Source organism: Microcoleus sp. T3_D1 (assembly GCF_036700405.1).
Lineage (GTDB): Bacteria > Cyanobacteriota > Cyanobacteriia > Cyanobacteriales > Microcoleaceae > Microcoleus.
In genome coordinates this window covers 1-57,671 of sequence record NZ_JAUBOV010000043.1, presented here as the reverse complement: position 1 = coordinate 57,671, position 57,671 = coordinate 1, and the positions used below count along the sequence as shown (strand labels likewise).

Below are 57,671 nucleotides of genomic sequence, written 5' to 3'. Positions count from 1 at the left end.
TGGTAGCAATTATGGGTTTGGGTTCAGGAACCAACAAAGCGGTAGACTTCCACCTCACTGCGCGATTACAACGAGCTAATTACACTTATCTGTCAGTAGTTGTTTTAAGCGTTCGGCCACTGCACCAATCAACACCTTCTTGCGTCTAGCTGGAATCCAAATAAAATGGTATCTAATAAGCGTTACTGATGTAATCTTTAGTCTGTATTTATCTTGCATATTGATTGTCGTTAAGTCGTCAACATCTACAATAACCTCGTACAATAATTTAAGGAGGTGGTGCAATTTGCTTTTAAGCTTCAAATACAAACTTAGACCTAATCAGCAGCAATCCCAAAAACTAATCCAGTGGCTCGATATGTTGAGAGCGAATTACAATTGGTGCTTGCGTGACAGGATTGATGGTTGGCATCAGCAGTTTATTTGCGGTGATTATTGCGACTTGAGGACTCAGGTAGAAATAACGCCTTTGACTTGCGGTATTACTAAAGGAACCCAACTCGCCAACCCCTGGAAGGAGGGCGGCGGTAAAGCCCAAAAAGAAGGATATAAAGATACATCTCCTAAGCGGTCAGCATCATTAATGCAAGATGCAAATCTGCAAGAGTTAAAAGAGGCAAGACCTTGGTATCAAAGTATTGATATTGGAGTATTGCAGTCAATTCCAGCCAGAGTTAATGAATCCTTTAATAAGTTTTTTAAGGGCGCAGGGTTTCCGAAGTTTAAGCGCCGTCACGATTTCAAATCGTTTAGCTACAAACCAGGAAGAATCAAGATTAAAGGTAACAAAGTTGACCTCCCTAAAATTGGGTGGCTGCGTTTCTACAACTCTCGCCTTATCCCCGAAGGATTTGAGATTAAAACCGTAACCATCAGACAGAAAGTTGATGGATGGTATATCTCGGTCAGGATAGAAAACAAAGATATACCAGGCTTCCCAGTAATTCCAGATAGTGAAATCAAAACTATCACTGGCTGCGATATGGGGTTAGGTAAATTGGTTTATCTCTCTGATGGCAGCGCCATTGATAATCCGCGATTTGCTACCCACAAGAAAGCTAAGCGTTTGATGCGAATCAGACAGCGACGGGTTAGCCGTAAGCAAAAAGGTAGTAAGAATCGCAGTAAAGCTCAACTTAGAGTGAGCAAGCTGCACAATAAAATTCAACAGCGTCGCGAATCTTACCAGTGGGATGTAGCTAATCGGATTATTAAAAGATCCGATGCAGTTGTAGTTGAAGATTTACAGATACAAAACATGATGAAGCGGTGCAAACCTGTTAAATCTGAATCTGGTAGATTTCTCCCCAACGGTCAATCGGCTAAACGTGGTTTAAATAGTTCTATCGCTGATGCGAGTTGGTATGCGTTAACTCAAAAACTTGAATATTTGGCTGTGAAGTCAGGCAAGAAGCTGTACCGAGTTAACCCAAGGCATACCAGTCAAACTTGTAGCAAGTGTAAGCATATTGATAAAGATAGCCGCAATGGTGAAAAGTTTATCTGTACCAATTGTGGGCATATTGATGATGCAAATTTGCAAGCTGCAAGGAATGTGAAAGTTAAGGCGATAGAAACCTACAAGTTGAATATTGTCAAAAAGATTAAATCGAAAATGGTACGGCGGGACTCGTCGAAACCAGTACAGTTGAATCTCTTTGAGGTTGAATTGTACGAACGCTCGTCAGTTAACACGCTGCCTTTAAAAGGCAAACGGCGTGTGGGCGAGAACCCACAGGGCAAGCAATTGTCTCTTTGGGGTATTTAGAGCGAAATCTCTAAAGAATCCCATCCCCTTTAGGGGTGGGAGTGTCAACTTACAGATTATCCACTACCTCCGGTTGAGCAAATCTTGGGCTTTCTCGTTTGGATGATGCAGGAAAGTTGAGCTGCTATTAAACAGAAATAGCGACCTAGTGTGATAAATAAACTCAAAAACTTGTTTAATAAATTAATGAGAAAAACAACTGCTTTATCACTACAGTTAATTAAGACTTACGCATAAACTCTATCTGTAGGGTACGCCGCCGCGTACCTTACTGCTACCAATAGTATTGCAAAGCAGTTTTTGCCTCCAGGATTGTTAATGAAAGACTGCCGAATTAACTCGGCAGCGCTTTCCTGTTATTTAAGGTGAGTGAGTTGAGTGATGCTGAGCAAAGCAGGCAACATCGAGTCAGGCTTATCTCCTGTTTTGAGAGCAATTTCTAAATCAAACAAAATGGAGAGCGATCGACTTAAGAAGTTCGCAGATACTTCCTTAACCTCCTGCTTAAGGAAATACAGCCGTTTGGGGTTACTAATTCCGCACATACTAGCAATTTCGCTATCAGAACGTTGTTGGTCGGAATTGATAGTAGCTTTTACCCACAGCCAAGTTTTAAACTGAGTTTGGAGAGTGGCAATAATTGCTAAAGGAAACTCTGCCCGAGATAGCAATTCATCAAGCACCTTAATAGCCGCCACTGCTTGACCTTTTAAAAGAGCTTCGGCAAGTTGAAAACAGTTGGCTGTGGTAGCTGGAACGAGGATTTTAGCAGCTTCTTTCGTAATGCGATCGCCTGCTGCATAAATGGCTAATTTCTCTAGTTCACTGACTCTTCTAGCAGAATCGTTGCCAATCGCTACCGCTAGATAACTGACAGCATCTCTGGCAATTGAGAGATTCATCTGTTTAGCAGTAGCAGCGATCGCACTTTCAATCAAATCGGTACGCCAAGGGGGAATGAGAGTAAACTCCTTAAGTTTACCAAACTGCAACAAATGCTTGACTACCTTGAGCCGTTTGTCGATAACAGCAGCAGTGAAGACTAAGTGCGTTGTAACAGGTAATTGGGGCAAAATTTGCAGCAATTCTAGCCCCATTTCTCCAAATTGCTTGAAATCGCAATTTTCAACGACAATAAGTTTGTTTCCACCGCCGAAAGGAACTGAAGCAGCAGCAGAGAGGGCTGCATCCAGGGAAGAAGCATCGAAGCGGTGGATGTTGAAATCTCGCCAGAGAGGATGAGTTTGAGTCTTAAACTTTTCAACTTCTCGTTCAATTGCGTAGGTATCATTCCCAATTAGGATGCTAATCATGCTGCTAATTCCTCCTGTTGTTTGACAGTTACAGTAACAGAGCGGCCTAAAGCTTTAGTAACGATCCGCTGCACGGATTCAAGGTGACTCTGAAACTTGTTCGCGTATTTTCTTTCTACTGCTAACACACATGAATCAGCAGAAAGTTCGGCAATTTGAGCGCGGTTTAAGAGGCTACGATTGCCTGGTTTCGCTGCTGCTACTACTTGCGCCCAAGTTGTCTCAAAGTCAGGAGAATCTGCCTCTATTTTTTGAGGAGTTTTATCAAATTTGTCAGGCTGATTAGATTGGGAAGTTGCCGGCAACCGCGTTTCGGGGGCAGCGGGTTTGCTTGACAGCATCAAGTTCAGCAGACAGACTTCTAACCAGGTAGCAGCATTGGTGCTAGTTCTCAATTGAAATTCTGATTTTTGCAATTGTGTACAAGCCGCATCAATTGTTTCAAAATCGAGATGAAGAGCGAGCGAGCGCAGTTGTGAATAGCCTACTGGCCCTGCAATTAAATTCTGGCAGTGGCGCGTTGATTTGACAATGAGCAAATCTCTCATTGCTGCTAGCAAGCTGCTGAGAATCAGTTTGGGGGTTTTGCCGCTGTCAATGAGCGTTCTCGAAGATTGCAGTACGCTTAAGGTATCGCCAGAATGAATGGCTTTGAGAAGGGCGATCGACTCTTGCTCGCTGATATTGCCAGATACTTCTGCAACTTGAGTTAGGGTAATCTCTGAGTTTAGCAGTGAAAGCTGAGAGAGTAATTGCAAGGCATCTCTTAACCCTCCGTCGCAGGTGCGAGCGATCGCCCGCATGGCCTCACTTGCGATCGCAATAGATTCAGCGGAGCTAATTTTGTGCAATTGTCCGACAATAGCATCAACTGACAAGGCTCGGAAGTTAAAAGTTTGGCAGCGGGAGATAATTGTCGGCAGGACTTTATATGCTTCAGTCGTACAGAGAATAAACACCACATGAGCCGGAGGTTCTTCAAGGCATTTGAGGAGAGCATTTTGAGCGCTGGTACTGAGTTGGTGGCACTCATCTAAAATCCAGATGCGGTAAGGGCTCATCGCTGGCGCAAAGTTGCTGTGTTGTATTAATTCTCTGGCATCATCCACGCCATTGTGAGAGGCAGCATCGATTTCAGTTACGTCTAAGCTTGAACAGGAGTCAATGGTTTTGCAGCTTGAACATTCCCCGCAAGGAGTGGCGGTTGGCTTTTTGTTATTCAAACAATTGAGTGATTTAGCAAGGATGCGAGCGGTTGAGGTTTTGCCTGTTCCTCTGGGGCCAGTAAACAGGTAAGCTTGAGCAATTTTGTCGGAGGTGATGGCATTGGTCAAGGTTGTTTTGATGGTGTCTTGACCCACTAATTCTTGGAGGCTTTTGGGTCGGTATTTGAGGTGCAGTGGTTGGTACATTTTGAGTCGTTAGAATACTTCTGGTAACTATTCCCCGATAGGGGAGGCGTGAGCCGTGCCTGAAATTAAACTCATATTTTTTGCAGGAGAGGGCATCAAATTTAGATGCCACTCCCACATGCACGACTATTCTTGCGGAGCGACAATATATTCGCACTCTAAAGCCTCTGTACCCGACGCAGGCGTTCCAAACGGTGCAATCAGTAGGGGAGCGGTAGGAGTTGCCATTAACACCCGCAAATCAGAGCTGGAAATCGCTTTGACTGTATCAATCAAATAGCGGATGTCGCACTTGAGACAAAACTCACAGCCCCAGAATTTAGCATCAACTGTTTCAGTTCCTGAACTGAGAGTATTGTTGAGTGATGCTCGCACTTGTTGGGCATCTAAATCGAATTCTAAAATAGCTGTTAGGTGAGACTTGTCGCTGTGAGAAGCTAACCTCTCTAAGGCTTTTAAAAAGCTCAGCCTCTCAACCACCACTTGATGGCTAAATTGATGTCGATAGGGAGCGATAATTTGGTCACAAATTGGATATTGCCCTTCTAGCAACTTCGTTGTCAACCGCCAATTATTCCACTCGAATGCGACAAAATTACTAGGTTGCTCTGGCAAACCTTCATAGTAAATCGTAACTTTGTCAGCAGAATTCAAAGAACGCTCCAATAACCGGAGTACCTTAGCAGGGACAGTAAAATTAACTACTTGACGGCTCAAAAGATAGGAATTGCTGCTTTCGTTCAATCCTAAAACCATTGCTACCCGATGCCCATCTGTCGTCCAAACTCTCAGTTGATCGAGTCCTCTGTCTGCGTCGTGACTGAGTTGAAAATTCCCTCCTGTTAAAATGCGTTTGTTTTCCTCAGAACTTACAGCAAATAAGCTAGCTTTTAGGACAGAAATTAACACGCTAGCAGGAAGCGTTAGAAGTTTCTGTTGAACGCTGGGGATAGCCGGAAATTCGTCCGCAGCTAGCCCGCGAATGGCGTGCTTGCTTCTTGACGCACTCAGAGTGGCACTGACTGATGGAACGTGGCTTCCTTTAATAATTTCAGAAGAACTCTTTAAGGTAAGGCTGCCGTTAGGAAATTTTCCCAGAATGTCAGCAAGTATGGGTGCGGGGAGGGTAAGCTTTCCAGATTGATTGACATTCGCACCAAAGCTCACTTGCATTCCAAATTCTAAGTTGTAGGCAGTTAGATGCAAATGTTGAGTTTCTGCATCAGCTTCAATCAAAACATTGGACAAAATGGGATGGCTGCTATTGCTGGGAATGATGCCTTTCAGGGCTTGTATATAATCGTTGAATTCTCTTGAATCGCAGGCAAGTTCAATAGCTGATGGGAGAGTAGAAGGGGAAGGCAATATCGCCTCATTTGACAATGTTTCTAGAGAAGGAGCTTCGACGGCTGGAAGTGCTGCAAAATTTGTGCAAGTTTGCGAAGTTTCTACTTTTTGTGGAGAGATTGTTAAGGGTTCGCAAACCGAGTCAGTTTCAGTTGTTGGTTTGACTGATTTCTTCACAGTTTTGGCAGAATTACGTGCTGTGGCAGTCGAGCGTTTTTTCTTAACTGTTCTCTCCAAATTTTCCTCTTGAGGCGGTGTTCCTGTTAGTCGAGATTTTGCCATAATTAGCCTGGTGTCAGGGGTGCGATTGGCCGCTGCGGTAGCAGCACTTATTCAGGTTGTTGAGAAAGAGGAGTGGGAAGGGGAAGGAGAAGGAGAAAGAGAAGGAAAAGAATAAGGGGAAGGAAAAGAATAAGGGGAAGGAACCAACGCTTAAAAGTATAGGATTCAAGGGTAGACATTTTGTATCTAACTCGGTGGGTATCGATACAATTATTGATTTTTTGAACGTTGCTATCAACCCAAAACTAAAGTTTTTTTCTCCATTTTTACCTTCTGCTTCGCCTTGCCTTTCCGTTTCCCTTTCTTCTTATTTTATAAATAGGACTTACGCACAGACTCTACTTGTAGGGTGCTGATGGCACAGGTTACTACTACAGATAGTGTGAAAATTGACTTATGCAGCGTAAGTCCCGATGGAGAAGCTTTCTGAAAGTTGAGCGTTAGTGACTGTTTTTTAGAAAGGTATGGACCTGTTAGTTGAGGACTTTACCTGTTAGTTGAGGACTTTACCTGTTATAGCAACAGCCAAGACGGTTAGGACATTCTTAATCGCTGAAACCATTGCTATTACTGCTTCTTCCTTCTTCCTTCTGCTATAGTTGAAGACTTTACCTCTTGGTTGAGAAGTTTACATTGTACTTGAGAATTTTATTGTTTGAGTACGAGTCATTGGGGGCAACAAATAATATCCGATATCGGCAGCGGCTTGCACCGACATAATAAAGTCGATGGTACTCTTTAAGTTTCTGTTGCCTGCTCAAATCTTGACCGATTAACAATCTGCTGAAAAGGTCGCTTCCGTCAATGCCAACTTCATCAAAAGTGCTGCCTTGCGAATTGTGAATAGTCAGAGCAAAGCAATTGTTAATTTCTGCAAACAAGTCATCTTTGAACCAGTAATATTTCCTCCAAAGAAATCCATTGCGTTTAGCACTCTTTAGCTTTTCTTTAAGTTCAGCCTGGTAGCGCTTATTTTCAGACTCGTGCAGGACAAAGATTTGCCGAAATAAACCGTCATCAGTCACAATTTTTAGCAGCCAAACTCGATAGCCTCCGTGCTGGTTAATCTCAACTTCCTTGACGGTAAATTCCGTTGAAGTCGGCAAAATTACGGTTTTGCCGTCAGGTGCCATGACGGGTTTTTTGGTAATTAGCCTTTCTCCCGGTACAAATCTGGGTGCAGCTTGACCGTAGACTTGTTCTCTGATAAGCTGATTGTAGTATCTGACTCGTTTGTTAGTCCAGCACAGAATTCTAAAACGATCGGGATTTTGACTAAATTCTAGATCGATCGTTTTGACTGCATATTGTAGCAGCGTTTCTGATTTGACTTTGAATGCACCGTTTGACTTGTCTCCTTTTTTGTATTTAGAGTGTGGCAAAAATATGTCTGTTTTGCTATTGACAAAAGAGCGGCATTCTGTTATGAAATCGAGCACAGGGCTTTCCCCTGCTTGCCTGACAACTTTGGTCAGTACAGCTTTATTGGTAATGCTGAAAGCAGGCGACTTTTTGTCTCCTACAGGATTGAGTTGAGCGGGGTCGCCCATTAAAATTAGCTTGCGGTGATTGAAGAATGTGCGTTCAAAATTGCGTTCTATCCATTTCCACAATTCGCTTCCAACCATCGAACATTCGTCGAGGAAGATGATATCGTAGAGGTGAAGGCTGCTGGAACTTGTCTGTTCCAAAGCTTTTTCTTGTTCTTTTCTGACCATGCCTAATCCTAAAAGTTGGTGTATTGTCATAAAATCTACTCCGAAAATGCCTTGAGACGCTGCCATTTTTCTGAGAATGCCGACTGCTTTGTTAGTAGGTGCTGTGAGGGCAATGCGTTTGCTTTGACTCAAGAGTTCTTGGATAATTTGAAAGACGATTGTGGATTTTCCAGTTCCTGCGTAGCCGCACAGCAAGAAGAATGACTCGGTAGTGGTTAGAAAGCTTCTTAATTTGTCGATGGCTTGCTGCTGTTGCGGTTTGAGCGTGAAGGGAAATTGTGTAAGTTTCTGGGGTTGTTCGAGTAAGGTTTGAATCATTAGTTAGCGTCCATTACTAATTTTCTCAACCTCTGATTAAGCGTTAGCTTGACGGGGGAGTCTTTCAAGAGTAGGTTTTTTAGATTCCGGGCAAGGAAGATTCCTAAGTCTTGTTAGTAAAACTTTTAAGACAAATAGGAAATTTTTCTGTTTTTTGTCCCAGCAAAAAAGCACCGTTTACACCTTACGGAGTGCTCGCTACTTCCCACTCATCTCCTAAATGGCATCCTTTCTAAATCAAGTTTAACAACTTTTTCCAGAGCTTCAAGACGCTTGTTTAATGTTTTATGTCGGGGACATTCTACAGCATACTCATATTTAGAACCTGTATGTTGCAGTTCATAAATTTGGCACTCAATTAAGTTGCTCAAGTTGCCGACTAGCTTTTTGACAGGTATTAGCCACGCTTTAGCTAACGCTTTAGTACGGAACCCAATCCAAGCTGTAAAGTAGGAGCCGTCTTCGCTAATTTGATAAGCCACATTGGGCGATAATTTAACCAGGGGTTCGATGCGGACAATACCCAAACCTTTGAGTTCTCTCAAGCTGTAACTTAGGAGTTCTCCGCTGTTCCACTGGATGTGAAATGGACGTGGCTCTTCAACGTTCAAGTGTTGGACTCTCCCCATTCGTTGAACTCCTTCTCGGTGCTGTAAAATGCAATCTCCCTCTCTAAATCCGTAGAAGCCTTGTTTCTTTGTTAGGTTTTCTAACTGCTGCTTCCAGGCTTCTTCCCAAGCTATGTGAAAGTCGAGAAGTTGGTAATTTTCTTCGCTCAATTGTTGAGCTATTTTTTCTTTTAACTGCTGTTTGTAGATTGGCATAGCGAATTCTAAAAAGTTGTCTGGTACTTCGAGAGCTAAATGCGTTTTAGCTCTGATTATGATATCGGTAACAGATAAATAGCTGGCGGCTTTTAATTGCTGGGGTGTCGGGATATCTATGGTACAAATTGTCGGGTAGCCGGGAAACAGGTTGATAGGAAAGTGATACAATTGGTCGAGAGCAGAGATGAGAATGTGCTGTTCAGTGAGCGATTCTACTTTGAAACGAGTTGTGTTACTAAATTGTATCTGTTCGGAATTAGCGAGTACGATAGTTGTGCAAGCTGGAAGTTCTCCCGCAGTATTTTGAGGAATAAACTGAGGCACGAGGGAGATTTTAAGGACGCGGATTTCATCAAGGCTATAAGTCCAAAAAAATGCCTTTTCGCCCGAACTTGCGTCCCAAATAATTGTCACAAGTTTTTCATTTTTGTTGAGAGAAGTAACAATACCGTATTGGTTGCCTGTTTTTACGATATCGTTTAATTTGAAGGGATGTTCTTCAGCAGGTGCATCCGCGAGAAAAGGAAAAATTACTGCAATCACTTCTTGGATTTGAGGGGAGTGCTGGCTGGCTGATTCAGGAAAGGTTTTGTGGGGGTTAATATTAGAATTGTTAGTATTCATAACGGTAAAAAGTTGGTTATCCCTTAACTTCTCCCGCTAGGGGGTAGCTTTTAACTTAGAGCGTTTCTCAAGCAATGGTTCTTGCTTATTGCATTGCCGGAAATGACTTAGCTGTTGTTATAGGGGAGACTCTGTTGCTGCAATCGCCAACTATACTGGTATCAGCCAGCCCTAGAATCGCACAGCTATCAACTTTAGGATTATTCCTCATATAATTATTAGAGAAATCGATACAAAATGCGATGGCTCTGGAGCGTCAATTAAAACTCTAATAACAAGCTCTAATTAGTAGAGTTTAACAAACCCGGTTTTGAGCATCTATCACTCCAGTTAACAGCCCCCAGTAGATAAAAAATTACCCCAGCTATCAGTAGGAGCTGTAGCTGGGGTAATTCGCCCGAAAGCGGATATATTAATCTAACGCAGCTATATCGATTAATTCGATTTCACATAGAGCTGCGTCGTTATTCTTTAGGCAAAGTAGGCTTTGGTGGGATGTCAAAAACAATCACAAATGTGAATTCTTTGACAAACCGTTGCAAAACCCGAAAATGATCGTCTGCATCCCTCCTCCTGCGAAATCGCGCCACAACAATACGCTGACAATTAGGAAGCAGCTTAATGATGCACCACGGATGCAATCTCTCAAAATAAGTCATTTTAACCTCACCAGCGACAGTAACAGGTTGCGTTCTTTTTTCCTTGCTTGCCATTACGCTAGTTGAGAGAATATTCTTCAAGACAGGTCACGCTGACCTTGACAATTAATTAGGTTTGTGCTTTAAACCGCTCAAATTCTCTTCTAACGCACCTTCTTATCTTCGGAATGCGGACACAGCAAGTTCGCCAGTACGTCGGGAATCTCCTCAAAGTGTTCCAGCAGAAAATCCATTACTGCCAAATGGCGCAAATCAACAGCAGTAGGAAATCTTCGATTTTTTCCGCGTTTAAACCAACCCTGTACCGTCGAATCAGAGCGGGAACAAATGGAGGCAATTTGCTCGTAACTTACCCCCCACTTGACATAAAACTGTTTCGGCGTCATGCCCAATTGGCATTGGCTGTAAACTGCAATCAAATTGCGTTCTCTATCTGTCAAAGTAGGCGGCTTTTTCATCCTCATACCTCTCTAAATCTTCTTCCCACGCCGTGTCAAATTGACACCAAGCTGTACTCTTGGAATTAGGAGCCAGCCAAATTATGTAGCACCACATCCAGCAGCAACGGCGCGGTTCGTAGTTGTAAAATTGGCCGATAACTATTCCCCAATCGGCTTCTTCGCCAACATCAGCCCAGCGCACCCTAAAGCCGCACTCAAAGCGCGGGGGATGAATTTTGGCAAAACTTGCAGGCAACTCAATTGAAGGTGGTATATCATTCAAATGTTTTAGTGGCCGGGCCGAAATCAAATCTCGCTTTCCTTTTGAGATTGACATGAGTTTTTAACTGTGCATCGACTGCAACAGATTTGTTTTGATAGGTTTTTATGCCAATTTCTTGATAAAGAAATTGCAGCGCGATATTTCCTTAAATCAATCAATTAAAATCTCTAATATTAGATACTGCATCGATCGCGAGTGGATGCAACCACAATCGTCAGATCTTCGCGCGCTTCAAAGATATGATGGGAGGTTAGCATCGATTGCCGAGCGCGCGACGACTGACAGATATGCCGACAGAGATGAAGCGTTTGGAAAGACAATATCCTCTATCAAACAAATCTCTAATTTAACTTGCGATCGATTGAAATTTTTCAAATTTTTACCGGATACCTGTCGGAGTTATTATTTATTGGCTTGAGATATGTTTATTGGCGATCGCTCACAGCATTACTTACTTTGAACAACGCGAACTGCGCCCTCCACAGAACTCCTGCGACAGGGGTATAGCTGTCTTTCAAGGCAATATTGTCTAAGACCGCACACAATTGCCAGGGCGATCGTTCAATCCGTAAGCTCCCGTCAAGCTGACGTTTGAAGAGTATTTTTTCAGCGAGCGGGCGCCGCGAGCGTCCAATACTGTACTGAGACGCGACCGGACTTCAGATGAGTCTTTTACATGAGGGTAAGGATTGTAAATACCTTAGCAGAGTAGGCTCTGCAGAACAGATGACCCTTTTCAGGTCGCGCTGGACTAAAAACGAATCACACTTTTTGGCAGCGTTCTCACGTCGCTCCTCCATCCGCCAGCTCTAAGCGGCGATCGCAAGTGTGGACGATAGCACCCGAAAGCAACGATTGCACCATCACTCGAGCGCCTGAGACAGCTTTAACCACATATTTTTGAACCTCACCAACAAACCGCACTAGCGCGCCCACCTTCAATGAGTGTCCTGCGTTCGCAGCTTCATCAATTGGTGGCACACCCCCGGATATCTTCATATCTTTATCCGACCCTGTGCCGCCTGGAATCCCTTCCAAACAGGGAGCCGCGGCTTCTGCCAAAGAGATGGCCTTCTCATCCCGCTGCTGCCAAGCTGCAAAAATCGCCGACCTGCCGTCGTTGGGGAACTGGAACTGGTAAACTCGAATGCGCTTGGGCCTGCCCAAAGCATCTCGTTCCTCCGACCTTTCTTGGCGAACCAGCCGCAGGGTAAAGCCCAGCTTCCCCTTCAAAACATACTGAACCACCTCCATTGGGTGGGCATTAGGGTGGACGTTGATACCCAGAAAATCTTTCACGTCCGCAGAATACTGCTTGACCCTTTGAGCAAAGGCTATCACCTCCGGGTCAGTCCCTCGATACTCCCTGTCTGAGTCAAAGAACTCCATCAGCCCCAACTTCTTGAGAGCTTCCACAGAAGCTTTCAGGAAGCGCAAATCTTGCGGGCAAACCTTCCCTTGACCCCTTTCTTGATGGCCTGCCAAGTGATTTTTATCTCGTTTCTTGACAAACTCTGGGTCATGGGTCAAATAGTAATGCAGGCGAATTTGAGGCAGCCAGCCGTCGTCGTCCTTCAATTTCAGCTCGGGCGTCACCGACACACCATAAGTCTCTTGCAGTTGGTACTTGCGCTCTTGATTGAGTTCGCCCCGAGTCTTGGAGCGCTTGTCCTTCAACTCCAGATACTCAGACAGAGTAATATCAGGAGCATCAGCAACAGCATCCGCTTCTACCCTGCAGTTCTCTCGCTGAATTGACTCAGCCTCTTTCTTAGCCAGAGCAGCTCCAACATTTCGGAGATTTAATTCATTTAACCCAGCATCAACCTTCTGGGCAACCTGCTGCAATAGCTTCCAGTTTTTAACCGCGCTGGCTGCTATTTGCTGCGCTAATCCCTCTAAAAGGAGTTGTTCTAGCTGATTTTCTCGGCACAGTTTTACCTGAAACCCTTCAGCTTTTAGGCTGTACCTAATCGCCTCCCTGTAATGCCACATTCCGGCATTAATTCTAGCAGCCATTTTTGCCCAAGTTCTCAGGTGAACCGGGTCGTGGGCCGCGTCGATGTCGAAGTCAACTCCTTGCAGCAAGCGAATATTGGCTTTGATAACCTTCTGCTGGGAAGCGAGGAGAGATCGATAAGAAGCGTTGCCGTTGCCAATTTTGCCAATGCCAAAGGGCGCTGTCCAGACAAAGATTGGAACATTTTCATCCCTGACTCGAGCGAGACTTTGCAGGGCATCGTTGACGGCAATTGCTCCTTTAAAAATGCCGAATACCGCTGCAAAATAACCGCGAATGTCGATGCTAACTCCTGTGCCAATGGTGGGGCTAGCGATGATGATGTCGTAGTTTTGAATGGTGGCATTAAGATTCTCAACGCAGCCACAAGCGGGGTGGTTGGGGTCGGCTACTGACTCGCTATCAATCCTGAGAATGCGCTTGTTGGGAAATCGTTTTTGCAGTTGTGTTTCTAGGTTGCGACACGACCATTTTCCTTTGACTTTTTGGGAGTCTTCAACAACCATAATGTGGGGCCTGTTTCGATCGAGCGGGCAGCAGAGGGCGCGACTTTCAAGGTCGCAGCCGGTGACTTCTCGCGACAGAATTTGCTCCATTTGAGCGAATAGTGGTGCGGGACTTTGAGTGGCGTAGAAGATCGCGTCCCGCTCTTTTTTAGGTTTCCATTCGTTGACGGCAATCCAAGGTTCGAGAGGGATGCCAGCAAGCGCCTTCAAGTAGTCGATCGCGCAATCAGATAAATCAGCATCCTGGGCAACGATTAAGCCGCCGGTGGTTAAGACGGTGCGAATGAGTTCTTGCAGGGTTTGCAAGATGGCGACGCGGTTTTCGCGGCAGGTGCTGGAGTTCAAGGCGTGCCAGATGACTTGTTCGCACTCATCAATGAGGACGATCGCCCCAGACCAGTTTTCGGGGTTGAAACGGGCCATTGAGTGGGGGTGGAGGCTGTCTACACACAAGCCGTACCCGAATAATTTGCCTTCCGGCGAGTTCTTGGTTTCGTCGATGTAGTTGATTCCCAACCCGGCGCAGATGGCGCGGCCGAGCTGAATCCTGTGGGTGATGACTAGCACGCGGCGTTCGCCCGTGTTGAGGGCGTGGGAAACCAGGTGGGCGAGGGAGCGGGTTTTGCCGGTGCCTTTGGGGGATTTGATGCAGGCTAAGCCGGCCTCTGGATAGGGGAGTTCTCCCAGATAGCGAGAATTTAGCGTTAAAGACGCGGGATAGGTTAAAAGCCATGATTCCCTATCCTGCCAAAATTGGAAGCCTCGTGCTGCGTTTTTAAGGGCAATGAGCGCATCTTCGCCTCTGGCTACCACGAAATCGTCGATGCCTTTCTCCGGTCCTGGCAGAGTGATGACGCTGACGGAGCATTTGGCGGTGGTGAACAGGCGGCCGAGTTTGTCAATCTCGCGGTTGACGTTGAGGACGGTAGAGTGCTTGCTGTCGCGATCGAAGCCGATGCAGATTTCCCGCCCTGGGGTGGCGAAGTGTTGGAGTTCGGGGATGAGATAGGGGATGCACTTCTCCCCTAGCGCGTTCTTGGTTCTGACGCCCATTGTGACGCCGGGGAGGGCAATGGCCGGGTAGCCCATTGTGAGCAGGCAGGCGGCTTTTTTTGCGCCTTCGACGATGATGACGGGGATGTTGTTGAGCCAAACCCATTCCCAGAATTGAAGCGGGTTTGGGGGAGAGGGAGCGGGGGAGAGGGGGAGAGGGGGAGTACAGGAGAGGGGGAGATTTTCGTCCTCCATCTCCTCTCTGCCCCTAGCCCGTGCTGCCCCTAGCCCGTGTTGCCCCTCTGCCCCTCTGCCTCCCTGCTCCCCCGCTCCCCTGCTCCCCCTCCCCCCCTCTCCCAAATCCTCTAGGTCGATGGGGACGCCGTAGCGTTCTGCGACTTTTGCCCAGATGTGGTCCGGGACTTGCAGGAAGAAGGCTCTGGTGGGGGTTTTGGGGGGGTGTTCGTATTTGACGGGCTTGGTTTTACCGTTTGGGTCGAAGCTGTTGCGGGGCTGATAGGGTTTGAAGCAGCCCCAATACATGGGCTGCCAGTTGTTGAGGGGGTCAAGGCCCGAACACCACCAACCACCGTGCTCGATGTGGCTGTAGTGTTTTCTGGCCCACCGCCATTGTGCGTCGGGGTGGACTCTGCCGGAGGCGGCGTTAATTTCGTAGAGGAGGTAGGCGTAGGGGGCGTCGCCACTAAGAGTTTGCACGTTGAGGGCGAAGATGGCGGAGTCTACGCCGCTTTCTTGCCATTCAGTGAGGGCGGACTTAGACAAGACCATAACGCACCCCCATGTTGGCTGTGTTGACCTTCTGGCCTAGTAGCAATGCGAAAGGCACTCCAAGTTGCACCCGAATCTGGCTACCGCCAGAGCGCCTCATGAACGGGTCAGATGGAGTCAAGTGGACTGTGAGTCTCTGTGAGGACTGATTTTGAAGGTCAATGGCTGTGCTATCTCGATAAATCTTCACCGGGCTATTCCTTGAGTGGGGAACATCCCTTTGTCTCATGTTCTGAAAATCGCTGCTTGCACGCCGATCAAAGATAATTAATTAATAGTTAATCCGTGCGTAGTAAAGTGCTGAAATAGTTACTGTGAAAGGGTTTCAAATTTGAAAGGTAGCTAGATCCGGGTGTTTTGGTAGCTAGATCCGGGTGTTTTGGTAGCTAGATCCGGGTGTGTCCGTAGTAAAGTTGTAAGCCTTGTCTGGTAAGAGTTTGAAGGTGATTTTGAGGTCATTTTTGCCTTACTACGCAAAACTCCAGCCTTACTAAGCTTGGGGCTGGAGTTCGAGTTAAGGGGATGGGAAGCTAGATTGACAGTTCCGGTAGCACTTGAGGCAAGATTTTTCTGAGGTGGGCGGCGGTTTTGGGGCTAATTGGCTTGCCGCGTTGAAGCTGTGAGACTAGCTGCTGAGATATACCCAGCTTTTCGGCGATGACTGTCTGCTTCGTCCAACCCTTTGCTTCACAAGCCTTCTGTATCGGTTCCCACTCTAACGGGGCAGCAGATGCTGATTTTCGTTTCCGGGGCAAAGATGCTGATTTTTTAGCAGCTATCAAGGCTGGAATTTTACCGGGAGGCTTGATGGTGACGCCAGCTTCTAGCAGTAAATCAATAATTCTTTTTTTGCAATCTTTGGGTTTACCTGTTGTACTTCCGGGACGCAACCATTCTGGGTAGGTTTCAGAGTCATATATAATCTGCCAATCTAACTCAGCTAGCTGCATTAAGGCTTTATCCCAACGTTGCTTTAAATCTTGAGCTTTGTACTTAACAGACCGCGTTAATTCAATCTCATTTTTCGGCATCGCCATCTCTAGCACGGTCTTAACCGTGTATTTTCCATTTGTATGAATGGCGCTTTCTGTTGTTATATTGATGGCGATTAAGAATGCTAGCTCATCATGATACGGGTTCATTTTGAGCGTCGCTTCTGAAATCCAACCAAACTCATATAAGGCAACTGGAGGTCTGGCATTCTTGCCAGGTTTATTAAAGAAAAAGTCAGCCCATCTACCCGCCCGAATGAAGGCTACTATTTCTGTTGGTTCATCAATTTCATCTGTGAAAATGTTACGCTGCCCGTAGCGCTCCACAGCAACGTCCCAAATGAGGGAATTCATATCGCATCCTAGCTTCCCGATATTCCATTTAATGGTAGCGTCCAGCTTTCTCAGAAGCTTCAGGCATTGCTCTATCCTGAGTAACTTCTGGGAAGTGGTCATATCTTTACGCTCACCCCAACCCATTAAGTCTATGAGGTTAGTGCCGCCATTTTTCCCAGTTCCAGCTAGCTTAATTTCAGTTCTCCAAGGCACAGCCTCTTGAAAAACATAGGCAGATAGTAAACAGTGGAGTTTGGCGGTATCTTTCCCCAAACTGCCAAATTCCTCAATAATTCCCCAGGCGGCCTTGCCTGTAAAGTAAAAATATTCTTTAGTAACTGGGTCTTTATCCTTTAAGGCTAACTTAACAAAACCCGTGCTGTAATTATCTCGAAAAAACACATTTTTATGGGTATCTTCTTGCCAATCCCAAATTCGTAATAAGGACTTGCAAGCCGTTCTAGGAGGGGCTGAGGTGAGTATTTGAGTGATTGTGGTGCTGATAAATAGCTGGGGTTCGGTTGCGGGAACTGTTTTTGAAGCCAGCCCCAGCATAGCGGTTAACTCATCTAGTGTCCGATTGGATAAATCGAGTGGCTCTAGAAAAATTAAAGCTGAATCAAGTGCCACGTTTTTCCATAAATTTTCCTCGGTTCTACCTGCCTGAAGCCAGAGGGTCAGATGATTTAATATTTCCTCTGCTTTTGTCAAGTAGAAAGCATCATCAACTATCTGCTCTTTGAGAAATTTTTCGAGTTCATCAACACACTTATGACTAAAGCCTTCTAATGTTTCATCCCTTTTAGTAATTTCGGCATGAATCCCCATTGCTACATTCAAGGCCAAAGTTTCTAAAAAATTACTCTGGCGTAGCTTCTTGGCGTACTCTTGAATGCGGTCGCCATCTATCGTGGTGGTGGTGGTAGTAGATAACTCCATAGCCTAGCCTCTTCATGCTAATAATAGTTACAGGTTTGATAGACAAATATCTCACTTGCTTTCTCGAACCTTTTTGTAAGGAGTAACCCGAACTTTCCGTACTACCAGGCCCTGTATCCCCAAAGCATTTGCGTTCCAGTGGTGGCGAAAAATAATGTGTTTTTCCACTAACTTCACGATCGAAAGCTCTCCCATATACTGTCCCTATTCGCTCGTTACTACAGTTTACCATAACGCTATTATTTTAACATTTTCCAGTAAGAATTTCCTGCTCTATCGCTGTTAATTTCTGCCCGAAACTAATACTATTTTCCTAAAGTCCTGCTACAAATATGGCGTCTAAAATAAATTGCCATCCCGTCAAAGAAGCAATGAATTCATTAGTCAACTTTTTTAACTCTTTTTGCACCGCCGCTCTTAACTCTTCTATTTGTTCAAACCTCAACCATTTCAATTGTTTTTTTATATATCCCCAGAGTCTTTCTATTGGGTTGACTTCCGGACTGTAGGCAGGCTGAAACAGTAAAAGCACACTAAGACGGTATACTGAGATTTAAAGAGTTATGAAAGGGAGCATCCCGGTTTTGCAAATATGCAGAAGTATGATATTTTTGTAAAATTTTTCAACCTCCCTACTAGAACTTTGCCGAAAAATCGGTTTTAGGGTCAATGAGTTATTTTATATTCGGCGAATAATAGAATGGCTCAAGAGTTACAATAGTCAAGGAATAATTTTTAGGAATCCAACATGACACCGGACGAACAAGAACGTTTAGAAGCCTATACTGCTGAAATTGCCAAAACTTTATATAAAAACACTCCCCCCGAGGCATTAGATAGCGAAAGAAAGCATAGAAAGACACCTTAGAAAACAATGGCTTGAAATGGTGGGACCCCAAGTCGCTTTTTTTTTATCAAAGAAACAACGGGAACAGAAAAAGGACGTCCCCGCACCGTAAAAAGCTGTGTGGGTGAGTTAACAATAACTGAAAAACAAGCGGAACAATTAAACCTCAAAAAATCGACTCAATTAGCTCCATTTTTTGAAAAATGCTGCCTGCGACAAGTAGCCAACTTATCATATTCCAAGGCGTCCCAAGAAATTGAAGTACAGACGGGAGTTAAGATAGGTCATACCACTTTACATAGATTGGTAGAAAACCAACAATTGGTTGAACCAAGAGCCGAATTTCCCATTAAAGAAACCAGCGTAGACGGAGGGAAAGTTCGGATTAGAGGACCAAAAGGGGAGGGGTGTCACTGGCTTGATTATAAAGCTGTTCGGCTTCATGACAGCTTTTATGCTGGATATTTTCAAGAAAATGAAGTCTTGATTGATTATGTCAATCGTCAGCCGTTAAATTCCCTAGTCCAGATGAGTAAACTCGTAAAAAAATCCTTCTCCTGTTAGCGGCTCTACTGCTCCGTACAGCCACATATAAATAAAATCCCATTGTACTTTTCCTTGCGGTTTGATTCCGCGATGAGTTAACTTTCTTCTCTGAATTGTATGTAACCCCATCCGACTTTCATCTTCACTCCAATATCGCACTTTTTTCCACGGCTTTAAAAAGCTCTCACTCTGACGAGCGACTGCTTTTGATTAGAGATGACAGTTTTTTTAAAATTCTTCTACTACTCGCAACTTTTCTGTTTTTCACTCACGGGACGCGGGACTTTTAATTTCCCTTTTAGCCGATATCTTGTCCACGCTCTGTACTGTCCGATATGCCACTTTTACTTCACAGCAGCTTGTCAACCATTGATGTACTTCTTTGTAGCTACTGAATCCTTCTGGGTCTTGCAATTCCTTTGATAACTTCTCTATAGTTTCAGGATTCATTATTTTTGGTCTTCCCGAACGAGGTTTCTGGAATAATAATTTTTCTATTCCTCCTTTTCTATAACTAGACAACCATTTTTGTACCGTGGTACGATGTTTCCCGTGCGCCGCACAGCAGCAGACAATACGGTTTCTACCGTTTGGGTTTTGAGCCAATACAGAAGAAGCAGTTTTTCGTGGCGGTGAGCGTCTTTCTCTCTCCCCAGAAGAGCTTTCAGTTCTTCTTCTGTTTCCCGGATATCAATTTTAACCACTCCTGACATTTTTCCGACTTCTGTTTGGGTACTAACTTACAAAAATGACCTCTACTAATTGTAGCACTACTTTAGAAAATTGGTATAACACTGGTCGATTAGCCTTTAGGGATTGAGCCTTAGCCTTGTATTTATTGAACAAAAGGTGCGCGTTCGGCGTTAAGAGTGGCGATCGAAAAGTTTCGCTCACCAACCAATTAACCAGCCCGCTCGTTTACCCTCTGAAACTTATAACAATGCTTTTGCTCGCCGACTGCAATGGCATTTTTTTTGCATGAGTGAGGGAAGCTCTTTTCCAAAAGATTCATAACTTTTTATTAATGAGGAACGAAAATAGCAAAAAAACTTGCAAGTTGAATCAAAAAATAGTATAATTAAATTGTTACGAGCGCAAGTTATATTTAATCGTGCTGTTATGGTGGCCCTTGAACCTGTTACCTTCAGAGACATCATCGACGCGATCGCCACCTTACCGATTATCAACTTTTCCGAGAATTCGAGTCAGTTGAATAGCAATAAGCGGGAAATGAGTTGCAATAAGCGCCTCCGATTGCCCAGAAAGCGATTGAGCCGGATTTGGTTGGGCATCAAAGAATAGAAGCCAGTTAGCCTACTTGACGTAATATCCCTTTCGTCCAATAATGAAGGAATTTACGCTAAGAGGGCTGCGCCGTGAAGGTTCTTGGGAATGGGCGCGCTAAGATTTTGACGCCCGCAGAAATTGACCGACTGTTTGACCGGGGTTTTATTACAGCAAGGGACAGGCTTTTGTTTGCTGTAACTTTTTACTGCGCTTGCCGGATTTCAGAGGCGTTAGCTTTAACAACTCACGACATTGTTGGGGGGTCAGTCACGTTGCGGAAAGCGACGACAAAGGGGAAATCAGCAACGCGAACGCTGCCGCTCCATCCTATGCTGGCTAAGTATTTAAAGGCTTACAATCCAGATGTGGGTTTTTTGTTTCCGGGGCGAGACAATACGAAGCCTTTGACTCGCGCCGCATCGGATGTGATTTTTAAAGAAGCTTGCAAGCGGGTAAGAATTAAGGGGGCTTCAACACATTCGATGCGGCGGACGGCGCTGACTAATTTGAGCAATGCGGGGGTGCCGCTGCGGGTGATTATGGAGATTTCGGGACACAAAAATTTGTCGAGTCTCCAGCGCTATTTGGAGGTACAGCCGGAACAGCTTGTCAAGGCGATTGGGCTCTTGAAGTAAGGCGACAGAGCTCAATATTTTCCTGTCCTTTACTATTACGGCAGTTTATAGATATTCCGAAACCGACAGCATTCAGCATCAAACAGCAACTTAACCGTTCCCGTTCCGCTATTGCGCCCTTTCAATCCAATAATTTCAGCCATTCCCCGATCGGGAGAATCAGGATTGTAATAATCGTCCCTGTAAACTCCAAGCACAACATCCGCATCCTGTTCAATTCCACCAGAGCCACGCAAATCCGATAAACTTGGACGCTTGTTCGTGCGAGTCTCTACCCCCCGATTGAGCTGAGAAAGCAGCACAACCGGCGCGTCAACCTCGCGAGCCAAAATCTTCATCTGCCGCGTAATTTCGCTAATTTTATTGACAACATTTTCATCCGCCGAATTCACCATCAATTGCAAGTAATCAACAATTACCAAACCCAAGGGGCCGCGCTCACAAACAAACTCCCTAACTCTGGAACGAATCTCCAAGGGAGACGGTTCCAAACTTTCGTCTATCCAAAAATCAGCATCGCTAACTTTCCCTAAAGCCGAAGCTAGGACTTCGTACTTACCAGCTAGGTTAACTTTCCTGATATCTTTCACCGACACCCCACTCTCAAGTGCCATTAGTCGCGCTGCCAAGTCCCGACCTGGCATTTCCATCGAAAACATCAAAACTCGACCGTTCGTGGGAAGGCAAGCAATGTTGTAGCCAAGGGCACAAGCCAAAGCTGTTTTGCCGCTGCCGGGACGACCTCCTATAACAATCAATTCACCTCGGTAAAATCCGCCTCCCAATAGGTCGTCGAGGTCGTAAAACCCTGTGCTGATTCCAGGAAAGTAGTTAGCAGTCTCCAAGCGCTCTTCCTCAATTTCATCTAGATATCGCCAAAGCTCCCCGCAGTATTCCGAGAGAGGCCGAATAGCTTTTTGCCGCTCTTCTTTGTACTTATTGAGGACAAAAATCTTTTGCTCGGCTTCATTTAGTATGGCATCCAATTCGGTGGAAGTCTCGTAGCCAAGCTGCACGATGTCATTGCCAACTTTGATGAGTTCGCGCCGGACAAACTTGTCCACGACTAGCAAAGCATATTGGTCGATGTTGACGGCTGAAACAGTTCGGTCTACCAGCATTACCAGTTTGGTTTGACCCCCTACTACTTCCAGCAGGTTGTGGTCGTCGAGGAAGGTGGTGATGTTCATCAAATCTGTGGGCTGCTCCTTAGAGTGCAACGCTAAAGCGGCCCGATAAATGTGTTGGTGGACTGTAATTGCTAACGCTTCGGGACGCAGAATATTTGCGACTCGGTTAATCGCGATTGGGTCGATCAGAATTCCGCCTAAAATTGCTTCCTCTGCATCAATATTGATCGGCATTTTGTCAACAAAACTGACTGTCATGTCTGGTCTTCTCCTTTGATATTGTTGTTAATTGAACTGTTTTAAAACTTGTCTAAGGATGGGAAGTTGTCTACATGGGTTAAATAATCACTGTTTTCATAGCTAAGCTAAATAGCTAAGTAGTAGATAATTTGTTGAAAATTTGTTTTACGTGCTGAGGAAATCGCTGCATCCACTGCAAGTAAATTTGCTGCTGAATACCTAGCGCTGCGAAAGCTTCTTTGCCTAGTTGCTGGAACTGTTCGCATAACGTTCGGTGAGTTTCTAATGGCATATACTGAGGGTCAATATAATCCTCATTTATTCTTGTTTTCTGTGCAGAAGGAGAATTTTTTGGAGTTGGAGAAGAGCCGGTTGAAGCTGGAGACGAAACAACATTTGTTGGGTTCGAGTTTTGAAAACCGTTAGTTTTCTCCCACCAGCGACCGCGCAAACAATCAACGACCCACCCTGAAGGGTTGGATATTTGCTTTGTTTGGCTTCGGACTTGCAGCAAGTTTATGGCGGCTTGGATTTCGTTTAAGCTGTGCTGGAGGACACAAATTTTTAATTCAGAATTCATGCCTCCTGTGGCTCGCGTAACGGCTTCGACAATTTCAGTTGCATCGGGATTGGCAATTGCAACCGCTTCGATAATTTCAGTTGTCTCGGAATTGGCAATTGCAACCGCTTCGACAATTTCAGTTGCATCGGAATTGGCAATTGGAACAGCTTCGACAATTTCATTCGCATCGGGGTTGGCAATTACAACCGCTTCGATAATCTCAGTTGCATCAGGATTAGTAATTGGAACGGCTTTGACAATCTCAGTTGTCTCGGAATTGGCAATTGGAACAGCTTTGAGAATCTCAGTCGCATCAGGATTAGTAATTGGAACGGCTTTGACAGTTTCAGTCGCATCGGGGTTGGCAATTGCAACCGCTTCGACAATTTCAGGAACTTGGGGAGTAACGGGCGAAGATATTTCAGGACTTAACGGAACAGCTTTATTGGTAGGTATTGGTGATTTGGCGGCAGAGATTGTTGGATTGTCGAGGCTGTTGAGTTCTGTCAGCAGTTTTTGCGGGGGTTTAGAGGTCAAACCTCTTTGTTCTGGAGTGCAAGGCATTGCCACATCGACTGCCTGACTGTTATCTGAATTAATAGTCAGACATTCAGCGGTTGGGGCGGAACATTTATTTTCACTAGGGGTTTTTAGTTCTTGTTCTGAATTTTTATTTAATTCAGTGCTTTTAGATTTGATCCCAGTTACAAGCTGTGGTTTTTTATCTGGTGATGTTAAATTTTCTTCCTCTTTAGAAAAATTTAAAAAAACAGCAGCAACATTTTCAGTGCTTTGCTGTCCTTTTTTATCCTCTGTAAAGAGTACGGCACCATCAGGGTTTGAACCCCCTGTTTGCTCAATTTTTGGCTGGTTCAGTCGATTTTTTGACTGCTTGCTCAGTTTTTGGAATTTTGAATTGGTGTGAGTGAAGGGGCGAACGTCGCCCAGGTGCTGCACTGCTATGCGGAAAATGCCACGCCCGTAGTTTTTGAGGATTTTAACCAAGCCGAGTTTTTCGAGCTGTCTGAGGGCTGCCCGCCTGGTGTTGGGGCTGTAGGGCTTGCCGTTTCGGACTCTTGTGGCTCGTTTTTCGCCCAAGGGGATGCAATTGATGTCGATTTCCTCTGGTTTGCCGCCGATGCAGGTTCTGTACAGGTAGAGGGCGAGTTTGACGGCGCTGGGGGTAGCTCCTTCTAGTATGTCGGCTAGGGCTTCGTAAATTGCGGCGTGTCGGGCGAATGGCGGTTTGTGCCAGGTAGTTGTATCTGCAACCATTTTTTGTTCCGGGGTAAAAATGAGCGTAAATGTCCCTTCAGGCGACTGTGACAGCCTCTTTCGTGCAAAAGAGGCTGTTGTTAATTGGGCACGGGGTATTGAGCGATCGCCTGTGGAAGGTGGGATGCACTCCGCAGTGTCGCTCTACACGACGAGCAGCGTTCAGGCAGGTCGCGAAGGTATCCGCAGCGGTTGAGGTCTTTTTGAACAAAGTGGACAGTTTTAGCGCACCCCCGCGAGGTAGCGCTATTCAACCAATTAAGTTACAAAGACTGTCTGCAGGGTCTGCATTTGTTGCAGGGTCAGCGCGCGACCATCTTTCCAATACTGCCAGACCCACCGTAATGGGATTTAGTACCATATCAGTTTTATCAAACTGATCAAGGGGCGAATCAAGGGCTGAAACCTTTGTACAGTAAGGGTTTGAAAAATAGCTGGTCAGGCGATGGGGCGTTTTAGTCAGGCGATGGGGCGTTTTGGTCGGGCGATGGGGTGTTTTTGTACTAAAGCTCAAACCTTTACACAGTAAGTATTTAAAGGCTATTTTTCCGACAAATTTTTTTAGTACAGCTTGTACTAAACTTTGTACTGAACTCTGTACTTAAAAAACCAGTCTCCGGAAGGCTGGCCGTAATGAAACTAGAATTTACGCAAAACTTCTAACCCACATTCCGCACCCTCTACTGTCACAATCGGTTTTTACTGAGATATTGCACCAATGTCATTAAGCCTATAAAAGCTAGGTTTTTGGCGATCGCATCAACGGAAAATCAAGGGTTAGGGTCGGTTCTTGAGAATGGTGCTCTTCGGTGAGTTTTTACGGAATTTGGGAAACAAAATTAGTCACTTTGTTAAACTCAGTAAGCCAACTGAATTTTTTATCGACTTGTTTGATATCTGTACGAGCAGCATCCATCTAGATACCAGTTCTATTCACGTTGATGGACAGTACCTACCCTCAGTTAATTCTAGTTAAGGGTGATGCGAGCTCCTCACCGAATAGCTTTGAAGACCCAAAACCGCAGACCGATTCAGAAACAGACCCCAAACAGATAACCATTACTCATAGACTACCGAGTTGAGATCCGGTGGAGCCTTGGCAACTGCTACGAATCCAAGAGAGTTGGCCATCAGTGACCCAACTCTCTTGGATTCGCGCGAGTGCGATCGTTATTAGTTGATTTTTAAGTCTGATTACTCATAAAAGATACCGCTCAATTCGATAGGTCAACCTGCGGAATGTGGGTTTCATGGGAGAAAGAACTGAGGTTAGTTTTGAATATCCAATACTTCTCGTAGCTTAGTGTCCAGTTGCGGACTCATAGGGCGCTCGCCACGTTCTAGCTTAGTTACCAAAGATTGTGAAACTCCCAACCACCCAGCCAGTTTCACTTGGCTCCATCCCTTTGCTTTGCGGGCTTCGCGCACTTGAGCAGCAGTCATTAAGGCTGGTTTGGGGGCAGCAGGTTTGAGTTGCTTGGGCGATAGCTTCGCTTTGGTTGCTAACAGGGCAGGAATAGGCTCTGGTGGCATAATCGTCAGTTTTGCTCTCCACAGTCGGTCAATGATTTTCTCTTTTTTCCAGCCAGAGGGTTTCTCAGCAAGACTTACAGGTCTCAACCAGTCTGGGTAGGTGCTATCCTCAAAAATGACCCGCCAGCCAATACTCGTCAATAGCTTCAGAGCGTTATCCCATCGTTGCTTCAAGTCGTAGGCTTCCCGCTTCAATTGGCGAGCGGCATTAATTCGGGCTTCTAGCTCCACAGCTTCTAACAAGCTCCCCACTTTGTGTTCGTACTGGTTTTTATCCCGCATCTTGATGCGGCTAGCCATTGTTAGGTGAATGGCCAGCTTCAGTGCCAGTTCATCATGGTAGGGGTTGATTTTCAAAATTTCTGCGGCTAGCCAACCAAATTGATGGAGGGCTATCCCTGCTTTGGCTCCCATCTTATTGAGCCATTTCTCAGCCCAAGGCCCGGGTCGGACGGCGATATAAACTTCTACAGGGTCGTCAACTTTTCCAGTGAATATATTCATCTGTCCTCTAAAATCGACCTCAATCACCCAAAGGGGAGAAATGCTAACGCTAGCGTCAACTTTATTGCCTTTTGGCTTGCCTTCAACCCAGGTACACTGCATCAACATTTTTCCCAGATGAAAGGCAATACTCGCAATTTGAGATAGCTTGTCAGCAACCGTTAACCGATGTTTCTTGTCCCAGCCTATTTGCTGAATGATATCAGTTCCCTTCAGAGTGAAATAGGACTGAAAAAGGTTGGACTGGTTAAAAACGTGAGCGGCAAAAACTAACTGGATTTTTGCCGCTTCAATTCCCATCAAATCGATGACTTGGAGGGCTGCTTCTAATGCCAAGATATCATTATTTTCCCCGACTAGGAAAACTTCCACCCGATTTTTGGGGTTAGTCTGACAACTTGTTTCAAAAACACCCTGGTTATTGGAATCTTTTTTCCATTTATCGATGCGGTAGTTAGACTCTACACTAGCCCTGAAGGGGACTGGTGTGGGCAGGCCTGTAATTTCTGCAAGTTGGGATTCTGCGAGTATGTCTGGTTTTGACCAGACTCCGAATATACTTTCTATGGTTGACAAGTTAAGGTTAAGGAAGTCTATCTTCTGCAATAACTCAGTAGCTGTCTTGACGGCGCATAAGTTAGTAATATAATCTTTATTAACAAAAACAGTGTTGAAGTCGTTGTTACTGAAATCTGTTTCACTTTTACTGCAATACAATTTATTTGATGGCGGAGTTTTTTTATTTATAACTAGGGACGAATTGGGGTTGAGGTGTTGATCTAGACATAGATCGGGTTGAATTTCATGATTTAATAAGTTCTGCAATTCCTCCTCATTATTAGCAAGTTCGCGAGCTTGTTGCAGCCATTGATATTTCGCTTGCCAAAATTCATCAGGGATTTTTAAAGACCGTTCTAAAAAACTTAGACCGTCCGACTTGCGAAGAAACGCAAAAAAAGCTTGACATTTGCGAGGAGATGTGACCTGTCCAGTTTCAGTTGTGACGGCGTTTGGGTCGAGTTGTGTAATTCTTTGTAAAATATATTCTTCTATCAAACGAATGACTGTTATTTTGAAGGTTTCTTGAGTGTCAGCGTTTAACATAATAAGTAGGTAGTGGTTTTTGGCAAGGTGAGTCGTGAGTTTGTGTATAGAATCTTTCCTGATGTTCGCAACTCTCGCGTGTATTTTTGCTAGTTTAGATATTTATCAGTTAATAGAACCGCTTTGAGATCTTGAGGGCGATCGCTCGCAAGCAAGCAGTCGAGCGCCCCCAAAAGCTCTTTTTTGAGGTCGTTTTATCATTTGTGGTCGTCGTCAGAAATTGTCACCACAGTATAACTAATAATTTTTCGAGGCGGGTAACTTCATAATTGCGATCGTTATTTTCACTCTCCCAACTGAAATTATGACTTTTTTGCATATTTTATGAGCCGGAAGTCAAGGCTTGTTGCCTTGATAGCCGGAAGCTGACAATCCTGTTGAGGGAAAAATAACGATCGCGCAGATTCTCCTGCGATCGCAGAAAGTGAGTTTCTTTCTCCCCATCATAAAGGGGGTAGCTGACCCGGATGTGGTATAATCAGAAGACTTCAGTGCCCAAGCCAAAAAGCGTTCTGTGTAATACAAAGCCAGTTGATTGCTCACACCATTAAAAACCACATCAAAGGCGTGTTCAGCCCAAGGAATTTCGAGCATTACCGCACGATTGCCAGTCGCTCGTAATTGTTCGTAGAGAGAGCGTCCAAACTTGGCTTCAACTATATGGTCGCGACCTGCATAAACCAGCAGAGAAGGAGGAAGGTTGGGTTTAACATAATTGATGGGAGAAGCTTGACGGTAAAGCTCTCCTAATTGGTCGGGGGTTCCTCCCAGAAAGTCACGCAGAATGGCTCGGACGTTTAGGGGGTCGGGAAAAGGTGGATCGTAATATCCCCGAAGCAGGTTATTTGGCCCGTAGTAATTCACTACTGCCCGAACTGGAACTGTAGTTGAACGATAAGCATAAAGTGATGCTAAATGGGCACCGGCTGACCTTCCCATCAGAGCAATTCTGTCAATATCAATTTCCCACTCATCGGCATGGGTTTTGATATACGACAGAGCGGCTTCTACGTCCTCCAACTGAGCTGGAAACCGATACTGGGGAGCGTGGCGGTAATCAATTGCTACTACACAATAGCCCCTCGCTGCCATGTAGCGGCTAAATTCCTCATTGCTATTTGGACTGCCTCTTTGCCAAGCTCCTCCGTAGAGGATGACGATCGCCGGATATCTACCAATTTGCATCGGCCGGTAAACGTTTAGTTGCAGTTTCACTCCATCCGGGTTGGCAAATACAACGCCTTCATTCGTGCGAACTTCCCGCAGGGGAATTCCCCGGAAGGCATCTGCTAGGATAAACGGTTGTTGTCGTCGCCCGGCCTGTTCAACTTGAGGAACCGCTGCTAAATAGTTTGTCCCTAAAACTGCTTGGACTTCGGCCGCGATCCGTGCATGGGCTGCTGGGAACTGTACCAGGGGGATTAGGCTGAGGATCAGGGCAAGCAGGCTACAGACTAGGGATGTGTTGTAGAGCCAGCCTTGTTGTCGTCTGAAGATGGTTAGCAAAAGGGCGATCGCATTAATACCCACAAGCCAAGGGCTAATTTCTGGCGCTCCCACTGCCAAAGGAAACAGGGACAGTGTGGGCGCTGGTACGATGACCCAGAGGCTGAGAAATAATCCAACTGCACTCAAAAACGAAGGGATGAACAGCGAGACTAGAAACGATACCAATGAGACTAGCTTTTTGCCGTTATTTTTAGGTCGCACAGATTTTTTCCCCAAGCCGGATTTTTAATTATTACGCCGTAAGTCCCCACTAGAGTACACTTTAAACCCAAGAGCTGCTGAGGGGCTGATATTCATAACTTGAAAAGGGGCGAAAGTCATTATAGCATTGAGCAGTTATATTACACAGCAGGCGAAACTGGAGTGGTGTCGGCGGTAGATTGACTTGCTCTACGCGCACCTCTACCAAACTGGGATTCCTCAATAGAACTTCAAAAATCTCACTATTCAAATATCGCGGACAATACCCGACAATATGGTGGTCTTCTGTATTTAAAGTCAAGGCTTTAGAATCATAATGATTTTGAAATTCGTGAGCTAACCACAAATTTTCTCCTGTCTCTAAGCGGTTAATTCGCTCAATTGCACAGGGTGGCAAATACCGCAGTCCCTGCAAGAAAAAGTGAAGGCGATACCGCCCTTCTGAATCTGGTTCAGGAATGAGAAAAACAGTTAGAGTATCTGTTTCTCGCCGCCCACCGCTGCGGGCTAGCATGGCAATTGGATCGCTTTCATCTTGAGTCAGATTTAGCCAGTGAATAAAACTTGGGTAATCGGGGCGATTTTTCGGCATCAGCCGATTAACGAATACGGAAAATAAGTAGGTTGATGTATATACTTCACCGAAGCGCGGAAACGAGGGCAAGGGTTCAAAACCGCACTTCTGTTGAGCTTCTAAAACGCCTTGCGTGTAGGTAAATTGGTAGTTGGTTCCGTCAAATGTTAGCCTGCCAATGGGAAACCAGGAGCGGCTATTTGGGTCTTGCCAAGCCAAAAAAAGCGTTGAGTGTGTTTTCACGGTAGCGTTTTCCTCAAGTTAAGCAGTCTGTGTTGATTGAATTCAAGAATTTTTTGGGCAAACTCGGCTGCAATCGGTGAGATACGAGTGTTAGGAATTCGATTAAAAATATCTAGTAGATTCACCTTTGAGATACTTTCAAGTCGCTCAATCCATATATGCGCTGCATTAGGATAACAACGTGCAGCGCAGTCAAATACATCAACAGTTTTGAGGGGCTTTTTGTCATCAACGTTACCATAAAACGCTGAGAAACATTTGTTAGCATAAGCCTCAACTGAGCGTTTTTGCCTTTGTTCATCTGAGAGGTCGCGCCCCAGACTGGAAGCATGATCGTAACTGGGTGCTAGGTGTGCTGTTTTGGATGTAGGGGACGCTAGATTTACTGTTTCAGATGCAGTGGGTGCTAGATTTACTGTTTCGGATGTAGTAGGCACTGCCTTATTTCGGACGACACCCCAGTTTTCGTGGTGGCGATCGCCATTGCCTATCCACGCATCTAACAGGAGATAGCCGACAAACACTTCTACAGCTTTTTGGATGCCACTGGGTACTGTGCAACCAATAGGTAAATTCACAGATTCATCAGAGATAATTCTCAGCACTAGATCAATTGTATGTTGTGACAGGTTGTAGGTTGCAAAGGTGGGGTAATTTGGTACGATGGGAGTAAGAAGTTCGTTACCGTGAACGAGGGTGCCACCGTTAGGCAAAAAGTAAGAAGAGACTACACCGAGATTCCCCTCACTCGTGGCGGCCAGTTCATAATTAGCATGAGGAATTCCCAGTAATTCGCACAATTCGGAGGCCACTTTTTCTGCCCAATCTTCGCCTAAATCAAGTCTTGCTTGTTTGTACAGGCAGCGGCCGAGTTTTGGGTGTTCAAACCAAAACTTATACTTGCTCCCCATTGCTTCCTGATTAGAAAGTTCGTAAGCTTGAGGGGTGACAATAATGATGGGGAATTCATCGGACATAAATTGGAGAACCTATTTCTTTCGCCGTACTCGCAGTTGACAAATATAGCAACCGCTTTCGTCGGTTAGAACACAAAGTCCGGTAGGGGTCATTCATGAACCCTACCTTGTGCTAAGTAGTATGACGACTGCTATAGAACTCATTTGACATATTGTAGCGATCTGGATCGGTCGATCGGATTAAGGCTGGTGCTATGAAGCAGAAACCTAAGTCGTGAGTCTTAGGAATCACCGTGGGGTTGATTCCCGGTGAGGATGTCAATTTTCCAATCCCTCACCTACCAATGCTTCCAGTTCAGCTAACAGCTTCTCTAGTTTCTTTTGCTTTTTGGGGTCATCCCAAACCTTAGACTTTTTCACTCTGCCATAAGCTGCATCTACGCGACTTTTAAGCGAGCGATCCGGTGTAGTCGCCTCCCCTGTACTTTTGGCTTTTAAATCGGCAATGCGCTGTTTGATTTGGGTATAAGAGAGGTCGAGAGCGATCGCCTCCTCTAGTAATTGCGAGCGATCGTCGAGATCCTTAACTCGGGCGATCGCTCTGGCTTTGGTATTGGGAAACTTCACTCAGTTTATAGACACTTATCCTCATCTATACTCATTTATCCTTAATAGGCCAACCCCCGATCGGCTCTTCGATCGCGTCAGTTTTTGTCCTTTCTGTCAGAGCGCTGCGGGCGCTCTAACATTTCCATCTCTATGTCTGGTACTCTTACCGTCAAAACCTTATCCGATATTCTTGCCGTTAGTCCCAACATCTGCCATAGTTTTATTAGTACAACAGTAAGACAGATGAGGCTAGTAGAGAAACATATTTCAGAACTTTGTCAGTATTCCTCACGCTCGATTTATTGAGATGCTGAAGTACAAAGCTTCCTTAGCAGGAATTAAAGTAGTAATTACTGAAGAAAGCTACACCAGCAAATGTTCTTTCCTCGATTTCGAGCCGCTCGGCAAGTAACAGAGCTACAAAGGAAGAAGAATAAAGCGAGGATTGTTCAGAGCGAGTGATGGGCAATTAATCAACGCCGATATGAATGGTAGTCTAAACATAATTAGAAAAGCATTCGGGAATGAGGCATTTGCTTCGGACTCGATACAGGACTTAGTAGTAAGTCCAGTAAGGGTAACGCCTTACAAACAAGTAGTTTAGGCAGATGACTATATTTGTCTATTCAACTTGGAACTATACTCAATCCGTCCTTTCCGCAGCGCTCCAATCACATCATCTGGCAGGTTCAGCAACGGGAGGCGATTGGTTCGGAAACTCTCTGGAGTGTACTTCCCGACGAGTGCAAATATATCGCTTACTATTTTCCACTCCGAGCTGTGGATAACGTTATCCACACCGGCGCGTTCCGGGTGCGCGGCCGCTCCGAGCAAAGCAATAACTGACGAAGAGGTAGAGTTCAATTTCATTGCCAGCAATTGCAAAATCTCCTCGGTTTCCTCAATCGCATTCAAATCTTCCCGCTGCAAGTTCTCCAGCAGTGCAATTTGCAGGGCCTCTGCGTCTGTCAGTTCCCGAATCACAACAGGAATCTCAGTCAAGCCTAACGACGACGCGGCTCGATAGCGCCGTTCTCCCGCTACCAATTCGTACTTGTTGCCATCTATGGGGCGTACCAGGAGCGGTTGCAGAAACCCGGACGAACACCACCCGGATATAATAAAACTGCGCCAACTGCATCAAGAATGCGATCGAGCCGTATCATAAAACATTAAACGCCTACGGTTGGACAGACATCCCCACCGACTGTGAATTCATCCTCGACTACGAAGAAGAAGAAAGCGAAGGAATTAGCAAACGCCAGAAGAAAAAACCTTGGCGTTTCCCACTCTGGCCTATAACGGCATTTTCAGCGAACCTATTGGCGAACTCGCCATTACAGAAATACCCTTAAATTTGGTAGTAATCGATTTAGAAAAAATAGAGGTTCAACAATGGATAACTTAACGGATAATCCAACCACATACCGAGAAATTGTCAAACAGGTAATCGGGAAATATGCCCAATTAAAGCCTTCTCACGGAGAGATCCGACTTGATCCCGTGTTTGACGAAACTCACGATCGCTACGCCTTGATGCAAGTTGGTTGGGATCGGGGGCGGCGAATCAGAGGAAACCTCATTTATATCACGTTGGAAGCTGGTAAAATCTACATTGAATATGACGGTATGGAATGCGGCATTACCCAAGATTTAATTGAGGAAGGCATTCCTCAAAACGATATCATCTTAGCTTTTCTGTCACCCGATCAAGTCCTTGTTGCCGCATAAAACAATGCCGATCGATTCCTGGTACAGTAAATCCACAATCTATGGGGATAGCTCTAATTTTATTTTCTAACTTAGAAAAAGCTTATAAAAATATCAAAAAAGAAGGATAAAAACTGTCGTTGGAAGACCCTGGATACCTGCGAACAGTTAATCTTGTCACTACTTATGAATAATTGATGAAGCCGAATTCGTATAACACCAGCACTCAAGTGCTGACAGTCAAACCTTATACAGTGATTACTACAGGTCAGCGTTTTATTGGCAAAAAAACAAAGATTCAATTAGGAAACCTTCATACATCTGTGCAAGCTATGACTCAAAAAAAAAGATTCCTTTGATACAAGTAAGGAATCATTTAGGCATTAAAGTTTGGACTAATTATTAAACAATCTAATTAAAGGTAAAGGCATATAATGAATATCAATGCAACCCCAACAACCCCCGCCCAAGTCCGCCAACACCTAATCGACGCCTTACAACTCGACCTGATCGGCCCCATCCCCGACGACGAAGCCCACGCCGCAGAAATCATCAACCAACCCCCTTCCCGCTGGTATCTCAGCGGTTTTCTCGTACCCTGGTTTGCCAAGATTAGAGGCATACGGAGCGATGAAAACGGCGAGTGTTTCCACTCGATCGATTTTAGCAAGCAGACCGATCGAAACTTTGCCGTTATTTCTCAGTATTTTGCTTTAAAACCGCCTCAATTTCCGCCAGCTTTTGGCGCAAAACCTCCTGCAACTCCACAAGTTGGTCAACCTCAGCTTGCTCCAACACTTGAGGTGAGAGCTTTTTCAAATTCCCGGCTGCCAACTTAACCTGCTTGAATTGGCGGGCTGCCCCTGGGAAATCATCCAGATTAGAATTGATAATTTCTTGCACCAATTTACGAGTTTGAGTCACCGACAATTTCTCGGCAATAACTCGATCGGTTGCTTGAACTCTAATCGGCTGCGCTTCTTCCTCTGGCAAGACTAAATTTTTAGCAGAGAGTTTAGAAAGAGCCATTGCATGAACCCCTTTAAGTCCTAATTGCCTGATAGCAGTCTTAAGGTCATCAGCCAAAAACAGCATCGGGAAAATGTTGGCATCGATAGAAGCGGGATTGAGCTGCAAATCCAACAGTGTCCGCAAAACGGCCAACTCTTGTTCATCCAAACCCACAGCGGCCAAACCCTGTTGCTGCTCGTCAGGTGCCACCGTCACCAACTCGGAAACCAAGTTCATTCGTTTTTGCGCGTTCAAGCGTCGCACCACTGTCGAGAGAATGCGGGGGATAGTTGCAGCTTCCAAACCCGTATTTTCAGACAACTCCCGCACAATAGCTTCTGCTTTATCGAGGGGATTGAGATCTTCCCGGTGCAGGGAAGTCAGCAGTGCTTTGCGGTGCAAAGCCGCGGGTTCTGGAACGATCACAGCTTGTAAAGTTTCCCAGCCCAGATTTTTAGCGCTGCGCCAGCGCCGCTCTCCATCGAATATCACCAAATCCCCCCGTTGAATCAAGATAATGGGTTGCAGTTGTCCGTCACTAGCGAGGGAACGGGACATGGACTCGATACTTTCTGGCAAAAATGTCTGTCTGGGTTGTTCAGGATTAGGCTGAATTTGGTCTAGTGAAATGGAGAGGATACCGCTGGCGGATTCTAGTTGTTCTCGCAGTGCAGTCAATTGAGATTCCAATTCCGTTGAACCCGATTTTCGCAGTTCTTCAATTTCTGCTTTGAGTTCCTGAATCTCGGATTCAGCTTCAGAGAGGTGCATTGACTGCTTGGCGGATGAAAAATAATTTCCCAAGTCGGGAGCTTTACGGGTGGCCATAGCGATTTTAGATTTTAAATTGGGGATTGGAAGAAGTCAGTTCATGCCTATAAGCCAAAAACGAAGGATTCGTTTTCGCCGGCGCAAGTTGTGACTGTGAATCAAACACTATTTCTTTTTTTTTCCTTTTTTGGCAATAGCCGGAGCAACTCCATTTCCCATTAAAGTAGCTAACTGTTTAACAATTTCTTTGAAGTCGCCTAAAGCTGGGTGAAGCGGGCGATAAAGGTGTAATGGCAACCCTTGACCGCTGGCATTGACAAATTCTGCACTGTCCCGAATAGGTGGAAAAACGCGGATATTCATCTGCTCTAGCTGGGCTGGCAATGACTCTAAAAGTTGTCGGTGGACGGCTCGTTTCGTATCGTATTGGTTGGGTACAAACCCTAAGATTTCTGGTTGCGGCTTGAGGCGTAATTGTTTGCAATGGTGGTAGTACCACTCCAGCAGGTGAGCTGCTCCTTGAATTGATTTTGGTTCGAGCTGTACGGGCACTATTATATGAGTGCAAGCAGTTAGTGCCATCAAGGGCAAGGGGCCGAGGGTAGCGGGGCAGTCGAAGATAATTAGGTCGTGATCCATTGGATAGTCGCTCAGGCAATCGCCTAGAAGATAAGCGCCACGCTTGTGCAGAACTAACTCGTCTGCTGTTTGCGTCAGCGTCATTCCGCCTTGACAAACGGTTATATTATTGGTGTGGGAACTCCAGCTAGGAGTAAGAGGCCAAGAGCCATTGAAGCTTTCTCGCATTATGGCGGACAGTGTGTGTTCTGGCTCTGGCGGATTTAGACCGCAAAAAAGGGTCAGGGAGCCTTGGGGGTCGAGATCCATAATGGCTACTTTCAAACCCCTTAACCCCAGTTCGTAGGCGAGGTGAACTGAAAGTGTGGTTTTGCCAGTGCCGCCAGCATTGCTGATGACTGCTAGTCGAATTTGCATGGTTTTGAATTAAGTAGATGATTAAAGTATGATATATCGAGAGCACGCATCAGATATCGATATATGAGAGGGCATAGCCGCTAACCACCGTTCTGCCTTACGTTGATCCAGCAAGTTAATATTTAGTCTGACGAGTAGATTATCGTCAAGTTTAGTACGGGGAAGATTGTTGAAAAGAATTTAAGTTCGATCGCTAGACTGAAACACGGAACGTCATATATCGATATCTGAGGTATGGGATCTAACCGCCGAGTTAACTTCGAGCGCAGTCTTGGGACGGTGCGATCGTACAATGTACTAGGGAACTTCAAAGGCACGGAAGGGTTGGGCGAGTCAACTGAACAATTTGCATTAAAATACCTAGAATTAGTTGAATGTTTTCAATAAAATGCTCTGTTGTTTCAATATAAACCGTTCTATCTTCTAGTTTCATGAACCTCCAGATACTGCCTGTTGTCACTGCACCATAAACACAGGAAATGCTGTTATCTTTTTGAATATTAAAAATCTGGGCTGCCAACATTTCTGCAATGCACTGGGCAATTCCCGATTTGATATTGTCATTCTTGGCTTCGACAAGTGTAAACACGGGAGCATTTAAAGATAATTGTTCTGGTGAATGACTAATCATAAAGTCACAAATGCCATTCAGTCCTTTGACTCGATCAATATTAAATTCCGTACCGGAAAAGAGGCTGATTTGACGATCGCACCGCCTGCGGAGTTCAATCAATACCGGAGCGACTATCATCTCCGATGTGCGATTCGTTTAGCCTAAATGGATAGGTTCTCCTATCCAGGGACGGTTAGCCTGACTCCGAGGAGTTAGTGATAACTGATTACACTTCTGGGTGAGGCATTAAGTCAAGTCCCAGTCCGCAGGTGCAGCGGTAAAAGCATATCCCCTATTTTGTTGGGTAGCAACCAACAGGATAAAGCGGGGATAAAAGGCAGAAAGACTCTTAGCCGAAGGGGGTAGCTGTCGAGCAAGAACTTATGCGTAGCGAAAGCAAAAATGTGTCTGAACCACCGTTATGATAGATGGTCAAACGGCTGATAGACCAAGCCAAAAGGCAAGGATAGGGCATAAGCAATTATCGGATTGACTTATATGCACTGCCCAAAAACCCGGTGGAAAACATTACGCTGTCATGTTCAACCAATGTGTAATCGGAACGAAGTAAAGTATTCATAGCCCTTTGATAACATAAGTAGGTTGCTAGCCGTAAGCTGTGAATGTGAGGGATGGTTGCAGAAGCCAAAGCGGGCGCTGTAATGGCAGAGATATGCTGACAGCGCCGGATGGTGTAAAAGATAGAGACTAAGTAACCCTTTAAAAGCCTAATGCCACAGAAAAATCTGATGGTGGGATATAGGGGTCAAAAGAAAACTATCAAGCGGTAGAAATAAGATCGTGATGCGATCATACTGTATCCATAACCAGGATTACATCATTCAGGAGCCGTGTGCGGTGAAAATCGCAAGCACGGTTTTGTAGGAGAGATGGTGGAGGACACTCTGCCATCGACTCTCTAACCGCGCTTTTTCCGTGTCAATTCCCAAGGCTAAGGGAATATTTTCGGCTAAGGTTTCCTTTAAAAGCTGACTGGGTGCGATCGGTTCTACAGCCGTAAAGACTTCAGATACTTCTCTAATTGTTAAGCCGAGTTTATGCTTAATATCATCTAGGGAAAATTCGCTATAAGACATAATAGTTGCACCTTTCACTCCGTCGCTCTAATTTTATATTTAGATCGCGTTCGTTAAGCCAGGAAGCTATTCATAGCTTTGTCCCGATTTTGGTAGGTTTTTACGAACGGATGTTCCCAACAGATATGACCAATAATAACCTTTGTTCCCGATCCCAGCTCGCTCTGAATCTCCAACTGAGCGCTAATCTGCTCGACCCGCTGCCACATTCCACCCAGACCAAATCCGCTGACTTGCTACTGCGGATCGAACCCGCATCTGTCGTTACGTACAGACAGGTACAGCCGATAGCATGGAGTAAACAATCAAGTGAGCGTGAGTTGTTAGCAGATTATCGGCTGTACCTCTGCTCGGCATTGCTCTGTCAAATCGTGCTGCTCTGAACAAAATCGTCCTAATGCTTTGCGAGCTACCGAACGTCATATATCCATATCTGAGGTACGAACTCTAAAAACCGAGTTAACTTTGATCGCAGTCTTGGGATTTGGTGATCGTACAATCTGCCGAACGTCATATATCGATATCTGAGGTACCGACTCTCACCGCAGAGTTGATTTTGATCGCAGTCTTGGGATTTGGCGCTCGTACAATCTGCCGAACGTCATATATCGATATCTGAGGTACGGTTGTAAACACCCCGTCAGCTTGGATCGCAATCTTGGGATGGTGAGTTCGCCTAATCTACCGAAATGCACTCGGTGAACGTCATATATCGATATCTGAGGTACGATTCTCAAAACCGAGTTAACTTTGAGAATAGTCTTGGGATGTGGCGATAGACTAAGGTTGAACTTCATATATTGATATATGAGGTACGAATCTAAAAACCGAGTTAACTTTGATCGCAGTCTTGGGATTTTGCGATAGTACAATCGGCCGAAATGCAATTCTGAGTCAAATCGCTGATAATATCTAAGCTCATATTGTTAACTAATTTAGTCAAAGCCAGAGCAATTTGCTTCTGCGACAGCGGAATTCGCTCAATCAACAGCCTTACTGCTTGCTCATCTCCACAAGCGGCTGCTTTGTAAAGCTTCTCAATCAACTCCCTCGGCAACACAGACAGCGACTTAGAAGTCAGTTGCATAACAGGCTCATCCTGTTCGGACTTCCTAGACGACTCCTCTTCATAGATATAGCGAACTCCCAAATGAAGCGCCATCTTCTCAAAAATTACTGTTTCTCGGAACGGTTTGGCAACAAAGTCATCGAAGCCGTTCGACATGGCGAGTTCCTGGGTTTTAACAAAAGCATTAGCGCTCAAAGCAATAATCTTAGTGTTAGAACCGTTCGGCCGTGCTCGAATTTTTTGAGCAGCTTGAAAGCCGTCTAGAACAGGCATCCTCAAATCCATCCAAATTAAATGCGGCTTGTACTTTCGCCACAATTTAACAGCCTTAATTCCGTTATCCGCGAACCACACCAGAAAGCCAGCCGACTTCAATATCTGAGTTAGCAACAACCGATTTGCCGACTCATCATCCGCTACCAGAATGCGATAATTTTGTTGGTTGGATGCCAACCCCTTCACTCGTTTTTGTGGCAGTCTGTCATAAATTTCGCTCTCAGTTGCATGACTGACTTTAATGTAAAAACTAAAAACCGTACCTTTCCGCACAGAACTTTTGACCTTAATTTCGCCACCCATCAGCTTTACAAAAGAGCTACTGATTGGCAATCCCAAGCCCGTTCCCGTTTGCGATTTCCTACCAGTTTCAGTTTGCACGAACGGCTTGAACAAACGGCTAATCTCTTCAGGGGCAATACCAGGGCCTGTATCCTTCACCGAGAACTGGAGAAAGAACTTGGATAGCGGTTTTTTAGCCATAGACTGAAGGCATTTTACAGTCAGCTTCACCCTACCCGCCTCAGTAAATTTAACAGCATTGCCCAACAGATTAATCAAAACTTGGCGCAGCTTGCTTTCATCAGTTCGGACGTATTGCGGTACATCATTCCTGCGTTCAAAAACAAGTTGCAATCCCGATGATTGAGTTTTGAGTTGGAACATCCGTTCTATGTCCGAGAGCAAACTGTACAAGTCAACAGCAGTTTCTTCGAGGGTGATTTGACCTGCTTCAATTTTGGACAGCGACAAAATATCGTTGATTAGTTTCAACAAATGCTCGCCACTGCGATTGATAATATCTAAACTCGACTGCTGTTCCGGTGCAGTTTTTTTAGAGTTCACAAGCAAGTGAGCAAAACCGATAATCGCATTCAGAGGCGTTCTCAATTCGTGGCTCATGTTAGCCAGAAAGGTACTTTTAGCGCGATTGGCGCTTTCGGCTGCAATTTTAGCTTGTTTTAGTTCCTTCGTTGTCTGTGCAACTTGCCGCTTTAAATCGCCGGAATATTCTTCTAGCCGCTGGCGAGATGCTTTTAACTGGGAATTCATGCGCTCGAAAGCACAAGCTAAGGCTTCGAGTTCCGCAACGCCGCTACCTAAAACTGTTGAGTCGAAGTCGCCATCAGCTATCGCCTCTGTTGCCGAAATTAACCGCAGCAGCCGCTGTTCTATTCTTAGGGAAATGGACAGCAAAAGGCAGATAGAAAGAACCAAAGCCAGCAGCACGAGCAAAATAGTGTTGCGGGTGTTAGCCTGAACTTTGTCCGTAAAATCGGTTTCAGGGACAACTGCTACAATCAGCCAGTTTAAGCCTTTCGAGTTTTCAAAAGGTCTGACTTGCAGTAAGTATCTAGAGTTGCTGGCGGTAAAGTTAAGATTTTGGCTGCTGTTAATAGCAGCGAGGCTGCCATAATGTTTAAGCAAATACTCTGTTGAAAGCTGGATTACTTTTTGTTGCAGAGCTTGGGTGCTTTCTCGCTGCAGTCCGTCAACAGAAATAGACGGTTTTGGTTCAGTTACCTCGTTCCAAGCAACTAAATGTCCCGAACGGTCTAAGATAAAGGCTTGACAGTTAGGGCTGATGTGGAAATCGTGCAAGTTAAATTTTGAGGTTGGGGTAGAAAAAGCAGAATTTGTTTTTTGTTGACGGAATATTGTTTTTGGAGAGTCTGACCCATTTCTTTCCCCATTTGGTTTGATTGTGACTCCGGCTGTTTGACTTGGGCGAAGTTGGTTCACCGAACCAGTTTGCATTTTCTTATAAGTCCCTTCTTCTTTCCCAACCCCAACCCGTTCTTTTAAGTAGCTGTCAAGGCGGTCAGAGATGCGGCTCGTTGCTTCTCCCAATAGCTGTGCAACTAAGTCATTCATTGTCTGCCGCCCTGTTTGAAAAGAAAGCCATCCCGTTAGAGCTAGTAAGGTTGAAATTAGGAGAGCGTTGGGGACTGTAAGCACAACGCGCAGCGGGAGGGCAGACTTTTTTTGAACTGAGCTTTTTGGGCTGAACATTGGTTAAAAAAAAGGAGTGGGAATGAGGAAAAAAATGTTCTTCTTCAGAGGGGAGTAACACCAGAAGTAGAAGAGTTCTCCTCTTCTCACTCACCATCCCCGCTCGGTCTCGTTATGCTGTTTGACTAATTCCTATTAATAGTGCAGCCTCAAACCAATCTGAATCCGTCAAAAGCCATAAGTTCTCAGAGCGAGCGGTTAGTGACACAGGCTCCAGCCTGACTCAGCTTGGCAGTATTGAGGAGAGGATTCGCATCTCAACTTTTCGATAATCGGATGGGTAATAGGAAGTTAGGAGACAGTCAGTCAATTCTCTCCCACTCCCCATTCCCTACTCCCCACTCCCCATTCCCGTTACCTATTCCCGCAGCTCCGGCTCCAATCAAAAAGCAGAGCGACTTTTAAGAAGCCGAGTAGTTCGGGCTGTTGGCGGTTGTCGCTGTTGAAATCTTGTTCCAGGGTAGTTGAATTCTTCTCGTGCAATGCGGCTCAGCTCGACAATCACAGACAAGTCTACTCCGGCTCGTGCAGCAGCATCGGCCACCGATAGATTCTGATTTCTTACCAGAGCTAAAAATTGTCGCACGCTGTAGACTACTGGGTCGTTGGCTGCTGTGTAGCCTTTTTGAATGGCAATCAGCAATCCTTTTTCAACATCTGATGCAGAGGGTGCGCGACCTCTATCAACGTTCACAGTCGGCGACATTCTTGGGGTGACGGGAGCGATGCGAATTCCTAAGTGTTCTGGTTCTTTGTTGGTAGGAACGATGTTGAAGTTGTAAAGTCGCTGTTTCCCTTTTGAATCTACAGTTTTGATTGAAAGGTTAGTGATGGTAGCTGTGGTAGCTCCCGGAAAATTGAGCGCTTGAATGGGACGCAAGAAAACAGTTTTGGCTTGGCCGCTTGCCAACTGTGCGTCGGTGCTGAAAACTATTTTTGAGGGGTCGGCAATTAAAACGTAGGCGACAGCTTCATCGGTTGAGCTGAAGTCGATCGCACTCGCGCGACCGGGATAGACTAAAATATCGATCGCACTATTGACGGCAATATCTCGACCCACAGTTTGATAGCCTGTTACTCTTGATTGAGCAAAAGCACAGTCGGGGTAGCTTGCAGTAGCGAACACTGCTGTGAACAAAAGCCCTCCGAGGGAAAGCATTCTTGGGGATTGGATGCGATTCGTCATGGCAGTTATTCGTTGATGTGGAGAAAATTGTTGACAGTAGAAACGGGGATTTCCTTTACTAGTCGCCGCAGTCGCGTTGGGGCGACTTAACCGTTTACCAACGCCTCGGTCAACGGTAAATGTTGAGAAAGCTGTTAACAGTAATAGAAACCGGGGTTCCCTTGTTAACCACAGCTACATTGGGGCGATTTAAAAGTTCTTCAGTTGCTCTATCTGAGCGGCTTTCCATCCGTTTTGCCAGGGGGCTGAAGAAGCCATCGAGGACGGCTGACCAAATTTGGGGGTCTCGACTTTCAACGGTGGTTGTACTGCGGACATACCTACCGCTAATACTGCTAGAGCTCCTGACTTTAGGCTCTGCGAATACTTGACCGACTCGTCCAACTCCCGACAGCACTGCGGTGAGGATATCCTGTCCGGCAATATCGGAACCTGGGTCGAAGTAGCCTGAAGCAATCAACGGCCCAGAGCCCTCTCCTGCAATCAAAATTGCGCCTTCTGGAATGGGCTGCTGTTTAATCTGACCGTTTCTATCAGAGTAGACGAGCGCCACAGCAGTAGCTTGTACCATGCGATTGGTTTTGCTGACGGTGTTAGCTTTGGCAATGACAACCGTGCCCGCAGGAAAAGCAATAGAGCCGTCAGTTGCCGTGAAGTCGGCTGTGAGAGTGACGGCAAATTTGTCGTAAAGCTGTTTGCCTGAGCCTTCATCCCACAGCAGGGGAACCGAAACTATGCCGTTGGCTGTGGTTCCAAGGGGAACCTGAGCTGTTTGGGAGGTTGAGGAACTTTGGGGCGTGCGGTTGAGAATGCCTTTTGCCCCTGGGGAGTTTACTTGTTCCAGAGTTGGGGAATTTGTTAAGGCAGAAGCCTCTGGAGCAGTTTCTGGGGAAAGGGTTTGAAATTCTGTATCAGGCAAGGACGTTCGGCGAGCGCTCAGTCGAGCCGCAGTCTCGATTGGGCTATCGGTAGAATCGGAACTTGTTTGGGGGGAAAGGGCAGCCGGAGTTAATTGGTTAGTCGAGTTTTGGGAGTTATCAGTGGTTTCGAGGCTGTCCTCTGCTGGGGGAAACTCCGGGTGTAGCCTTTCCTCGCTGACGTTATTTGGGCGGTTATATAATTCTTGTGGGATTTGCTCGAAAGAAACGTATGAGGGTTGCGACTTTTGGTTGCCGACATTGACTGTTAGGAATTCAGTTGTGGGAGCTGGCTTTGTCAGAGCGGCGGCGGTAGCACTTGTTGTCGCTGGAGTGCTTGGTGTTGCACTCACGGCATTCGCTATTCGGTTAGGGTCAAAATTTCCCCTAATTTGTCCGAGTTGGGCGAGTTGGTTCCACCGCTCAAACGGGTCGATTTTTTCTTCTGTTGGAGTTGGAATTAAAGGTGGGGGTACTAACGGTTTGAGTATGGGGGCCGGTGCGGGTGTTCTTGAGGGTACTCTTTGAGGTATGGGTGCGGGTAGTGTTACCGTCCGCACTACTGTTCTGGGTGCGGGTAGGGGTTCGCGTAGAGGAGTAGGTGGCGGTGCAGCGCTCCGGGTAGCGACTAGACGCGGAGTTCGCGGAGTTCGTGGGGTTCTTGACGGTTTGGGCGACGGTTCTGTTTTGGGTTTTGCGGTTTTTTGCGGTTTTTCGGCTAACAGTTTTTGTTGGTCTTGGTAAGCTAATTTAGCCAGCAACTCCGGTTTTTCATCTTTAATGGTGCCAGAAGAGCTTTCTTTTGGTGTTGATTGTGCGATAGCTTCGCGAGGTGATTTAGGCTTGATAAATTGCCAAATCAGCAGTCCTAGCAATAGTATTCCACCAGTCAATAGCAGTATTGTCACTGCTCTAGGAACGCCTCTTTCGGAAACAGGCGGGGGCAGTGGGCTTTCCTCATCTTGAGCGAGTTGATATTGAGTTTCCAATGTTAGGGGTGCATTGGGGTCGAAATTAGCAATGAAGTTTTCATCAATATCATCGTCAGAAGGGGAAGGGTTTGGAGAAGGGGAAATAGGGGAATTGATGTTATCGTCATCATTATTGGGGGTATATTCACTTGATGCAGTTGTATGATTCATATTGGCTGTAGTGGTACTATTATCAGGAGTGGTATTAATTGGATTTTCGGTTAATCCATTTCTTTTGTTAGTCATGGGTTTAGAGTTGAATGTGTTGTGTTTAACTGTAAACAAAAAAGCAAAGAGAGAAGACTTCAAGCAAAGGGATGAAACATACTAAATGTTTAAATTATTTAGTTGTTACGGTAGGTTTTTAAATTTACCCACTTGTCGGTTCGGCCCCTTTCCATGTCTCTTTCCTCTTCTATGGTTTGAATTCGACAATTCGGGAAATTTCTAATCCGGCTGCTCTCAAAGAGTGAATAGTCTTCTCTAATTCATTAGCGTTTTCTTTGAGAGGGGATTTGGGAATTTCTACGGCTTTGACGGTGAAGGTTCGATTAAACTGTTCTCGGCTTTCTCCAATACCTTGCTCTAGCACTACGCGAGTAGCAATTACATCTATTTCCCAAACACCTCTTTTTATTTCTCTGGGTTCTGAGATGTGAGAGATATAGACTCCAGAGCGGGTTTTTCCTGAATAGATGGTGTTGGGAACGAGTTTGGCAAGTTCGACCAGGGAAGCTTTACCAAACTCTGATTCCATCATCAAGGAACCCATCCAAGCAGTTGTAGGAACTTGGGAACCTTTAACTTTAATGCCGGGGTCTGGGTCATTTGTGCCGGGAATTTTGCCTGACCAAGCCCAGGTTAAATTTACCCAACTGGATACAAAATTTTGGATAATTTTCGGCTCTCTGTACAGTTCATCTTGTTCTGCAATTCGTGCTGCGGTTCCGTCTTTTAACTGGACAAAGGTAACTTTTCTTTGAGATAAGGATCTCAAACTGACTGTATTCACTAAAACAGCAATTGTCAGGAGGAAAACAAAGCTTGTTAGCAGGACAAAGCACAAGGCTAAGGTGTTTTTAGATTCAGGGAGTAAGGGTTGGGATTGTGAAATTTTCATGGTTTTATTGGAGGGGGAAGGGGAAGGGAGAGGGAGAGTTGGAGAGTGGGGGAGGGTGGAGAGAGGGAGGACAAACAAGTTATTATTAGCTTTTATCGCTACTAATTAGTGCTAGTTTTGATTCAACTCAAAAAAGCGAAAATCTATGCTTCCTTCCCCTTCCCCTAGATCAGTTTTCCGGCAATAACGCCGATCGCGTTACTGGCAATATCTGTAAGCTGTTTGGTGCTATTGGCGATCGCACTGTACAAAGCAGTTCCTCCACCCTTGGCTATTAACACAGCTAGAACGGGAGAAAACACAGCTAAAAAGAATAAAAAGGCGATATCTGTAACTAACTCTGCATCGGACTTGACAATCACTACAGCGACTAATCCAACGACAATGTTGTAGCCCAATTGCACTCCAAATAACGACATAAATCCTATTAACCAAGCCCAGATTGGTTTTCCTTGCAGTGGCAATAGTGATAAACCCATTGCCAGAGGCCCGAATAAAGCTGTTAGCAACAAGGCTGCTTCTAAAATGTTGACAAATGCCCACTGTACCGATCTAAGAATTAAGCGAATGATGGGCAAGACAGTAGACCTAAAAACTTGCCCTGCAAAATCGCCATTTCCTATATCCTGAAGATTGGCAACATTGCCTAAGTTTTCGACAAATCGCTGCAAGCTTTTGAGAGGTCCTCCATTTTGCTGTTCGGCTGCCTGAAGGATTTGTTGAGCTGGCTGTTTTTTGCTGTTCCAGCATTCCACTAAAGCTGATCCAACTTTGCCCTGACATTCGCTGTAGAGTTTCTCAATCTCTTCTTTTCCAGCACTGGTGAGGTTAACGTCGCTCAGGGCAGTTCTGAAGGTCATTTCTCCGACTTGAATCTTCATAATTTCTTGCACTTGAGTGCTGCCTACAGCTTTGATGAATTTGATGCTCTCAGCTAAGACTTTACCGTTGTTACTGAGAAATACTACAATCACAAGCGGCCAGATAAACATGGCTACTAGCTCTGACCAAGACTGTTTTTCGATGATTTCTTTGCCACTGGTGACAGCGAGGTAAGTAACAGATATTCCCGCCAGAATTAGTCCGAGTTTAACTAAAGCAATCCAGAGAGAGGATTCTTGAGTGTTGAAGGTGTTAAACCAAACTAAATTCCACGATTCGACGGTTTTTTGAGAGACTTCTATGGCATCAGAGAGAGTGTCCAGGGCTTGTCCTGCTGTGCTAGTTTGGGCGATTAGTTGTGTCAGCATCGCGGTGTCTCCTTTTTGTGATTTCAGTCTTCGCTTGCCCCTAGGGTGATGCCTCCCGGCATTTGAAACAGTCCGGCTTGAGTAGAAGAAGCGGTAGCAGCCGCAGCATCCTGCCGTCTCTGGGCTGTGTTAATTTCGTTGAGTTCTTCAGCTTGTTGAGCATTGAGAATGTTGGCAAAACTGCGATCGATTTGAGCTTGCTGGCCCTGCATGACTAAAGCACTTTGATTTTCTGCTGATAAGGCTGCTTGCTTAGCTGCGATCGCACTTTGTTGAGATATATTTCTCATAATGTTCTGTGTGACATCTTGACCTTCTGAATCAGCACCCAATTCCATTGAATTTTGGCTCTCGCGATTAGTTTGCTCTACGTTCTGCTGGACAATTTCTTTCATCTGAGCTTGCTTTTGTTGAGCTTCTTTACTGAGAGTGGCTTTATTGGCTTCACTGACAGCACTTTCTCTTTCTGCTAACTCTGCGTTGTTCTCTTTGAGGCTGTAAGAATCTTGCGGTTTCTTCTCTAAAGCAGCGGATAGTTTTGTCCCTTCGCTTTCGGAGGTGTTGCCGTCCATTATGCTTTTAACTGCTTCTTTTAGGTCTGGAACTTTCAATTCTCCTAGGAATGAAGAGAGGGTTGACTCTATTTCACTGCTAAATTTTTCGACTTTATTTAACAAATTGTCCCAGATGCCTGAGATGCTGTCGGAGATGGTGGAGATGGTATCTGAAATTTCGCCTGTTATGTCGCTAATTGTGTTTTCTATACCTCCTATTTCTTTCGGGTTGCTCAAGAAGTTATTAGCTGATTGTTGGATTTGGCTTTCTATTTGTTGATTGGGAACTGTGAAGCTGGAGCGGTTGAAAGTGCTGCTGTTAGGATTGCTTAAGCTGGGAAGCTGTGTAGCAGTCGGATTGCTGTCAGATGTTTGAGCTTTTGCTTCAACAGAATTCAGTATTAAGCTCAGCCAAATTGCAGGAATACTGAGGGCAAGTTTGACAAGAATTTTCGGTGATTTCATCGGTTTTTCTCCGTCTAGCTAGCAATAAGGTCTTGATGAGATTTGTGTTCCTTGATATCTGTGACTGCATTCTTGCCAATATTGGCTAATGAACGCCCTTCTTTAACGGCTTGTACATATTCCGATGCAAATTGTTTGAGTGCTAGCAATTGCCCTTTTAACGTATTGGGATATTGAGCCATCACTCGCGCACGAGCCATCAATTCAGCTTGATTGTTAGCCACACTTGCTAATATCATTTCGCCTGGATAGTATCGGCTTTGCCAGAAACGACCTCCTTTTTCAATTAGCCAATTGGAATAAAGGTCGGCAGCTCTGGGAAGGAAAGCTTCTGTGGCATTCTGGCTAATAATTTCAGCCGGATATCCCAAATTTTTGATCCAAGAAGTGGCTCCGTTTGATGTCAATCTTCCGGTAATTCGATACACCATGTTTTGCATAATCATAGTTCCCGCACTACAGTCGCAAATACTGTCGATATCTTGGGATAGCAAGAGCACTGAAATGCCATTCTTTCTACCCACTGCACAGAGTTCGCCTACTACTTCAGCAAATCCGTCTTTTTTAAACAAAATCGAAAGTTCGTCTCCGATAAATAGGCTTTTAGGGTGAGAAAGTGCGTTGCGGATGCAAGCAGCGTGGGCGTTAATTGCCATCAGGTATTGGTCTTGTTCGTTGCCCAAACCGCTAAGGGCAAAAAACTTAACAGCGGGTTCGGGTGAAAATGTACTCGGCCTGCCAATTGCTTTTCCTAAAGGTGAGGCTAGTAATGCGTTGCATTGAGTGATAATTTGGTTGATGGCAATGCGGTCGAAGTCGGTAAAGGTTTGTAGGTTTAGTTGCTCTTTTGTGCAGAATTTCAGGAGGTTTGTGAGGGTTGGCATTTCTTGCCACGCGGTCGATTTCCAGCCTTTTTCAAAGGCCGTATTGTAGCGCTCGATAATGTCTGGGTCTTCCAGAAATTTTTTCAGAGTTAGCAGCAAAATGGCATCGACTCGCTGCGCTAGTTTTGGGTCGCGGACTTTGCCCATGCTGATAATAGTCAGCGCTTTTCTGATAAACTCTTTCCATTGGTCTAGTCGGCGCGATCGCTCTTCTCTGTCAAAACGCCTCAAATCGGGTATTTCGAGTAGATTCGAGCTGCCAGAGGTGATGTCGTAGTACGCACCGTCGTCGCCTAACAGTTTCACTGCTGTCTCAAAGGTACTGCCGCTTCCTGCTGAGATGTCCATACCGACTACTGGGATATTAGTGGCTAAAGCATCGACCGCAAATCGCCATCCTACAACGCTTTTACCGCAACCGGATTCACCTGTAATAACGGCGCGGCTAGTTTGGTTGTGCATGAGGTCAACGTACACGGGTTTGCCGCCTTTGGTGATGAATTCAACTCCTTTTGAGTCGATGTCCCTTACAGCAGTTAAGGGCAAAATACCGGGGACAGTTTCGGTGTCTAAGGTGAGACGGCGTTCGTTAATTAGCGAACTGCTGTGCAACAGCCAGCTTACAGTAATGGGCAAAGTTTCTAGCCACAGTTGCCAAGCAATGTTGCGCTCTCTTAATACCTTGGCAGAGCCGAAGCTGTGGGAGAGCATTTGGCAAGCGTGTGTTAGTTGCTCCGGCGTTGGTCGGTAGACTAAGAAGGTGACAGCAGCGTGAATTGCTCTTGCACCTTTGTACATTTTTTTCTGGGCTTCAAAGGATTCTTCCTGTTTGACTTCTGCTCCTACATCGCGACCTTGACCTTTTTCTAAAGCGCGTTTTTTGGCACTTTTAGATTGTTTAGCTTGCCTTGCTAAGTTGTCTTGAATAATAAAGTTGGGAGCGGCGCTAATTTCGACAACGGCTTCAGTATCGCGGACGTAGCTGTTGCTCATAATTTTCCAGAGCCATTGCAGTTGCTCTCTGGTATTGAGCCAGCCGCCGGGGCCCTCTTCCATTGTTAGCACGCCGCATTCTGCGTTTCTGCCGGGGAGCAAAATGCGTGAGCTAGCTTTTCTGTGTTCCGGGCAGCTCGAACGGCCGCTCATACCTTCAATTAAAATGGTGCAGGCGTGTTTGTGACTGTTGATGGTTTCGGTTAGTTTGTAGTCCGACGCGGTTTCTTTTAAGGTGAGAAGTTGAGGGATAGGAGGCACAGGTGCGTTGTTGAATTTTTGCCACAGCCACCCCCACAGCGAACGGGCATTCATGGGTTGAATTTCCAGTCCGATTTTGGTGTTTAGCAAGAGTTCCCAACGGATGTATCCTTGCTCGAAAGCGTCGAGCAGCAGTTGTTTGTAAAAACGTTCAGAGTAGATGCGCTCGTTGCCTGTAAATTGTGCAGCAATGCTGTTGGCTGTGTTGACAATTCCATTGATGAATTTGCTCAGAGGGTCATTGGATTTGGAGCCAGATTGAGCGTTGAATGTCCAAGTGCAGAAAATAGTTTGGTTCCACATTTGTCGGGAACCTGCTAAGTTGAGTTCTTGAATGCGTTTCTGTTCGTTACGAACGAGTACAGAAATGGGTTTGAGGTGACAGTTGTCAGCCAATTCAGTTAACTGTTGCTGGCGAACGCAATCGCTGCTGTAGCAGCCGGTGTGAAAGGTCATTTTTTCGCCTGGGGCAATGTCTTTTAGCCCCTCTTCTAAGGCGGTAGCTGCGTTGTTTACTTCATGGCGGTACAGGATGTTGTGAAAGCCAGCCGTCTCGAATCCGAATACAATTTGATATTGACTGCCTTCATTCAGTAAGTAACCAGAAACTTCTCGACCATCCTTTTTGACAGTCACTAAACACAGGAGGTTTTGGTAGTTTTGGAAGGGCATAAGTCGGCTGTTACCTCCTTGTTGATTGGGAGCAAGTTTGGGTTTAAGTTGGACTCGGACTTGTGAATCGCTGATTCGGTGGCGAATCGGGTTTGGTCGGTGTTGGGGAACGGGAGAAAGGTATAAAAGATTACCGTTGTACCACTCATTCCCCGGCGGAGGTCTAAACCTGTCTACAAAAAGGTGAGGTTTGTTACCTGTCAGGAGCCACCAGCTTATAATTAGCCAGAAAGTAGTGGTGAAAAACCAAGGCATTCCTAAGCTGAATAGGCCGTTGGTGAGGATGTAGGAAATTACAGTGATTAGCATCCAGGGAATTAGCTGTTCCGCTGGAATGATGCCGATGCTGGCTTGTTTGCCGAGAATTTTATTGACGGAAATAAAGTCTTTATCTGGGTCTTTGATCATAATTTAAACGAGTTTAGATTTGAGGTTGAGGTATGGGGGAGAGGGGAAGAGGGAGAGAGGGGGAGAGTGGGAGAGGGGGAGAAGTTTGAAAACTTGCATTGCAACAACCCGATAAAAACTAGAGGGCTTCAACATCTAACATATACTCACCCACTTGAAGAGAAATGAGGGATTGTGTAACTGCCATCTACCTGAAAATTTAAACAGCTTGCTGTTTACTGCACACCTCTAATCTCCCCCACTCCCCCATTCCCATTCCCCTTCCCATTCTTCCCTAAGCTCCTCCACCTCCGCCATTGCCAATGAACAGAAAAGTTATTACGTCAACGGCAATTACAATGGCAAAGGCTAAGGCAACTTGGGTAACAATTGGTCTCCAGTCATTACCTTGTTGTGCTTGGTTGTAGGCGAAAAGAGAAGCGGCTGCTACTAACAAAAGAAATGCTCCGCGAATTAAGTTGAAAATCAGTTCGATGACTTCAGCATCAATAGCTTCGCCTCCTGCTGAAGAGGCTCCTTCTGCGAGTTCTTGCATAAATTCTTCTAAGCCGGAGAGGAAGAGGGCGTTGGCTGGGGAATCGAGTACGGAGAAAAGTGCAGTAGAGGTGATAATGGCAGTGGCAATGTGCCAAAAGCGGATTTTGCAACCAATGTATCGCTCTACAATGGGAATAGCTCTAGTGAGGTGCCATAAACTCAAAAACACAATGCTGGAGCAGCCTAAAGTCGCAATTAAGAGCGGGTCATGAATGCTGAAGTAGATGAGCGAGGCTAGGCAAATGCCGAGGAATGGAAGGTCGCCCAGTTTTATTTTCTGTTGTTTTAACCAGCGTGATAATGAGTTGCGGTTTTGTTGATTTCTTGTTTGGTCTAAGTAAGTAGCCATGTCACTATCTCGATTACTTGAGTGCTTTAATGCCAATTTAAGTTGCACCTAATCCCTGCAAAATCGCCAAAAAAGGTGATTTTATACAGTGAGAGTGACCCCCTCCAAATGGAGGGTGCAAGTAAAAAAAGTTATTTCAAATTTCCATTTCGGTCTCAGTTTTTCTAGCTTCCTGCTTGTTGGAGTTCTGGTTTGGAGCAAGTTGCTGTTGGGAGAGGAGATTTTCAACTACTTCTGGTGGAATGTCGCACAGAAGTACCTCAAGATTACCTTTTTGGAGGCTAGCCTCAAAAACTATCTCGCTGTGAGAGTTAAAGCCTTTGACAGTACCCTTCGACTTGGATTTATCGCTGAATTCGACTTCAAAGTCGAGGCGCGAGCCCTGGGAATCGGTAAAGCTCACTTCATCCTGACCGCTTCTCTTTACCATTTCAGCTAGCCGCTCTTGGTTGAGAGCTTGTTGAAAAATCTTTAAGCGGTCGAGTTCTTCTTTTTCTTCAGGTTTCAGGAAGTCGTTTGTAACTTCCCATTCTCCAGTTTGATCCTGTACTGCTGAAAACAGTTCCTCGCCTTCCTTAGTTTTTAAGCTGACAGCGGTAGAGGAGTCAAAATTTGTTACATAAAGTTTGGCTTGTCCAAAATCTACGCCGTCTTCTAATGCAATGCCTTCCGCATTTGCTTCTTCTTCAGCTAGGCTATAAATTTTTGCCAGTGTTGCTGCAAGTTGCGCGTCCTGAGTAAGATTTGGGGCTGTCACAGTGATTTTTTTAGCAGTAGCGCTAGCGCTGCTGCTAGCTGGGATTGTTGATTCCAATGAAATTTTTTCACCTATTTCTGTTGCGTTTTGTACGAATTGGTCGCTGAGCGATGGAGTTGAGCTGTCGGGCGGTTCTAATTGTGCCTCGCCAGCTTGAACGCCTGTCTCGCTTTTTTGAAGAGAAAGTTTGTTCTCTAAAGCTTCTATTCGTTGTTCTAGGGTATCGAGTCGCTTTTCAAGTCGGTTGAGTGCTTCATTTATTTGTACGAGCTGTTCTTCAAAACTCGCCTCTGTGTCAATCTTAATAGAAGCCGTTTTTTCAGAATTGTTGTCTCTCACACTGCCGGAAATTTTATCAACTTTTCCGTGGACTTTGCTAACAGCTTTAGCTAAGAGCATACCGGGTGTTGACACAAGTTCGGCATCCGGTTCAGGTAAGATGTTTTGTTCCGGTTCTGGCTCCGGTTCAGCTATTGGTAAAGTTTCGGATTCGACCATTGCATCTGCAACTGAATCCGCTTCAACCAAGTTGGTAACTCGCTGGGAGAGCGAGTCAGCTCGCTGGCTTTGAGCTTTGAGCCTTTTGACAAGATCGGCAACTTGGCGCTCTTTTCCAGCCCCAAGAGCAGCTTCTATAATTTGAGAAGCTGCTTTTTTGCCAATCAGAGTAGCGAGAACCGCAACTTGAGCACTCATGCCGCTGACAGTTGTACCTTCTACCTCACTTCCAGAAATGGCTGTTCTACCACTGACTTGTACAGCAGCATCGAGGATACTATCGATGTTCTGGTCGTTTGATTTTTTGCCTTGAGGTCGCTGTTGGCTCGTTCGGGTTTTGGAAGGTGTGACTGCTAAGGATTCAGCAATTTGTACCGGTTCATCTGTCTGAAGTTTTCTTTTGGTTTGGGATTTAGCTGATAATTCTTCTTCTTCCAAATCTTCTCGATCAGAGTTTTGAAGGTGGCTTTTAGTTTGAAACTTAGCTTTGGGTTTAGGTGCTTCGAGTTCAAACTCATCTAACTGACTTAGCTCATCTCTCGGAGAGCGGCTTAAGGCTTTAGATTTAACCAGTGGTTCTTCCGACTCCAACTCCTCTACGTCATCTTTTCGGGATCTTCTTTTGGTTTGAGAGTTGGGTGATGGCTCGTCGTCATCCGAATTTTCTATTTCATCTTTTTTCGATTTGATATTGGCTTTAGATTTCGATCTGTGCGATGGTTCATCATCTTCTAAGTCATCTAGCAAATCGTCTTTTTTAGACTTGTTTGCCGTTTGAGATTTCGATCGACGCGAGGGTTGCTCATCCTCTAATTCATCTAGTAAATCGTCTTTTTTAGACTTATTTGCCGTTTGAAATTTAGACTTGGGGGAGGGTTGCTCATCATCCAATTCATCTAGTAAATTGTCTTTCTTAGACCTTGTTTTAGTTCGAGGCGAATCGAGTAATGCTTCAATTCCTGTTTTAGTAAATCGGTTGTCGTCCGGCTCTCCTAAGTGTTCCATCATGTACTTTCCTGTGGTAGAGCCGTACTCTGGTCGATCGCTCAAACTGAGGACGAGTCCGTTGTGCTTGACCTCCACGCTAATGCCAGGTTTGCCGTCGGCTTCCGTTAGTTCTTCAATTGCATCGGCAAAATCTTCTACGCTGGTGAGTCCATTTTCCTGGCAGTAATCTAAAGCTTTCTCGCAGCGATTTCTTAGGTAGTTGAGGATTTTCTTGCCCTCCGCTGTGTTAGGGGTGATGTAATTTCCCTGGCTTCGGCTTCGGTATGCTGTTTTTGTAGCCATAATCTTTGTGGCGGCGTGAGTGGATATTTCCCATGAAATTCGAGCAGTGTGGCTAGTGACTTCACTCTAAAGAGCGGTTTTGGGGAGTTAAAGTGACCCCCTCCAATCGGAGGGGGAAGGTTAAGCGGGAGCAAAAGAAGTGTCATATCATGTCCGTCAAAATACCCATAAAACCGCAGGCTTCAATGTGTGTTGTACAAATGTCCTCAAGGGAGGTGAAAGTCGAATGTGTCTTTTCTTGCGTCATTCGACTTTCACCTTCGACAAGCAAGACACATTTAGGCAACACGCATTGAAAAGGTTTGCGCTTTTTATATGATTTGCATGAGCAGGTATTTGTAAATTCGCCACAGCAAAGTAATAGAATTGCAATTACGGTCTAGTTAGCGGACATAATATGACTTCCGAAATTACGTTAAAGTTGTGCGTCGGCAACTCTAAATTTTGAAGATTCCGAAGCTAATTCAGGATCGACTTTTAAGAGATATTTGAGAAAGTGAGCGCTGCTATTTTCCGAAAGCTTTTTAATAACTTGACCTGTTTTTAAGTCAGCAGCTAAGACCGGATTATCAGCTTCATCTCTGACTAAACACCTAACATTATTGCGAGATTTGCTAATAAAAGCTGTCCAGTTTCCCACAGGAATTGTAGTTTCTCCAGTTTGGTTATATGCTTCACAAATCGCATCTTTCAGCAATTGTGAGAGGTTGGCGGGGCTGGCAGGAATGTCTTCGGGTTGAGACGGCTGTTTGTTTTGGGTAGAGGTTGGCGATACGGATTGCGATCGCTCTTGACAAGGGGTTGGCGATACGGATTGCGATCGCTCTTGACAAAAGGTTGGCGCGACTTCTGCAAGTTCCTCAACTGATTCAATTAGTCGCACAGAGCTAGGGTTGATGTTTAAGATCAGAGCACTACCTTTAGGCGAGGGTTCAATAGTGGCCTCAAAGGTAGTGCCGATCGGCAATTTAGGTGAATTAGCAGAGAACATGGCTAGCTCTTGTCCGTCAAGGAGGACAATAGGGCTGCCGTCGCGCCTTGAATCGGTACCGCTAACAGAACCCACCTCAAAAGTCAATGTTTTCTGCCTCCATTTTGGACTGCTAAAGTCAACATCTTTCAAGTCATTGTACTTCTGTCCAATCAGTTCAGCTCTGTCAAACTGAAAGGTTTGCAACTGCTGGCAAATTTCATCTGTAAACAAGTTGAGAACCAATGCTGCTTTAGGTGTTTGGTTTTGGGACTCAAGCCAAGTATAATCAGCAGGAGCTACAATGCGTGAACTCACATCTTTGGTGCGACCAAGACCATCGCGGTAGGTTAAGTCTAAACTGTCGATGTCGTTGACATTTTCGCAAAACTTCTTCTCAAGAATTCCCACCAGTTTTTCGCTGGGTTCAATTAAGGCAAAATTGACCATTGGCAGGCTCGGATGCAAAGTTGCTTCATATTTAATGCCTTTGCTGTCTAACAATTCTTTCCAATGTCCAGCTAAGTCTTTGCCAACTGGCTGTCGCTTCTTATCCCTGACAGTCTTATTGCTGCCGTCCCGTTCAAATTCCTCGAAAGGGACACTCAGAACGTAAGTGTCTTTTGGCATTGCTTCGTGGAGTCGCTCGTACTCAGGTTCAAGGTTGAATTCAATCAGCAGTTGGCGAGAAAGTTCCTTACAAGCTTTGCGAGGAACTTCTAAGTTGGGATTTGCGGTTTCGACGTGCCACATCGCACTAGCAGCTAAAAACCGTTCTTCAGGGTCAGTCCAAGCTTCGGTCACATCGGCTCTTAAGCTCTCGTATAACTTGCTGACGGCTTCTTTAATTGCCTTAGAATCGCCGCCGCACTCCAAGTGAATTTCACCCATCCTTTCTCGATAGCGTTCCTTAATATCTTGCGCCCACCTGACATAATGTTTCTCCCATTTTTCTCGCTCATCTAAGTCCGAAGGAGACTCAAACAAGTAGCGAAATTCGTCGCGGTGGCGGCTTTTTAAACGAGTCGGTTCCCACTCTGGGTTAACAGCCTCCCTAGCAATGCAATTGATAGCGGTGCCGTCTCCTATAGGTAATGGCACGGTTTTGTAAAGCCTGGGGTCGTCTTTGTAGTCAAATAGGTAGCTTGGGTGCTGTTCTGACCACTGCTTAGCCTTGGACAACAAGGTGGGGTGGTGGTCTTCGGTGCGAGTAGCACTTTTGGGACTATCGACTTCAATTTGCAGGGCATCAAACAGCTTTCCAAGAAGCTTCCGCTTCTGTTGATTGAATAAACTTTCTGGCTGTCCTGGTTCTGCTGCTGACGATTGCACTCTCCCGATTAAGGTAGCCACCCAGCCGATTTTATTTTGGGCGATCGCTACGGCAATTTGCCGCAATTTGGTATACTTGCGATCGCCATCACTATCGGTAGCTTTAGTGTAGTCAACTTTCTCTCGCTTCTCAACTGCATCGTACTCATTCTCTTGATTAGCGTGCCTGGTTTCAGAGGCAATATTCGGCATCCGAGAAGCAGGCGTAACTACCAGTTGGTCGCCGTCAAAATCACATTGATGATGCTGCATGGCTTGGTCAGAGCGAATGAAAACGCACCCTTTGTATTGCGTTAATGCGCGATGGCTTTTGTTGTCTACTGTGTAGCGGCGGATGTTATCTTTACTGACAATTGGGTATCGGGTAACGATGACTTCTGTGCCGTGTCGCAAGTGAGGGGCAACAATTGTACCGGGCTTGAGGCTTTCACAAGGTTGAGCCATTGCTGAACCATGATGAATTGCTCCTTTAATTGCTAAGTCTTTCCACTTTTTAGCCAGTTGTTCTTGCATGAAATCGACGACTTTGGGAAAGTCGAGGAGTTGACCGAGTTTGTCGTTCCTCAAAATTGAAATTAGCCGGGATTCGTTGCGTTGGGCTTTTTCATCTGTTTCGTCTTCTAATCCGCTGCTGTCTTCGTGAAGGCTAGATTGAAAAGCAGCTTTTTTGTCGTGCTGCTCCACTAAGTATTTGGCAAGTTGCAGCCGGTTATTTTGCAAGTCAGCTAGCTTTTGGGCTTCTATTTTGGTCGGTGTGGCTATGTCAGCCCCAATAGCTGCTTCGGAATACCAAATCGAAAATTGCCAGGAATTTTCGTATTCAGTTACTTTGGCGTTGCCTCGATTTCCCAGTATAGCTTTGGGAAATTCGTAGTCACCACAGGGGATAAGTTCAGCTAATTGCTCTTTAGCAACTCCTTTGATAGAGGAGCGATCCATAATGATATCATAACCCAAGTCGGAGGTTAAATTAGCATCAGGCAACAGCGTTCCTTTAGCAAGAAAGCTAATTTCTGGAGTGTGGCAGTCTTCTTGTCCCCATTCCTGCATCCAGGCAAATCTGAATTGAAAAGGTCGGTTGTAATTCCCTCCTAATTGTTGGGCTAGTGCCGGTGAAATTTTACCGTGACAGTCTCCGGTTTGCCACTTATGAGCTTTCGCTTTTTCACTCTCGTCATCGCTTTGAGAATCAACAATTTTGACTCGCAAGGTTTCGCCGTCAAGGGAGCTATCTAACAATTTGGCTCCTTGGTTGCAACTGCTAACTAGCAGTGAGCCGTAGCGACAGGCGTGGTCGGGTTGGGTTTTGAATACGCTCAACAGTTTGGTTGAGAGTTCAATGCAGGGTAATCGCATCTTAATTTCGATGTCATTGTCAAGAAGATTGGCTTGACATTTGACAGAGGGATTCAACGAAAA

General features: G+C 45.4%; 44 protein-coding genes. 8 read left to right on the top strand and 36 right to left on the bottom strand.

Annotated elements, in window-relative coordinates; all coding sequences use genetic code 11:
* Nucleotides 1–75: 75 nt before the first annotated feature.
* Nucleotides 76–219, bottom strand: a complete 144-nt coding sequence (locus QT992_RS33685) for a transposase (RefSeq protein WP_445243051.1) — start codon at nucleotides 217–219, stop codon at nucleotides 76–78.
* A gap of 67 nt (nucleotides 220–286) precedes the next feature.
* Here QT992_RS33685 and QT992_RS19770 point away from each other — a divergent pair, with 67 nt between their 5' ends.
* Nucleotides 287–1,768: a transposase gene (locus QT992_RS19770; protein WP_333377571.1), complete on the top strand. Its 1,482-nt coding sequence runs from the start codon at nucleotides 287–289 to the stop codon at nucleotides 1,766–1,768.
* A gap of 356 nt (nucleotides 1,769–2,124) precedes the next feature.
* Here QT992_RS19770 and holA read toward each other — a convergent pair whose 3' ends face one another.
* The 11 genes from holA to QT992_RS19715 form a co-directional block, all read right to left on the bottom strand.
* Nucleotides 2,125–3,081: a DNA polymerase III subunit delta gene (gene holA / locus QT992_RS19765; protein ID WP_333377568.1), complete on the bottom strand. Its 957-nt coding sequence runs from the start codon at nucleotides 3,079–3,081 to the stop codon at nucleotides 2,125–2,127.
* Nucleotides 3,078–4,493 (bottom strand): DNA polymerase III subunit gamma/tau, encoded by a 1,416-nt coding sequence (gene dnaX / locus QT992_RS19760; RefSeq protein WP_333377565.1) that lies wholly within the window; start codon nucleotides 4,491–4,493, stop codon nucleotides 3,078–3,080. The genes holA and dnaX overlap by 4 nt, the downstream gene beginning before the upstream one ends.
* A gap of 126 nt (nucleotides 4,494–4,619) precedes the next feature.
* A complete protein-coding gene (dnaN, locus tag QT992_RS19755) occupies nucleotides 4,620–6,122 on the bottom strand; it encodes a DNA polymerase III subunit beta (protein WP_333337251.1) in 1,503 nt (500 codons plus the stop codon).
* Between the two features lie 608 nt (nucleotides 6,123–6,730).
* Nucleotides 6,731–8,158 (bottom strand): DEAD/DEAH box helicase, encoded by a 1,428-nt coding sequence (locus tag QT992_RS19750; protein WP_333337249.1) that lies wholly within the window; start codon nucleotides 8,156–8,158, stop codon nucleotides 6,731–6,733.
* A gap of 209 nt (nucleotides 8,159–8,367) precedes the next feature.
* Entirely contained in the window at nucleotides 8,368–9,609 is a 1,242-nt protein-coding gene (locus QT992_RS19745; RefSeq protein WP_333337247.1) for a hypothetical protein, read from the bottom strand.
* 464 nt (nucleotides 9,610–10,073) lie between these two features.
* A complete protein-coding gene (locus QT992_RS19740) occupies nucleotides 10,074–10,322 on the bottom strand; it encodes a hypothetical protein (RefSeq protein ID WP_333180743.1) in 249 nt (82 codons plus the stop codon).
* 89 nt (nucleotides 10,323–10,411) lie between these two features.
* Nucleotides 10,412–10,726 carry a helix-turn-helix domain-containing protein gene (locus tag QT992_RS19735; RefSeq protein WP_333045410.1) on the bottom strand — a complete coding sequence of 105 codons (315 nt, stop codon included), beginning with the start codon at nucleotides 10,724–10,726 and terminating at the stop codon, nucleotides 10,412–10,414.
* The gene (locus QT992_RS19730) at nucleotides 10,698–11,045 is read right to left on the bottom strand and encodes a hypothetical protein (protein ID WP_333337245.1); all 348 of its coding nucleotides are present in this window, start codon (nucleotides 11,043–11,045) and stop codon (nucleotides 10,698–10,700) included. The genes QT992_RS19735 and QT992_RS19730 overlap by 29 nt, the downstream gene beginning before the upstream one ends.
* 729 nt (nucleotides 11,046–11,774) lie before the next feature.
* Nucleotides 11,775–15,299 (bottom strand): plasmid replication protein, CyRepA1 family, encoded by a 3,525-nt coding sequence (locus QT992_RS19725; protein ID WP_333377562.1) that lies wholly within the window; start codon nucleotides 15,297–15,299, stop codon nucleotides 11,775–11,777.
* A gap of 530 nt (nucleotides 15,300–15,829) precedes the next feature.
* On the bottom strand, nucleotides 15,830–17,566 hold the full coding sequence (locus QT992_RS19720) for a helix-turn-helix transcriptional regulator (protein ID WP_333337241.1): 1,737 nt from the start codon (nucleotides 17,564–17,566) through the stop codon (nucleotides 15,830–15,832).
* A 313-nt stretch (nucleotides 17,567–17,879) separates the two neighbouring features.
* Nucleotides 17,880–18,098 (bottom strand): transposase, encoded by a 219-nt coding sequence (locus tag QT992_RS19715; protein WP_333337240.1) that lies wholly within the window; start codon nucleotides 18,096–18,098, stop codon nucleotides 17,880–17,882.
* A gap of 435 nt (nucleotides 18,099–18,533) precedes the next feature.
* On the opposite strand from QT992_RS19715, the gene QT992_RS19710 reads away from it, so the two are divergent.
* Nucleotides 18,534–18,977: a hypothetical protein gene (locus QT992_RS19710; protein WP_333147489.1), complete on the top strand. Its 444-nt coding sequence runs from the start codon at nucleotides 18,534–18,536 to the stop codon at nucleotides 18,975–18,977.
* Between the two features lie 246 nt (nucleotides 18,978–19,223).
* On the opposite strand, the gene QT992_RS33680 is transcribed toward QT992_RS19710, so the two are convergent.
* Nucleotides 19,224–19,481 (bottom strand): helix-turn-helix domain-containing protein, encoded by a 258-nt coding sequence (locus QT992_RS33680; protein WP_445252098.1) that lies wholly within the window; start codon nucleotides 19,479–19,481, stop codon nucleotides 19,224–19,226.
* The gene (locus QT992_RS19705; protein ID WP_332986362.1) at nucleotides 19,454–19,672 is read right to left on the bottom strand and encodes a hypothetical protein; all 219 of its coding nucleotides are present in this window, start codon (nucleotides 19,670–19,672) and stop codon (nucleotides 19,454–19,456) included. The genes QT992_RS33680 and QT992_RS19705 overlap by 28 nt, the downstream gene beginning before the upstream one ends.
* A gap of 406 nt (nucleotides 19,673–20,078) precedes the next feature.
* Here QT992_RS19705 and QT992_RS19700 point away from each other — a divergent pair, with 406 nt between their 5' ends.
* Both QT992_RS19700 and QT992_RS19695 read left to right on the top strand, forming a co-directional pair.
* Complete coding sequence (locus tag QT992_RS19700) at nucleotides 20,079–20,261, top strand: hypothetical protein (protein WP_333337238.1); 183 nt, start codon at nucleotides 20,079–20,081, stop codon at nucleotides 20,259–20,261.
* 74 nt (nucleotides 20,262–20,335) lie between these two features.
* The gene (locus QT992_RS19695; protein ID WP_193976340.1) at nucleotides 20,336–20,881 is read left to right on the top strand and encodes a tyrosine-type recombinase/integrase; all 546 of its coding nucleotides are present in this window, start codon (nucleotides 20,336–20,338) and stop codon (nucleotides 20,879–20,881) included.
* A 35-nt stretch (nucleotides 20,882–20,916) separates the two neighbouring features.
* Here the strand turns inward: QT992_RS19695 and dnaB are convergent, their stop codons facing one another.
* Complete coding sequence (gene dnaB, locus QT992_RS19690) at nucleotides 20,917–22,269, bottom strand: replicative DNA helicase (RefSeq protein ID WP_333337236.1); 1,353 nt, start codon at nucleotides 22,267–22,269, stop codon at nucleotides 20,917–20,919.
* Nucleotides 22,270–22,384: 115 nt separating this feature from the next.
* The gene (locus tag QT992_RS19685; RefSeq protein WP_333337235.1) at nucleotides 22,385–24,088 is read right to left on the bottom strand and encodes a hypothetical protein; all 1,704 of its coding nucleotides are present in this window, start codon (nucleotides 24,086–24,088) and stop codon (nucleotides 22,385–22,387) included.
* Between the two features lie 19 nt (nucleotides 24,089–24,107).
* Between QT992_RS19685 and QT992_RS19680 the strand changes: the two genes are divergently transcribed.
* The gene (locus tag QT992_RS19680; protein ID WP_333315352.1) at nucleotides 24,108–24,284 is read left to right on the top strand and encodes a hypothetical protein; all 177 of its coding nucleotides are present in this window, start codon (nucleotides 24,108–24,110) and stop codon (nucleotides 24,282–24,284) included.
* 1,073 nt (nucleotides 24,285–25,357) lie between these two features.
* On the opposite strand, the gene QT992_RS33675 is transcribed toward QT992_RS19680, so the two are convergent.
* The 5 genes from QT992_RS33675 to QT992_RS19655 all read right to left on the bottom strand — a co-directional run bounded on the left by QT992_RS33675 (nucleotide 25,358) and on the right by QT992_RS19655 (nucleotide 31,300).
* Nucleotides 25,358–25,531 (bottom strand): helix-turn-helix domain-containing protein, encoded by a 174-nt coding sequence (locus tag QT992_RS33675; RefSeq protein ID WP_445305321.1) that lies wholly within the window; start codon nucleotides 25,529–25,531, stop codon nucleotides 25,358–25,360.
* Between the two features lie 2,034 nt (nucleotides 25,532–27,565).
* Complete coding sequence (locus QT992_RS19670; RefSeq protein ID WP_333337231.1) at nucleotides 27,566–28,939, bottom strand: alpha/beta hydrolase; 1,374 nt, start codon at nucleotides 28,937–28,939, stop codon at nucleotides 27,566–27,568.
* A gap of 61 nt (nucleotides 28,940–29,000) precedes the next feature.
* Nucleotides 29,001–29,756: an HIRAN domain-containing protein gene (locus QT992_RS19665; protein WP_333337230.1), complete on the bottom strand. Its 756-nt coding sequence runs from the start codon at nucleotides 29,754–29,756 to the stop codon at nucleotides 29,001–29,003.
* Nucleotides 29,753–30,733 carry a hypothetical protein gene (locus QT992_RS19660; protein ID WP_333337228.1) on the bottom strand — a complete coding sequence of 327 codons (981 nt, stop codon included), beginning with the start codon at nucleotides 30,731–30,733 and terminating at the stop codon, nucleotides 29,753–29,755. The genes QT992_RS19665 and QT992_RS19660 overlap by 4 nt, the downstream gene beginning before the upstream one ends.
* 258 nt (nucleotides 30,734–30,991) lie before the next feature.
* Complete coding sequence (locus tag QT992_RS19655; protein WP_333337226.1) at nucleotides 30,992–31,300, bottom strand: hypothetical protein; 309 nt, start codon at nucleotides 31,298–31,300, stop codon at nucleotides 30,992–30,994.
* A 244-nt stretch (nucleotides 31,301–31,544) separates the two neighbouring features.
* Between QT992_RS19655 and QT992_RS19650 the strand changes: the two genes are divergently transcribed.
* On the top strand, nucleotides 31,545–31,694 hold the full coding sequence (locus QT992_RS19650) for a zinc ribbon domain-containing protein (RefSeq protein WP_333337261.1): 150 nt from the start codon (nucleotides 31,545–31,547) through the stop codon (nucleotides 31,692–31,694).
* Nucleotides 31,695–31,894: 200 nt separating this feature from the next.
* Here the strand turns inward: QT992_RS19650 and QT992_RS19645 are convergent, their stop codons facing one another.
* Nucleotides 31,895–32,329, bottom strand: a complete 435-nt coding sequence (locus QT992_RS19645) for a ParB/RepB/Spo0J family partition protein (RefSeq protein WP_445305319.1) — start codon at nucleotides 32,327–32,329, stop codon at nucleotides 31,895–31,897.
* A gap of 229 nt (nucleotides 32,330–32,558) precedes the next feature.
* Between QT992_RS19645 and QT992_RS19640 the strand changes: the two genes are divergently transcribed.
* Entirely contained in the window at nucleotides 32,559–32,690 is a 132-nt protein-coding gene (locus tag QT992_RS19640; RefSeq protein WP_333337224.1) for a hypothetical protein, read from the top strand.
* Nucleotides 32,678–33,013, top strand: coding sequence for a XisI protein (locus tag QT992_RS19635; protein WP_333147393.1), 336 nt, complete (start codon nucleotides 32,678–32,680; stop codon nucleotides 33,011–33,013). The genes QT992_RS19640 and QT992_RS19635 overlap by 13 nt, the downstream gene beginning before the upstream one ends.
* Nucleotides 33,014–33,685: 672 nt before the next feature.
* On the opposite strand, the gene QT992_RS19630 is transcribed toward QT992_RS19635, so the two are convergent.
* The 14 genes from QT992_RS19630 to QT992_RS19565 all read right to left on the bottom strand — a co-directional run bounded on the left by QT992_RS19630 (nucleotide 33,686) and on the right by QT992_RS19565 (nucleotide 57,608).
* A complete protein-coding gene (locus QT992_RS19630; protein WP_333337222.1) occupies nucleotides 33,686–34,831 on the bottom strand; it encodes a ParB/RepB/Spo0J family partition protein in 1,146 nt (381 codons plus the stop codon).
* 108 nt (nucleotides 34,832–34,939) lie between these two features.
* On the bottom strand, nucleotides 34,940–35,770 hold the full coding sequence (locus QT992_RS19625; RefSeq protein WP_190655507.1) for a ParA family protein: 831 nt from the start codon (nucleotides 35,768–35,770) through the stop codon (nucleotides 34,940–34,942).
* A 307-nt stretch (nucleotides 35,771–36,077) separates the two neighbouring features.
* Nucleotides 36,078–36,521, bottom strand: coding sequence for a hypothetical protein (locus QT992_RS19620; RefSeq protein ID WP_333337220.1), 444 nt, complete (start codon nucleotides 36,519–36,521; stop codon nucleotides 36,078–36,080).
* Between the two features lie 704 nt (nucleotides 36,522–37,225).
* Nucleotides 37,226–37,480, bottom strand: a complete 255-nt coding sequence (locus tag QT992_RS19615; RefSeq protein WP_333337219.1) for a hypothetical protein — start codon at nucleotides 37,478–37,480, stop codon at nucleotides 37,226–37,228.
* Nucleotides 37,481–38,312: 832 nt separating this feature from the next.
* Nucleotides 38,313–40,700, bottom strand: a complete 2,388-nt coding sequence (locus tag QT992_RS19610; RefSeq protein WP_333337217.1) for an ATP-binding protein — start codon at nucleotides 40,698–40,700, stop codon at nucleotides 38,313–38,315.
* 520 nt (nucleotides 40,701–41,220) lie between these two features.
* Nucleotides 41,221–42,024, bottom strand: coding sequence for a hypothetical protein (locus QT992_RS19605; protein ID WP_333337215.1), 804 nt, complete (start codon nucleotides 42,022–42,024; stop codon nucleotides 41,221–41,223).
* 109 nt (nucleotides 42,025–42,133) lie between these two features.
* Nucleotides 42,134–44,158 (bottom strand): hypothetical protein, encoded by a 2,025-nt coding sequence (locus QT992_RS19600; protein ID WP_333337213.1) that lies wholly within the window; start codon nucleotides 44,156–44,158, stop codon nucleotides 42,134–42,136.
* Between the two features lie 169 nt (nucleotides 44,159–44,327).
* Entirely contained in the window at nucleotides 44,328–45,032 is a 705-nt protein-coding gene (locus tag QT992_RS19595) for a hypothetical protein (protein ID WP_333337211.1), read from the bottom strand.
* A 164-nt stretch (nucleotides 45,033–45,196) separates the two neighbouring features.
* Nucleotides 45,197–46,282, bottom strand: a complete 1,086-nt coding sequence (locus tag QT992_RS19590; RefSeq protein WP_333337209.1) for a hypothetical protein — start codon at nucleotides 46,280–46,282, stop codon at nucleotides 45,197–45,199.
* Nucleotides 46,283–46,305: 23 nt separating this feature from the next.
* Nucleotides 46,306–47,301 carry a hypothetical protein gene (locus QT992_RS19585; protein WP_333337207.1) on the bottom strand — a complete coding sequence of 332 codons (996 nt, stop codon included), beginning with the start codon at nucleotides 47,299–47,301 and terminating at the stop codon, nucleotides 46,306–46,308.
* 14 nt (nucleotides 47,302–47,315) lie between these two features.
* Nucleotides 47,316–50,519: a hypothetical protein gene (locus QT992_RS19580; protein WP_333337205.1), complete on the bottom strand. Its 3,204-nt coding sequence runs from the start codon at nucleotides 50,517–50,519 to the stop codon at nucleotides 47,316–47,318.
* Nucleotides 50,520–50,793: 274 nt separating this feature from the next.
* Nucleotides 50,794–51,405, bottom strand: a complete 612-nt coding sequence (locus QT992_RS19575) for a hypothetical protein (RefSeq protein ID WP_333337203.1) — start codon at nucleotides 51,403–51,405, stop codon at nucleotides 50,794–50,796.
* Between the two features lie 136 nt (nucleotides 51,406–51,541).
* Complete coding sequence (locus QT992_RS19570; RefSeq protein ID WP_333337201.1) at nucleotides 51,542–53,950, bottom strand: hypothetical protein; 2,409 nt, start codon at nucleotides 53,948–53,950, stop codon at nucleotides 51,542–51,544.
* A 415-nt stretch (nucleotides 53,951–54,365) separates the two neighbouring features.
* On the bottom strand, nucleotides 54,366–57,608 hold the full coding sequence (locus QT992_RS19565; RefSeq protein WP_333337199.1) for a hypothetical protein: 3,243 nt from the start codon (nucleotides 57,606–57,608) through the stop codon (nucleotides 54,366–54,368).
* Nucleotides 57,609–57,671: the final 63 nt, after the last annotated feature.

What these genes read in the sequence shown, in the direction of transcription:
- QT992_RS19625 (WP_190655507.1), bottom strand. Translation starts at nt 35,770, where the DNA reads ATGCAAATTCGACTAGCAGTCATCAGCAATGCTGGCGGCACTGGCAAA.
- QT992_RS33675 (WP_445305321.1), bottom strand. Translation starts at nt 25,531, where the DNA reads ATGACTGCTGCTCAAGTGCGCGAAGCCCGCAAAGCAAAGGGATGGAGC.
- QT992_RS19620 (WP_333337220.1), bottom strand. Translation starts at nt 36,521, where the DNA reads ATGATAGTCGCTCCGGTATTGATTGAACTCCGCAGGCGGTGCGATCGT.
- QT992_RS19610 (WP_333337217.1), bottom strand. Translation starts at nt 40,700, where the DNA reads ATGAATGACTTAGTTGCACAGCTATTGGGAGAAGCAACGAGCCGCATC.
- QT992_RS19570 (WP_333337201.1), bottom strand. Translation starts at nt 53,950, where the DNA reads ATGGCTACAAAAACAGCATACCGAAGCCGAAGCCAGGGAAATTACATC.
- QT992_RS19750 (WP_333337249.1), bottom strand. Translation starts at nt 8,158, where the DNA reads ATGATTCAAACCTTACTCGAACAACCCCAGAAACTTACACAATTTCCC.
- QT992_RS19580 (WP_333337205.1), bottom strand. Translation starts at nt 50,519, where the DNA reads ATGATCAAAGACCCAGATAAAGACTTTATTTCCGTCAATAAAATTCTC.
- QT992_RS19725 (WP_333377562.1), bottom strand. Translation starts at nt 15,299, where the DNA reads ATGGTCTTGTCTAAGTCCGCCCTCACTGAATGGCAAGAAAGCGGCGTA.
- QT992_RS19720 (WP_333337241.1), bottom strand. Translation starts at nt 17,566, where the DNA reads ATGGAGTTATCTACTACCACCACCACCACGATAGATGGCGACCGCATT.
- QT992_RS19680 (WP_333315352.1), top strand. Translation starts at nt 24,108, where the DNA reads ATGAGCGTAAATGTCCCTTCAGGCGACTGTGACAGCCTCTTTCGTGCA.
- QT992_RS19735 (WP_333045410.1), bottom strand. Translation starts at nt 10,726, where the DNA reads ATGAAAAAGCCGCCTACTTTGACAGATAGAGAACGCAATTTGATTGCA.
- QT992_RS19595 (WP_333337211.1), bottom strand. Translation starts at nt 45,032, where the DNA reads ATGAAAATTTCACAATCCCAACCCTTACTCCCTGAATCTAAAAACACC.
- QT992_RS19630 (WP_333337222.1), bottom strand. Translation starts at nt 34,831, where the DNA reads ATGGCCACCCGTAAAGCTCCCGACTTGGGAAATTATTTTTCATCCGCC.
- QT992_RS19590 (WP_333337209.1), bottom strand. Translation starts at nt 46,282, where the DNA reads ATGCTGACACAACTAATCGCCCAAACTAGCACAGCAGGACAAGCCCTG.
- QT992_RS19605 (WP_333337215.1), bottom strand. Translation starts at nt 42,024, where the DNA reads ATGACGAATCGCATCCAATCCCCAAGAATGCTTTCCCTCGGAGGGCTT.
- dnaX (WP_333377565.1), bottom strand. Translation starts at nt 4,493, where the DNA reads ATGTACCAACCACTGCACCTCAAATACCGACCCAAAAGCCTCCAAGAA.
- QT992_RS19615 (WP_333337219.1), bottom strand. Translation starts at nt 37,480, where the DNA reads ATGTCTTATAGCGAATTTTCCCTAGATGATATTAAGCATAAACTCGGC.
- QT992_RS19745 (WP_333337247.1), bottom strand. Translation starts at nt 9,609, where the DNA reads ATGAATACTAACAATTCTAATATTAACCCCCACAAAACCTTTCCTGAA.
- QT992_RS19705 (WP_332986362.1), bottom strand. Translation starts at nt 19,672, where the DNA reads ATGTCAGGAGTGGTTAAAATTGATATCCGGGAAACAGAAGAAGAACTG.
- dnaN (WP_333337251.1), bottom strand. Translation starts at nt 6,122, where the DNA reads ATGGCAAAATCTCGACTAACAGGAACACCGCCTCAAGAGGAAAATTTG.
- QT992_RS19600 (WP_333337213.1), bottom strand. Translation starts at nt 44,158, where the DNA reads ATGACTAACAAAAGAAATGGATTAACCGAAAATCCAATTAATACCACT.
- QT992_RS19585 (WP_333337207.1), bottom strand. Translation starts at nt 47,301, where the DNA reads ATGAAATCACCGAAAATTCTTGTCAAACTTGCCCTCAGTATTCCTGCA.
- dnaB (WP_333337236.1), bottom strand. Translation starts at nt 22,269, where the DNA reads ATGACAGTCAGTTTTGTTGACAAAATGCCGATCAATATTGATGCAGAG.
- QT992_RS19685 (WP_333337235.1), bottom strand. Translation starts at nt 24,088, where the DNA reads ATGGTTGCAGATACAACTACCTGGCACAAACCGCCATTCGCCCGACAC.
- QT992_RS19730 (WP_333337245.1), bottom strand. Translation starts at nt 11,045, where the DNA reads ATGTCAATCTCAAAAGGAAAGCGAGATTTGATTTCGGCCCGGCCACTA.
- QT992_RS19700 (WP_333337238.1), top strand. Translation starts at nt 20,079, where the DNA reads ATGGTGGCCCTTGAACCTGTTACCTTCAGAGACATCATCGACGCGATC.
- QT992_RS19575 (WP_333337203.1), bottom strand. Translation starts at nt 51,405, where the DNA reads ATGGCTACTTACTTAGACCAAACAAGAAATCAACAAAACCGCAACTCA.
- QT992_RS19565 (WP_333337199.1), bottom strand. Translation starts at nt 57,608, where the DNA reads ATGCGATTACCCTGCATTGAACTCTCAACCAAACTGTTGAGCGTATTC.
- QT992_RS19660 (WP_333337228.1), bottom strand. Translation starts at nt 30,733, where the DNA reads ATGTCCGATGAATTCCCCATCATTATTGTCACCCCTCAAGCTTACGAA.
- QT992_RS19635 (WP_333147393.1), top strand. Translation starts at nt 32,678, where the DNA reads ATGGATAACTTAACGGATAATCCAACCACATACCGAGAAATTGTCAAA.
- QT992_RS33685 (WP_445243051.1), bottom strand. Translation starts at nt 219, where the DNA reads ATGCAAGATAAATACAGACTAAAGATTACATCAGTAACGCTTATTAGA.
- QT992_RS19740 (WP_333180743.1), bottom strand. Translation starts at nt 10,322, where the DNA reads ATGGCAAGCAAGGAAAAAAGAACGCAACCTGTTACTGTCGCTGGTGAG.
- holA (WP_333377568.1), bottom strand. Translation starts at nt 3,081, where the DNA reads ATGATTAGCATCCTAATTGGGAATGATACCTACGCAATTGAACGAGAA.